Source organism: Pantoea sp. A4 (genome assembly GCF_000295955.2).
Lineage (GTDB): Bacteria > Pseudomonadota > Gammaproteobacteria > Enterobacterales > Enterobacteriaceae > Pantoea > Pantoea multigeneris.
In genome coordinates this window covers 1-57,671 of sequence record NZ_ALXE01000053.1, presented here as the reverse complement: position 1 = coordinate 57,671, position 57,671 = coordinate 1, and the positions used below count along the sequence as shown (strand labels likewise).

Here is a 57,671-nt window from a genome sequence, read left to right as displayed (position 1 = left end):
GGATCTGGAAATCGCTATCTACATCAGTGAGCAAGGTGACTTAACCCTTGAGCTGCTGGCGAATGCCGAGCGTTATCGTCTCGACACCCTGCAACAGCACGCCAGCCGCTTTGACCTTCTGTTGGCTCAGTTGGCCAGCGATCCTGGCCTTGCGGGGGGAGAGCTGGACCTGCTCACCGAGCCTGAGCATCAGCAGTTAGCGGAAATCAACCACACGGCACATCCAATCCCGGCAGAAACGCTGGCCAGCCTGTTACAGCAACAGGCTCAGCGCACGCCGTTGGCACCGGCACTGGCGGATTCCCAGCATAATCTCAATTACCAGCAGATGCAGGAACAGGTCACAGCGCTGGCACAGCAGCTGCGAGCCGCAGGCGTTAATCGCGGGGATATCGTGGCAGTAGCGCTACCGCGTTCGATTTTCCTGTCGCTGGCTCTGCAGGCCATTGTCAGCGTAGGTGCTGCCTACTTGCCGCTGGATGCCGGTTACCCGGACGATCGTCTGGCACTGATGCTGGAAGATGCCGCGCCAAAACGTCTGATCACCAGCCCGGCGCTGGCTAGCCGTTTTGCTGCAATCAGCAACGTAACGCCGCTTTTCTATGCTGAATTACAGCCCGTTTGCGCCACTCCAGCGCCGCTGGAAGCACCTCAGCCACAGGATGGTGCTTACATTATTTATACTTCCGGCTCCACCGGGCGTCCTAAAGGGGTGCTGGTCGGTCATGAAGCGATCGTTAACCGACTGCTGTGGATGCAGGATCACTATCCGCTCACCGCCGATGATGTCGTGTTGCAAAAAACCCCGAGCAGCTTCGATGTCTCCGTGTGGGAGTTTTTCTGGCCGTTGATCGTCGGTGCCCGCTTAGTGATGGCTCCGCCGGAAGCACATCGTGATCCGGAAGCCCTGCAAACCCTGTTTAAGCAGTATCGCGTCACCACCACCCACTTCGTGCCTTCAATGTTGGCTGCTTTTGTTGCCGCGCTTGAAGAGAGCAGCAGTTGTGCCAGCCTGCGCCGCGTTTTCTGTAGTGGTGAAGCGCTGCCCGCGGATTTGTGTCGCCAGTGGGAGCAACTGACTCAGGTGCCGCTGCATAATCTGTATGGCCCAACCGAGGCCGCCGTGGATGTCAGTTACTATCCGGCTTATGGCCCGGAGCTGGCCGCAGTCACCGGAGCCAGCGTGCCGATCGGTTTCCCGGTATGGAACACCGGCCTGTGCATTCTGGATAACCGCTTACAGCCCGTACCTCCAGGTGTCGCGGGTGATCTCTACCTCACCGGTATTCAACTGGCTCACGGTTATCTTGATCGCCCCGATCTCACCGCCAGCCGCTTTGTCGCCGATCCCTTTGGTAAAGGCAGCCGCATGTACCGGACAGGTGATGTCGCCCGTTGGCTGCCTAACGGTGCGGTGGAATACCTCGGACGCAGCGACGATCAGCTGAAAATTCGCGGTCAGCGTATTGAACTGAATGAAATTGATCACGCGCTGGCGGATCTGCCCGGTATTCAACAAGCGGTAACGCATGCGGTAGTGTTGGGCGATCAACACAGCCAGCAAGGCGATGCGCGCCAGTTAGTGGGCTACGTGATTGCGGACTATGCGGTTGAGAGTGAAAACCTCCGCACCGCTCTGGCCGAACGCCTGCCTGCACATATGGTGCCGGTAGCGATTGTGCAGTTAGAGGCCTTCCCACTGAGCAGCAACGGTAAACTCGACCGCCGTGCGCTACCGTTGCCACAGGCGCAAGCCGCTTCTGCTGGCCGTGAGCCACATCCGGGCCTGGAAACCACGCTGGCTAATGCCTTCGCCCGACTGCTGGAGCGAGAACAAGTGAGCGCAGAGGATGATTTCTTTGCCCTCGGCGGTCACTCCCTGCTGGCGATGCGCCTTGCTGCCCAGCTACGTCGTGAGCTGCAACAGCCGGTCTCTGTCGGGCAAATTATGGTAGCAGCCAGCGTAGAGAAGTTGGCGCGTTTGCTGAGCAGCGATGAACCCGCCAGCAGCCGCGCTGGATTTGAAGCCGTGCTGCCGCTGCGCACCGGCAACGGGCCGACCCTGTTCTGCTTCCATCCTGCTTCTGGTTTTGCCTGGCAATTCAGCATCCTGCAACGCTATCTGGACAGCCGCTGGTCACTGGTGGGCATTCAGTCACCGGAAGCCACCAGTCCGTTGCATCAGGCCCAACATCTGGATGACGTGTGCGAAGCGCACTTGCAAACACTGCGCAGCGTGCAGCCACATGGCCCTTACTACTTCATCGGCTACTCCCTCGGCGGAACGCTGGCGCAGGGCATTGCTGCTCGCCTTGAAGCTTTAGGTGAAGAAGTGGCGTTCCTCGGTCTGCTGGATACCTGGCCGCCAGAGACGCAAAATTGGGATGAAAAGCGCGGTGAAAATGTGCTGGACCCGGCGGTGCTCGATGAAGTGAACCGTGAGCGTGAGCAGTTTGTTGCGGCACAACGCGCACAGGCTGGAGAAGGCATGGAGGCGATGTTCAACACCATTGAAGCCAACTACGCCAGCTCGGTGCGCCTGCTAGCGACCGCGCGCAGTACCCGTTTCAATGGCCGCGCTACGCTGTTCTCTGCGCTGCAAACCCTACAACCAGGCCAGGATGCACGCCGCGCCTGGGCACCATGGGTTGGTGAACTGGAGATCTGGCCGCTGGACTGTGCACACGTAGATATTATTTCTCCACGTATGTTTGAGCAGATTGGTCCATTGCTCCAGCAACTGCTGGCGAAATTCTGAAACTAAGGGGCGCAGACAGCGCCCCTTTGCTTAACCTTCTCGCCCTAACGGCACAATCATCGGTGTGCCAGCGACCGGGTCATCAACAATCACACAGCGCAAACCATAAACCGCCTCAATCAATGCGGGCGTCACAATCTCTTTCGGTTTGCCCTCGGCAAGGATTTTCCCGCCCCGCATGGCAATTAAGTGGGTTGCGTAACGGCAGGCATGATTCAGTTCATGCAGCACCACCACCAGCGTACGGCCATGCTGACGATTCAGATCCTGCATGAGTTCCAGCAGCTCAATCTGATGGGTGATATCCAGCCAGGTCGTGGGTTCATCCAGCAGCAGCAAAGGTGTTTGTTGTGCTAACACCATGGCGATCCACACTCGCTGACGCTGACCGCCAGAGAGAGTGTCCACACTCTGTTCCGCCAGGTCGGCAACGCCGGTGGCCTCCATCGCCTGCCGCACCGCGGCCTCATCTTCCTCCCGCCAGCGACCAAACAGGGTCTGATGTGGATAGCGGCCACGCGCCACCAGGTCGCTAACGCTCAGTCCAGCCGGGGCGTGTGAGCTTTGTGGCAATAGCCCTAAACGACGGGCCACTTCTTTGGTGGGATACCGGGCAATCGCCTCGCCATCCAGCCAGACCTGCCCTTGTAAGGGTGACGCCAGACGGCTCAGAGCGCGTAACAGCGTCGATTTACCACACGCGTTTGGCCCGATAATCACCGTTAACTCGCCATCCGGGATGGTGACTGAGAGATCCTGCGCCACAATTTTCTTGTCATAACCGAGGGTCATGCCCTCGCCACGTAACCGGGCAGTTAATTCACTCACTGGCGTCGCGCCTCCCTTACGAGCAGGAAAATCAGATACAGCCCGCCGAGGCTGACAGTAATCACCCCAACCGGCAGTTGATACGGTAAAAAGAGGTGTTGGGCGGCATAGTCCGCAGCAAGCAGCAGCAACGCACCGCAGAGTGCAGCCAGAGGTAACGCTCCACGCACGCCGCCACCAAGACGACGGGCAATTTGCGGGGCCAACAACGCGACAAACGAAATAGGCCCAGCTAATGCGGTTGAAGCGGCCGTTAACACCACGCCGACCAGCATCAGCCACAGGCGGCTACGTTCAACCGGCACACCCAGCGCAGTAGCCGTATCATCGCCCATCTCTAACAGACGCATACGCCGCGAGAGCAACGCTGTGGCTAATAGCGCCAGCAGCAGGGCCACAATCACCGGAGGCGTTTTCGCCCAGGTGATCCCATTGAGCGAACCCGCGCTCCACAAACCGGCACTGAGTGCCGACTCCAGTGAAGCGCTGATGATTAGCCAGCTATTAAGTGCCATCAACAGCGCCCGGACACTGATGCCAACAATAATCAAACGGAAGGTTTCGACACCGCGCCGCCAGGCAAACAAATACACCACCGCAGCGGTAATGACGCCCCCGATCAACGCAGCCAGCGTCATTCCCTGAATATCTTGCTGGAACAGCACCAGCGCAATCAGCACGCCACTGTACGCGCCCGTATTGAAGCCGAGGATATCCGGGCTACCGAGTGGGTTGCGCAGTAGCGATTGAAAAATCGCCCCGCTCACGCCCAGTGCTGCGCCAATCAGCAGCGCCATGAGTACACGCGGGAGCCGCCACTCAAGGACGATGAGCTGCACGTTACGCGCCGCTTCACCGTGAATCAGTTGCCATATTTCGCTGGCACTGATGGATAGCGTGCCACGCGTCACCCCGAGAAACAGCAGCACCAGGCTAGCGACCAGCAACCAACTGGCGTGCAGCCATGCTTGACGACTCATTGCGGCCTCCCGATTTTGCTGCGTACCAGAATAATCATGACCGGCGCACCAATCATGGCGGTCATGATCGAGACACGCAGTTCGCCCGGCACCAACACACGGCCAACAATATCCGCTGCCAGCAGCAGAACCGGGGTAATGAGGAGTGTGGCAGGAAGCTGCCAGCGGTGATCTTGCCCAACCAACCAACGAGCAAAATGAGGCGTCATCAAGCCAATAAACGCGATTGGGCCAACAGCCGCTGTGGCCGTACCGCTCAGCAGCGCAACAGCCACCAGCCCGGTCAGTTGAGTGCGCAACACGCGCGTCCCCAACGCCGTTGCCATGTCGCCGCCCATACTCAGGCTATTCAGTGCCGGAGCCAGCGACAGCGACAGCACAACGCCAACCAGCGCCGCCGGAGCCAGGGTGCGTAGCACAGTGAAATCGCGGATATCCAGCGAACCGATCTGCCAGAAGCGCAGATGATCGTAAATATCTGGGTTCATCAGGGACAGGCCAGACGTCAGCCCTTCCAGTACAGCACCAAGCGCAACACCCGCGAGGGTGAGCCGCACCGGATTCACTCGTCCTCCGCCCGTTGCACCGGTTAATGCCACCAGCAATGCCGCGATCAGCGCGCCACTAAAAGCAAACCCCAGCCAGCCTGCTGGCGTATCAGCACCAAACAGTGCGATGCCCAGTACGACAGCGAAACTGGCTCCGGCATTAAGCCCGAGAATACCGGGGTCGGCCAACGGGTTGCGCGTCAGGCTTTGCATCAACGCGCCAGCCAGGCCGAGCGAAACGCCAGCTAACAGGCCTGCCAAAGTGCGCGGCAAACGCGCATCACGCACGATAGTGCAATCGGCGCTATTGCAGCTGCCGGAGAGCGCATGCCACACCTGATCAAGCGGAATAGATTTGGCTCCCAGCATCAGGCTGAGGGCAATAAGAAGTAACAGCAGCATCCCTGTGCCTGCCATTACGCGAAGCTGGCGCATAGCGTTAACGACCCTGAAAACAGTGTGATAATGAGACGTGTTATCGGACTTTTTCTGCGCGCTATGGTAACACGGCTGGAGGGTAACACGAGGAGGAATAACGAAATTTACACAGCATCACAGCAGGCAATCAGTATGAATGCGAAGGGCCGCTAAAACCGCCCTTCGCGATAACATCCGTTACTTAACAAACAGCTGTTCCAACTGGTCTAACAGATGACTGGCACTGTAGTAATCGAGGCGGAAGGTATCTGCGCCCAGCGCATAAACCTGTTTTTGTTGCACGGCAGTCGTCTGCGCCACAAACGCATTCTTCATAACGTCGTTAGCCTGTGACGGCTCAGCGGCAAACAGCAGCCAGGTTTTTCCGTTCAGTCCGCTGGCCATATTCTCACCAGAAAGCTGGATGATATCCTTGCGTTTGCCCATGCTATGGCCTTCCTGCAAGTCTGCAGGCGGAGTCGCAAGCGTGAAGCCCAACTGCTGCAGTAACTGTCCCTGAGCAGATTCGCCAGTCCACAGATTTACCGCGCGGCCATTCCCGTTCCATACCATCGCAGAAACCGGCTGTGGCGGTAGCTTCAACTTTTGCTTCAGTGCGGCTTCACGCGCATCAAAAGCTTTGACCTTTGCAGCAGCCTCGGCTTCATGCCCGGTGGCTACTCCCAACTCAGTGACCACCTGTTGCCAGCTCTTATCGTCATAGTTCACCACCAATACCGGCGCAATCGCCGACAGTTGATCAACCAGCTTCAGCGCGGAGTCATTGCCGGTCGCGCTGACCAGAATTAAGTCTGGCGCCTCTGCCGCCACCGCTTCCGCATTCGGCTCGCCAATGTATAAACGTTTTACATGGCGCTGCTTCGCCACATCGCCCCACTGGCGGAAGAAACCCTGATCGTCGGATAAGCGGCTATTCGGTGCCGTTGCGCCGCTGGCAATCACCGGTGCATCAATCGCCAGCAGTGATCCCGTCAGAGTCACACTGGTAGAAACGATACGTTGTGGTGCTTTTTGCAGGGTAATTTTGCCATTCGTGCCTTCAAGGGTGCGCGGCCAGGTACCTGCGGCCCAGACATTTTGGCTAACCAACTGTAGACAAAACAAAAGCGTGGCACAGATCGCCAGAAAACTACGTTTAAACATAAGATTATTCCATCGTTTTATCGGGACAAGGCATACACGGATTGCGCTGAATTGCCGGGCAAACGCAGATAAAATCACTGCGCTTTGTTGACACCAAATACGGTTCGTCGTAGCTTACAGAACCACAATAAAAATGATAATCATTATTAATTAACTTATCATTCAACGGATGTGATTATGGTGGACACTTCAACGTTTGAAAATGCCTGGCTACAGGATTATTCCACGCTCTGCCGTGGGTTTGTTTTTACCTCTCCCTGGCAAAGTATTGCCACACAAGGTTGTTTCACGACGTTAACCAATCCGGTCACGGATGGCGCGTTGTTACAAGGAAACTTCCAGCAACAATTGCGTCAACATTTCGCTGCCGCTAAGCAGCAAGGAATCGAAAACCCGGTTGTGGTTGGGGCGATTCCTTTTGATGTTAACGAACCGGCGGCTCTGTTTATTCCCGAGTCTTCGCGCAAGTTCAACCGTGCCGATCTGCTGGCAGGCCTGCCGGTAAATCATGCGCCTTTGCCCGAAGTCACGCGGAGAACCGCTGTGCCGGAGCACGATCGCTTTACCGGCATGGTGGCTGATGCCGTGGCAACCATCAAGCGTGGCGAGCCAGAGAAAGTGGTGTTGTCGCGCTTAATGGACATCGTCACGCAGAATCCGGTCGACAGCGCAGCGCTGATGCAGCGTGTGCTGGCGCAAAACCCGAACAGCTATCACTTCCATCTGCCCTTACCGCAGGGAGGCGTGCTGTTAGGTGCCAGTCCGGAATTAATGATTCGTAAGCAGGGAGCCGCATTCAGCTCATGCCCGTTAGCCGGTTCGGCACGGCGGGAAAAAGATGAAGCCAGCGACCGCGCTTCCGGTGAAACCCTGATGAACTCAGGCAAAGATCGCCACGAGCATAAGCTAGTGACCGATGCCATGCGTGATGTATTACAGCCGCGCAGTAGCCAGCTTTCTGTGCCTTATACGCCGGAGCTGATCACCACTGCAACGTTATGGCACCTGGCAACGCAAATTGACGGGACAGCCAAAGATCCACAAGACAATGCACTGTCACTGGCCTGCTTGCTGCATCCAACGCCTGCATTAAGCGGTTTCCCGCACCAGCAGGCCATGCAGTTGATTCAGCAGCTTGAGCCGTTCGAACGCCAGCTGTTTGGCGGCATTGTCGGCTGGTGTGATGCCGAAGGCAACGGTGAGTGGGTAGTGACTATCCGCTGTGGCACCGTACACGGCAATCGCGTCAGGCTGTTTGCCGGCGCAGGCATTGTGGCTGACTCACAGCCAGAGTCTGAATGGCGTGAAACCGGCGTAAAACTCGATACCATGCTGCGCGCCTTTGGATTGCAATAAAGGAAAACTCATGACTGTTCCCTACACTCGCTGGCCAGATGACCTCGCCGCACGTTACCGTGAAAAAGGTTACTGGCTGGATTTACCGCTGACCGACATCCTTGAGCGTCATAAAACCAGTGATGCTACCGCCGTCGTTGATGGCGACCTGGTGCTGAGTTATCGCCAGATGGCAGAGCAGAGCGACAATCTCGCCGCTGCGCTGCTGCGTCGTGGTGTTAAGCACGGCGATACTGCTTTGGTGCAGTTAGGCAACGTAGCCGATCTCTACGTGACGCAGTTTGCGTTGTTCAAATTAGGAGTTGCCGCTGTGTATGCGCTGTTCAGCCACCAGCGCACCGAATTGACCGCCTATGCCAGTCAGATTGCCCCTACGCTACTGATTGCCGACCGCCAGCATGTTCTCTTCCAGGACAACAGCTTTATCGATACGCTGTGCCAGGCTGCACCGTCCATCCATAGTGTGATCCTGCGCAATGATGGCGAGCATGAAAACGCACTGGAAACCCTGAAAACAGAAACCGCAACGGGCTACATTGCAACACCAACGCCAGCGGATGAAGTGGCCTTTTTCCAGCTTTCAGGTGGCAGTACCGGCACACCAAAACTGATCCCCCGTACGCACAATGACTACTATTACAGCATTCGTGCCAGTGACGATATTTGCCTGATTAATGCCGATACGCGCTATCTGATTGCCCTGCCCGCTGCGCACAACTTTGCCATGAGTTCACCAGGTTCGTTGGGCGTATTCTATGCCGGTGGCCAGGTGATCCTTGCCGCCGACCCAAGTGCTACACTCTGTTTCCCACTGATCGAAAAACATCAGGTAACGGATACCGGGCTGGTTCCGCCTGCGGTAAGCCTGTGGTTACAGACCATCGCCGAGTGGGGCAGCAATGCACAACTGGCTTCATTGCAACGCATTCAGGTTGGCGGCGCGAAGCTGAGCGAAAGCGTTGCACGCCGGATCCAGAGTGAAATGGGCTGCCAGCTACAGCAGGTGTTCGGTATGGCGGAAGGGTTGGTCAACTACACGCGTTTTGATGACGATGAGCAGACCATTCTGACCACCCAGGGACGTCCAATCTCCCCGGATGATGAAGTCTGGGTTGCCGATGAAAATGGTCATCCACTGCCGGAAGGCACCACAGGCCGCCTGATGACGCGCGGGCCTTACACTTTCCGTGGCTACTTTAACAGCCCGGCACACAACGCCAGCAGCTTTGACAGCCAGGGGTTCTACTGCTCGGGCGATCTGATCGAGATCAACGCAGCCGGTAACATCACTGTTCAAGGCCGCGAGAAAGATCAGATTAACCGTGGCGGCGAGAAGATTGCCGCCGAAGAGATCGAAAACCTGCTGCAACGCCACCCGGATGTGATCCACGCGGCGCTGGTTTCGATCACTGATGAACTGATGGGCGAAAAAAGCTGTGCGATCCTTGTGGTCAGCCAGCCAGTGAAAGCTGTTGCCTTACGTCGTCATTTACGTGATTTAGGCGTGGCAGAATTTAAGCTGCCCGATCGTATTACTTTTGTAGATGCATTGCCGCTTACCCCGGTCGGTAAGGTTGATAAAAAGCTTCTGCGCCAACAACTTGCCGATCAACAGGCTCAAGCCTGATCGTTTCCGGAGATTTTATGGCTATTCCAAAACTGACGTCTTATTCACTGCCGACTGCTGCCGAGTTACCCACTAACAAGGTGAAGTGGGTGGTAGAACCTCAACGTGCTGCATTGCTGATCCATGATATGCAGAACTACTTCCTGAACTTCTGGGGTGAGGACAGCCCGCTGGTGAATCAGGTGGTTGAGAACATCGCTCGCCTGCGCCGCTACTGCAAAGCTCAGGGCATTCCGGTGTTTTACACCGCGCAGCCTAACGAGCAAAGTGATGAAGATCGCGCCCTGCTGAACGACATGTGGGGACCGGGGATCAACAAGCACCCTGAACAGCAGAAAGTGGTTGATGCCCTGGCACCGGATGCAGACGATCAGGTTCTGACGAAATGGCGTTACAGCGCATTTCGCCGCTCGCCGCTGGAGTCGATCCTGAAAGAAACCGGTCGCGATCAGCTGATCATTACCGGTGTTTATGCCCACATCGGCTGTCTGACGACGGCAACTGATGCCTTCATGCGTGATATTCAGCCATTTATGGTGGCTGATGCGCTGGCTGATTTCAGCCGTGAAGAACACATGATGGCGCTGACTTATACTGCGGGTCGCAGTGGTAAAGTGGTCATGACGGCCGATTTGATCCCACTGCCGCAGAGCAAAGATGAACTACGCTCTTTGGTGCTGCCGCTGCTGGAAGATGACGATGTACCGGAAGATGACGAAAATCTGATCGACTACGGCCTTGATTCCGTGCGCGTTATGCAGCTCGCCGCACGCTGGCGCCAGGTGCATGCAGATATCGATTTTGTCAGCCTGGCGAAAAACCCAAGCATTGATGGCTGGTGGGCACTGCTGTCGCGGGAGCCGCAGGCATGAGTGCTACCTGGGATTTTAGCGGTAAAACTGTCTGGGTAACCGGCGCGGGTCAGGGTATTGGCTATCACACTGCGCTGGCGTTTCACGCCGCTGGCGCACAGGTGATCGGTTTTGATCAACGTTTCCACGATCAATCCTATCCCTTCACCTGCCATCAGATGAATGTGGCCGACCCTGTGCAGGTGAAAGAAGTTTGCCAGGCGGTACTGGCTACCCACCCGCGCATTGATGTTCTGGTCAATGGTGCGGGTATTCTGCGCGTAGGGTCTACTGAAGAGCTGAGCTTTGAAGACTGGCAAGCGTGTCTGGCCGTTAACGCTGGCGGGGCATTTAACCTGTTCCAGCAGACGTTGCCGGTATTCCGTGCTCAGCGTGCTGGCGCGATTGTTACCGTGGCTTCGAATGCGGCACACGCACCACGCCTTGGCATGTCGGCTTACGGTGCATCAAAAGCCGCGCTGCGCAGCCTGTGCCTGACCGTGGGTCTGGAAATGGCTCCGTACGGCGTACGCTGCAACATTGTTTCCCCGGGATCGACCGATACCGAGATGCAACGCAGCCTGTGGCATACCCCTGAGGGCGAGCAGCAGATGATCCAGGGCTACCCGGATCAATTTAAACTCGGGATCCCGCTGGGTAAGATCGCGCAGCCACAAGAGATCGCGGCCAACGTTTTGTTCCTGGCGTCGGATCTTGCCAGCCATGTCGTGCTACAGGATATTGTGGCCGACGGTGGCGCAACGCTGGGAGCCTGATGTAATGAGCGCGATCTGGAAACGTGCGATCACGCTTGAAGCACTGAATGCGATGGGGGAAAACTCCCTGGTGGCGCATATCGGGATCAAATTCACCGTAATTGGTGATGATTATCTCGAAGCGACAATGCCTGTTGATGCAAGGACGCATCAGCCATTTGGTTTGCTGCACGGCGGCGCATCCGTGGTGTTAGCTGAATCAATGGGTTCCGTTGCAGGTTATCTCTGCGTTGACGAGGGGCACAGTGTAGTAGGCATTGAGGTGAATGCCAGCCATCACCGTTCGGTGAGCAGTGGCGAAGTGCGTGGTATTTGCCGTCCATTACATCTGGGCCGACGCAATCAGAGCTGGCAGATTGAGATCCGTAACGGTCGCGATCAGCTTTGCTGTAGCGCGCGCCTTACGGTAGCGGTGCTGGGATAAATCCCCTCACCCCAGCCCTCTCCCACAAGTTGAACTGAACCCCGAAACCTGGACCCAAAAACCAGTTTTCGGAGTTCGCTATGAAATTCGATTTTGATATAAAACAAGCCGCCGTCCGGGATTATCTGGATGGCGTCGATGGCTATAAGCTCATCGCCCGGCATCATGGCATCCCGGAACCTTCCCTTCGCGCCTGGGTCGCGGCTTACCAGATTCACGGGGATGATGCTCTACTCCCAACCCGCCACTGTTATACCGATGCCTTTCGTCTGGAGGTTGTTAATACTTTACATCACGAGCATCTTTCCGTGCGTGCTGTCGCTGCCCGATTTAATATTCCTGATCATAAAACCGTTCGCAGTTGGATAGCCCGCGCCGCCGCCGGCCTGCTCGAGCCGGGCATTCAGGAGAAAACCGCCATGAACCGTAAGCCTGCACACCGGGGAAAACCTCCCGAAGACATGACGCCGGAACAGCTTATCGATGAAGTACTGTTTCTTCGTGCTGAGAAAGCCTATCTGGAAAAGCTCGATGCCCTGATGAAAGAAAACGATCTGAAAAGGCCAAAGAAAAAGCAGCCGTCATCAGGGCGCTGATATCCGGGTATCCGTTACGCCTGCTTCTTGAGGCATCCGGTCTGCCAAAGAGTACATGGCATGACCGCCAAAAGCGTGATAGCCAGCCGCAAAAGGTGGAGCCGCTGGCTGAGCTTATAGTGGAGCGCACAGCAAGGCATAACCGGTGCTATGGATATCGACGGATGACGCTGGAGCTTCGGGCGCACGGTCAAACGGTAAACCATAAAAAGGTCGCGAGGCTAATGCGTGAACTGGGATGCCAGGCGAGAGTCCGGCGAAAAAAATATCGCAGCTGGCAGGGTAAAGCAGAAATGGCGGCCTCCTCTAACCTGCTGAACCGTGACTTTAGTGCGGAAAGGCCGGGCACAAAGCTGGTGACGGATGTAACGGAGTTCAGAGTGGGCCGTGAGAAGCTGTATCTGTCCCCGGTTATTGACCTGTACAACCGGGAGGTTGTGGCAATGAGTATGGCAACACGGCCTGCTTATGCCCTGACAGAACGAATGCAGGCATCATTATTGTTGCACTCAGAATACACCTTGCGGGGAGCGATACTGCATAGTGACCAGGGCTGGCAGTACCGAATGCGTCCATGGCGTAAGGTCCTGGATGCGCATGGGGTGCGGCAGAGTATGTCGAGGCGGGGCAACTGCCTGGACAATGCAGTAATGGAAAGCTTCTTTGCAGTGCTAAAAACAGAGGTGTATCACGGCCAGCACTATAAGAGCGTTGAAGAACTTGAGACGGCAATAACGGAATACGTCCACTACTATAACCATGAAAGAATAAAGGCAGGGCTGGGAGGAGTGAGTCCGGTAAATTACCGGACTCTGCATCATCCCCAGTCCCTCAACCCAGTCCAGGTTTAAGGGTTCAGTTCAAGTGGGAGAGGGAGCTAGCACGGTGCCTTGAACGAGAGTCCAGCGCACCGTATACCCTTCCAGAAGGGGGAGCTAGCCCGGTGCTTTGAACGAGTCCAGCGCACCATATATCCCCTCTCCCTTAGAGGGAGAGGGTCAGGGTGAGGGTATAAGCGCAGGAATTAACGCTGGTAGATGATCTCGACGCCTTCGTCGTCTTCTTCATCCCAGTCGTCCCACTCTTCATCATCTTCTTCTTCCACTTCCACCGCGTTTTCCAACGCTTCACGGTGGTAGTCATCCCACATGAACTCGACTTTCTCTGGTTGCTTCATCTCTTCCAGCTCAGCCTCTTTCGGGTTGGCATTGATGAAGTGCATCACTTCCCAGCACAGGTCGGTCACGTTCTGACGACTCGCCGCAGAGATCAGGAAGTACTTCCCTTCCCAGCCCAGGGCTTCTGCAACTGCTTTAGCGCGGCTTTCTGCTTCTTCCTGGCTCAGCAAGTCACACTTGTTGAAGACCAGCCAGCGTGGCTTCTGGAACAGCTTCTCGCTGTACTTTTCCAGCTCACCGAGAATGATGCGGGCATTTTCAACCGGATCAGATTCGTCAATTGGCGCGATATCGATGAGGTGCAGCAAGACGCGGCAACGCTCAAGGTGTTTCAGGAAGCGGATACCCAAGCCAGCACCATCAGAAGCGCCTTCGATCAATCCTGGGATGTCAGCCACCACGAAGCTCTGCTCATGGTCCATGCGGACCACACCAAGGCTTGGCACCAGAGTGGTGAACGGATAGTCGGCCACTTTTGGTTTCGCTGCCGAGACGGCACGAATAAAGGTCGATTTGCCTGCGTTTGGCAGACCCAGCATACCCACATCCGCTAACAGCATCAGTTCCAGCATCAGGTCGCGATGTTCGCCTGGCGTACCCATGGTTTTCTGACGTGGGCTACGGTTCACTGAAGATTTGAAACGGGTATTACCCAAGCCGTGCCAGCCGCCTTTAGCCACCATCAGCTGCTGACCATGGCGTGTCATATCACCCATGGTCTCGCCGGTTCCCTGATCGGTAACACGCGTTCCTACAGGCACTTTAACGATGACATCTTTACCACGCTTACCGGTACAGTCACGGCTCTGGCCATTCTGACCACGCTCGGCGCGGAAAGCTTTTTCGAAACGATAGTCGATCAGGGTGTTCAGGCTTTCGTCTGCTTGCAGGTAGACATCACCGCCGTCACCGCCGTCACCGCCATCAGGACCACCGCGTGGGATATATTTCTCACGACGGAAGCTTACACAACCGTTGCCGCCATCACCTGCGACAACCAGAATCGCCGCTTCATCTACAAACTTCATTTTCTCTCTCCGTCACGCTGTCGTCTGCGCCAGATAACAGGCGGCAAACAGGTCCGCCAGGGTCTTCTGCGCTGACCGGGGGCGGATGAAAACAGGGGCACTCAGTGCCAGTATATAAAGTGTACTGCAAAGGTAGGTGCAGGTCGCGTTGCAGCCTGCATCAGAATGTAAAAAGCCCCGCAAAAGCTGCGGGGCCTTCAATTCGGTGTTCAGACGGAAACCGTCTGCGCCACGCCAACCTTACTCAGCAACGATGCTGATGTATTTACGGTTGTTCGGGCCTTTAACTTCGAATTTAACTTTGCCGTCTGCGGTAGCAAACAGGGTGTGGTCACGACCACAACCTACATTGGTACCTGCGTGGAATTTGGTGCCACGCTGACGAACGATGATGCTACCTGCCAGAACAGACTCACCACCGAAACGTTTTACGCCCAGGCGTTTTGCGTTGGAGTCACGACCGTTACGAGTCGAACCACCAGCCTTCTTGTGTGCCATTTGTCAGATCTCCTCTTAGGCGCTGATCGCAGTGATTTTCACATCAGTGAACCACTGACGGTGACCCTGCTGCTTACGGTAATGCTTACGACGACGGAACTTAACAATCTTGATTTTGTCGCCGCGACCGTGAGCTACGATCTCTGCTTTAATCAGGCCGCCTGAAACCAGTGGCGCGCCGATTTTCACGTCTTCGCCATTTGCAATCATCAGAACCTGGTCGAACTCAACAGTTTCGCCGGTTGCGATGTCCAGCTTTTCCAGGCGAACGGTCTGACCTTCGCTAACTCGGTGTTGTTTACCACCACTTTGGAAAACCGCGTACATATAAAACTCCGCTTCTGCGCTTGCCTTTTTTTGTTTCTCAGGCGGCGCGATAAATATTCACAATAGGGCGCGAATTCTACGCAAAACTCCAGCAGAAGACAAGAGCACTTTGCACACTCTTGCAGAAAAAAAACACAGAGCTCATGCAGACGTTTCGTATCCAGATTTTTCAAGTACAATCAGTAACAGATTAACTGAACTCCAGTGGGATGAAAGCCCTTAACATGGCGCTCTACCCCGCCATAGCCGAACAGACGAATGAACTTAGAACAGATAAACGAACTTACCGCGCAGGACATGGCGGCGGTGAACCAAGCCATACTCGACCAGCTCGATTCTGATGTCTCACTGATTAACCAGTTGGGCTACTACATCATCAGCGGTGGCGGCAAACGCATTCGCCCACTGATTGCAATCCTGGCGGCTCGTGCCCTGAACTACTCGGGCAATCTGCACGTCACCAACGCGGCGCTAATCGAATTTATCCACACTGCCACGCTGCTGCATGACGATGTGGTGGATGAATCCGATATGCGCCGTGGCAAAGCGACAGCCAATGCCGCTTTCGGTAACGCAGCCAGCGTACTGGTGGGGGATTTTATTTATACCCGCGCGTTCCAGATGATGACCAGCATGGGCTCGCTGCGCATCCTGGCGCTGATGTCAGAAGCGGTGAACGTGATTGCTGAAGGTGAAGTTTTGCAGTTGATGAATGTTAACGATCCGAATGTCACTGAGGAGAGTTACATGCGCGTGATTTACAGCAAAACCGCGCGTCTGTTTGAAGCAGCATCACAGGCTTCCGCCATTCTGGCTGAAGCAACGCCTGAGCAGGAAGTCGCGATGCAAGATTACGGTCGTTATCTGGGAACCGCTTTCCAGCTTATCGACGATCTGCTCGACTACAGCGCGGATGGCGAAACGCTGGGTAAAAACACCGGCGATGACCTGAGCGAAGGTAAGCCAACGCTGCCATTGCTGCACGCTATGCACAACGGCACGCCAGAGCAGGCGGCCATGATTCGTGAAGCTATCGAACAGGGTAACGGTCGCCATTTGCTGGAGCCGATCCTTGCTGCAATGGAACAGAGTGGCTCATTGGCCTGGACCCGCTTGCGCGCTGAGCAGGAAGCGGATAAAGCCATCGCAGCACTCTCTGTTCTCCCAGAAAGCCCGTGGCGTACCGCCCTGGAGTCTCTGGCACATATGTCCGTGCAACGCGAATACTGATCCCATTCCCGGAGCAGCCACTGTTCCGGGATCTTTCCTCCGCTCACACCTTCTCTCTGTTTTGCATCCAGTTTGCGAACTGCCGCGCATTTTTTACACTTTTTGTAAAATTTACTGGAAACATATGGAAATATTCTGTTATAAAAACCCTGAAATTTCCAGTTGACCTTACCGGTCGTACATACCTCAACACGCAAATGTGTTAAGCAGGGATAAGGAGGAACACGCTTATGTATGCAGGGAAACAGGACTGGCATCCCGCCGACGTTATCGCCGCGTTGCGTAAGAAGGGGACAACCCTGGCCGCACTTTCACGCCATAACGGGTTGAGCTCATCAACGCTCTCTAATGCACTGAGTCGCCCGTGGCCGAAAGGCGAATGGCTCATCGCCACCGCACTGGCATTACACCCCGCAGAGATCTGGCCAAGCCGTTATTTTGATCCCGTGAGTCGCCGATTAGTTGATCGTAAGCAGCGGATGCGCGTCCCACCACGACCGACCCCTATCCGTCTATCGATCAAAAAATAGCGGAGGATCCGCAAGATCTTCATAAAGAAGATCCTCGGAGGTACTGCAAAAGATCAAGCAAGGAGACCACGTGAGTTGCCCGCCGTCTCAGCGCCAACTTTACGGGCCAAAAAAAAGCCGCTGACGATCAGCGGCTTTTTTGTCGATCATCCGGAAACATTATTCTCCGCTGATACGCTCGATATTCGCACCCATCGCCTGCAGCTTATCTTCGATATGCTCATAGCCACGATCGATGTGGTAGATACGATCAACGATAGTGGTGCCTTCTGCGATACAGCCCGCTAATACCAGGCTGGCAGAAGCACGCAGATCGGTTGCCATCACTTGCGCACCAGACAGCGTCTCTACACCATGACAGATCGCCGTATTACTTTCGATCTCCGCATGTGCTCCCATACGAATTAACTCAGGGATATGCATAAAGCGGTTTTCAAAGATGGTTTCGGTGATCACGCCAGTTCCTTCTGCGACCAGGTTCAGCAAGGTAAACTGCGCCTGCATGTCGGTTGGGAAACCAGGGTGTGGCGCAGTGCGGATGTTAACCGCTTTTGGCCGCTTGCCGTGCATATCAAGGCTGATCCAGTCATCACCAACCTGAATATCTGCACCGGCATCACGCAGTTTTGCCAGAACGGCATCCAGCGTGTCTGGCTGCGTTGCGTGGCACACCACTTTGCCGCCAGAAATAGCCGCCGCCACCAGGAAAGTTCCGGTCTCAATACGGTCTGGTACGACACGATAAACACCACCACCAAGACGTTCAACGCCCTCGATAATGATCTTATCGCTGCCAGCACCGCTGATCTTCGCGCCCAGGGTGATCAGGAAGTTCGCGGTATCAACGATCTCGGGTTCACGCGCAGCGTTCTCAATGATCGTGGTACCGGTTGCCAGGGTTGCGGCGCTCATAATGGTCACGGTCGCACCAACGCTAACCTTATCCATCACGATATGCGCGCCCTTCAGGCGACCTTCAACAGAGGCTTTTACGTAGCCTTCTTCCAGTTTAATCTCTGCGCCCAGCTGTTCCAGACCGGTAATGTGCAGGTCAACCGGACGTGCGCCGATAGCACAGCCGCCAGGCAATGAAACCTGTCCCTGACCAAAACGCGCCACCAGTGGACCGAGTGCCCAGATAGAGGCACGCATGGTTTTCACCAGGTCGTAAGGGGCACAAAAAACGTTAACCTCACTGGCATCCACATGCACAGAACCATTACGCTCAACCCGGGCTCCGAGCTGGCTCAACAGTTTCATGGTGGTATCAATGTCGCGCAGCTTAGGCACGTTCTGGATTTCGACCGGTTCTTCCGCCAGCAGCGCAGCAAACAGAATCGGTAATGCAGCATTCTTTGCCCCGGAAATGGTCACTTCACCACTTAAACGGGTGGGGCCTTGCACACGAAATTTGTCCATTAACACCAATCTCAATTAACAATCAAAAAATGAAACAGTCCTGCCTGTGGACAGCTTAGAAACCGTTGAGTTTACGGTCACGCGCCCACTCAGCAGGCGTATAGGTTTTAATGGATACCGCATGAATACGGTTATCCGCAATGTACTCCATCAGCGGCGCGTAAACAGCCTGCTGCTTCTTGACTCGGCTCAGTTCACCGAACATCTCGCCAACAGCGATCACCTGAAAATGACTGCCGTCGTTGCTGAGAACATGCACTTCATCTAATGCCAGTGCCTGCATCAGCACAGCCTGAACTTCGCTATTTTCCATTGCTCTTAACTTCTGTTGATAATAATAAGGCGGATATATTAGAGGAAAGCGGCTGACTCTTAAATATGCAAAAGCCCCTGCAGCACGCAGGGGCCAGTATGTTCAGCACACAATTTAAGCGGTTTTATCAGCAGAAACAATAAACTGCTGTAAATTGTAGAGCGTGATGAGGGAATCAAGTTTATCGCTAATGCCGCTGAAATGCGGGGCCCGCTGCGCTTTCGCGCCCTGTTCACGCAGATGCACCAGCAAAGCCAGCCCTGCGGAATCAACCCGTTCAAGCGCGGCAACATCAATCACTTCAATGCCTTCCAGCAGCGCTTGACGCTGCTGCCACAAAGGTAGCAACGAATCGCGATCCAGATGACCACGTAACACCAGGCGTTGTGCCTGGCGTTCCCAGCTTAGTGCCTGTGCCATCACTGTTGCTTGTTCAGCGTGATCGGCTGAGCCGCAGAGGTTTTCAGCTGTGCTGTCAGCGCATCGATACCCTTGGTACGCAGCAGGTCACCCCACTCGTTCTGCTTGGTGGTGATCATGCTGACGCCTTCTGCAACCATGTCGTACGCCTGCCAGTTACCGGTCTGGCTGTTTTTACGCCACTGGAAATCCAGACGTACCGGCGGACGACCAGTAGGATCGATAATAGAGACACGAATAGCGACGATGTCGTTGTTACCCAATGGTTTTTCTGGCTCGACCTGATAAGTCTGGCCATGGTACAGCGCCAGCGCTTGACCATAAGCCTGTGCCAGATAGTCACCAAACGCCGCAAAATAAGCATCGCGCTGCGCCGGAGTGGCATCACGGTAGTAGCGACCCAGTACCAGAGCGCCCGCGTACTTGATCTGCACGTACGGCAGCAGCTCCTGCTTCACGATCTGGCGCAGGTAGTCCGGGTTTTGCTTGATCTGCGACTGCTCGTTTTTCAAACGGGTAAAGGTCTTCGCTGCGGCATCATTCATCAGCTTGTATGGGTTTGATTGATCCGCCGCATTGGCTGCCAGCGGTGCAATAACCAGCATGGCGATCATCATTAAACGCTTAAACATCATGTTTTTCCTCTCAAGGTTGTGCCGGAGCCGCAGTGTGATTTTCCGTCTGCGACTGTTTGTCATCTTTGTTGTCACCACCGCTTTTATAGAGGAACTGACCAATCAGATCTTCCAGTACCAGCGCTGACTTGGTGTCACGTAATGTTCCGCCATCTTTAAGCATAGAAGAGCCTAAATCAGGATCGTCAAATCCGAGGTTCAATGCGAGGAATTGCTCGCCTAACAGCCCCTGGGTACGAATGGCCAAAGAGCTGGTATCCGGGATTTTATCCAGATAACGATCGCTGATCGCCATCGTGACCTGCGGTGACAGCGTCTTCTCATCAAGACCAATGTCTGTCACGCGCCCAATCACCACGCCACCGATTTTCACCGGTGAGCTGACTTTCAGGCCGCCAATATTGTCAAAAGTGGCTGTAAGCTTCCATGTCGGTTCTGTACCAAGAGATTTCACATCTGCCACGCGCAGCGCGAGGAACAGCAACGCGATAAGCGCCAGCAACATGAATACGCCAACCCAGATTTCACTTTTTTTACTTTGCATTCCATCAGTTCCCAAACATCAGTGCTGTGAGCACAAAATCTAAACCGAGCACCGCCAGTGATGAATGCACCACGGTACGCGTTGTCGCCCGACTAATTCCTTCTGAAGTCGGCACGGCGTCATAACCATTGAACAGCGCGATCCAGGTCACCGTAATGGCGAAGACAATACTTTTGATCACACAGTTAATGACATCCATACGGAAATCGACCGCATTCTGCATCGCTGACCAGAAGAAGCCAGGATCAATGCCTTTCCAGCTCACACCGACCAGTGCACCACCGGCAATACCGACAGCAGTAAAAATGATCGCCAGCAGCGGCATACTGATGACGCCAGCCCAGAAGCGAGGTGAAACCACGCGCCGCAGCGGGTCAACGGCCATCATCTCCATACCGGAGAGCTGTTCAGTGGCTTTCATCAGGCCAATTTCTGCGGTCAAAGCGGAGCCAGCACGTCCTGCAAACAGCAGCGCTGTGACCACTGGGCCCAATTCGCGTAGCAGCGACAGCGCAACCAGCATGCCGAGGCTCGTTTCGGCGCTATATGTCGTCAGCACCAGATAACCTTGCAGCCCCAGTACCATGCCAATAAATAGCCCGGACACGCCGACAATCAGCAGCGACATCACGCCCACGCTGTAAAGCTGCTTCACCAGCAGCGGAGCATGTTTCCGCAGCGCCGGTTTACCCACCAGCGCATGAAACAGCATCATTCCAGCGCGGCCAAAGGTGGCGCAGGTAGAAATTCCCTGACGTCCCATAGACGCCAGCATTTTAACCAACATCGATTTACACTCTCCCTGAGCCGGTTAAATCGGCCAAATAGTCCCCGGCAGGATAGCGGAACGGCACCGGTCCATCCGCGTGCCCATCAATAAACTGACGTACTCGCGGATCGGGATCGCTACGTAATTGTTCCGGGCTGCCCTGCGCGATAATTTTTTGCCCCGCCACAATATAGGCGTAGTCGGCGATGCTCAACACCTCTGGCACATCGTGTGAAACCACAATGCAGGTCACGCCCAGCGAGTGGTTTAGCTCATCGATCAACTTCACCAACACGCCCATTGTAATCGGGTCCTGACCAACAAAAGGCTCATCAAACATGATGAGATCTGGCTCTAAGGCAATGGCGCGAGCCAACGCTGCGCGGCGTGCCATACCGCCAGAAAGCTCAGCCGGTTTAAGCTGTGCGGCCCCGCGCAGCCCTACGGCTTCCAGCTTCATCATCACCGTACTGTGTAAGAGTTCAGGCGGTAATTGTGTGTGCTCACGCAGCGGCCAGGCGACATTTTCATAAACCGTAAGATCGGTAAAAAGCGCGCCGGACTGAAAAAGCATGCTCATCTTCTTGCGTGCCTCATATAAACCGGCACGAGACAGGGCTGGAATGTTCTCTCCGTTGAACAAGATTTCACCGCGATCGGGTTGAAGTTGCCCACCGATCAGGCGAAGTAGTGTGGTTTTACCAATCCCCGATGGACCCATAATTGCTGTGACTTTACCCGCAGGCACCGTCAAAGAAATATCGTCGAAGATTTTGCGGTTTCCGCGCGTAAAACTCACGCCTCGAATCTCCACCAGATTCGTCTGCTGCTGGGTCATTCTTACCTCGTTATACGGCCTACTCATGGGTTAGGATGGTAGCCTGTAAAAAAACACCTGGCGGATAGTTTTACAGAAACTTACCCGGAAGGTGTGGCGAAAATAGCCTTAAAATTTACTTTTGCCTCTCAGACCGTCAAAATCAGCGCCAGTTCATCCACCTCTGATCCTGAAACCTGCCGGACAAGGCGTGTCGGCACAGAATTTCACCCAAGGATTTTCCATGTTTGTAGCTATTGCCCTGCTGATCATTGGTCTGATTTTGCTCTCTTATGGCGCAGACCGCCTGGTGTTCAGTGCATCGATCTTGTGTCGATCCTTTGGGGTTCCACCGCTTATTATCGGTATGACAGTGGTCAGTATTGGCACCTCCCTGCCTGAAATCATCGTTGCGTTTTCTGCCGCCATGCACGGACAGATCGATTTCTCCGTCGGTACCGCATTAGGCTCAAACATTACCAATATTTTACTCATTCTTGGCGTTGCCGCCCTGCTCCATCCACTGACGATTCACTCTAATCTTATCCGCCGCGAACTGCCGCTGATGCTACTGGTCTCACTCCTCAGTGGCATCATGTTATTTGATAGCCATCTTAGCCGGTTAGATGGTGTAGCCCTGCTAGGAATGGCCTTAATTTATCTGTTGGCGGTGATACGTATCGCACGACGTGCAGAGCGCGATAACAACGATACGCTAACGCGTGAACAATTAGCTGAGCTGCCGCGTGAAGAGAGTGGTAATGGCAACACCGTGGCGTTTTTATGGCTCGCGGTCGCGCTGGTGATCCTGCCGATGTCCACGCGCATGGTGATCGACAATGCGACCGTGGTGGCGGATTTCTTTGGCATGAGCGAACTGGTGATGGGCCTGACCGTCGTAGCCGTCGGCACCAGCTTGCCAGAACTTGCCACCGTAATTGCGGGCGCATTAAAGGGTGAAGATGATATTGCCATCGGAAATTTGATCGGTGCCAACATTTATAATGTCGCTATCGTACAGGGCTTACCGGCGCTGATTCATCCCGGCAACATCGATCCTGCCGCGTTTGCCCGTGACTACTGGGTGATGTTAGGCGTCAGCACCCTGTTTACCTTGTTGTGCCTGTTACGCAGCCGCCGCATTGGCCGCCTTGCTGGTGCATTACTTTTGTGCGGTTTTGTTGCCTGGGTTGCCTTGCTCTGGCTGCAACCTGCGCTGGTTGATGGATAGAAGGATAAATTCACCATGACGAATCATCCACTGAGCCCTGACTTTGACTTTCAACACGCGGGCAAGACCGTGCTACGCATTGAACGCGAAGGGCTGGAACAGCTCGACCAATACATCAATGAAGATTTCACGGCAGCCTGCCAGCTGATTTACGGCTGCACCGGCAAAGTGGTTGTGATGGGCATGGGGAAATCCGGCCATATTGGGCGAAAAATGGCGGCAACCTTTGCCAGTACCGGCACCCCCGCCTTTTTTGTTCATCCCGGAGAAGCCAGCCACGGCGATTTAGGCATGGTCAGCGGTAATGATATCGTGATTGCCATCTCCAACAGTGGTGAAGCGAATGAGATCCTGGCGCTGGTGCCGGTCCTTAAGCGCCAGAAAGTGACGCTGATTTGCCTGACCAGCCGTCCGGAAAGTGCGATGGGCCGGGTAGCGGATGTTCATCTCTGTGTGAAAGTGCCGCAGGAAGCGTGCCCGCTGGGGTTAGCCCCCACCACCAGCACCACTGCCACACTGGTGATGGGCGATGCCCTTGCCGTTGCCTTGTTAGAAGCGCGTGGCTTCACGCCGGAAGATTTCGCGCTGTCGCACCCAGGCGGCGCGCTGGGACGCAAACTGCTGCTGCACGTCAGTGATATTATGCACAGCGGCGAAGAGATCCCGTTTGTGCCAAGAGATGCCTCGCTGCGTGATGCATTACTGGAGATCACCCGTAAAAAGCTCGGCCTGACGGTTATCGTCGATGAACAGATGAAAATCGCCGGGATCTTTACCGATGGTGATTTACGCCGCGTACTGGACAGCGGAATTGATGTGCAGACCGCAACCATAGCCGCCGTGATGACACCGGGTGGTGTTCGTGTGCGTCCTAACCTGCTCGCCGTAGATGCCCTCAATTTAATGCAAAGCAAAAATATTACCGCCCTGCTGGTCGCCGATAACGACCGTCTGGTAGGCGTCATTCACATGCACGACATGCTGCGCGCTGGCGTAGTCTGAACAGGAAGAAGTAATGAGTGAACAACAAGCCGTGATCGAAACCTGCTATGGCCCCGTCAGCGAGGATGTGATGGCGCGCGCCAGCAAGATTCGTCTACTCATTTGTGACGTAGATGGCGTAATGTCTGACGGTGTTATCTTCATGGGTAACAACGGTGAAGAGCTGAAAGCGTTTAACGTGCGTGATGGCTATGGCATTCGTTGCCTGCTGACCTCGGATGTAGAAGTCGCTATTATAACCGGTCGAAAGGCTAAGCTGATGGAAGACCGCTGCAAAACCCTCGGTATCACCCATCTCTATCAGGGACAATCTGATAAACTTATTGCCTATAATGAACTGATTACCCGTTTGTCGTTGCAGCACGAAGAAGTCGCCTACATTGGTGATGATTTGATCGACTGGCCGGTCATGGCCAAAGTGGGTTTGAGTGTTGCCGTTGCCGATGCGCATCCCGTGCTACTGCCGCGAGCCGATTATGTCACTCGTATTGCAGGCGGACGCGGTGCCGTGCGTGAACTGTGCGATCTGATTCTACTAGCGCAAAACAAATTTGAGGATGCCAAAGGGCAATCGGTATGAGTAAAAGCAGGCGTTGGATAACGCTGATCCTGGCGCTAATTGCACTGGTGTTGATTGGCTGGAACTTAGCCAATCCCGATGATACCCAGACGCCAGCCGCCACTAACGATCAGGAGCCAACTTACACCAGTGCTAACTCAGACTCGGTGGTGTATAACCCACTGGGCGGCCTGGCTTATCGTTTGGTGTCTGACAAAGCGACCTATTTCTCGCTACAGGAAATCAGCTGGTTCGATAATCCAGTGATGACCACTTACGATGACAACAAAGTGGCGACCTGGTCGGTACGAGCAGATAAAGCCAAGCTGACCAAAGATCGTATGTTGTATCTTTACGGACACGTCGTGGTGAAATCTCTGACGGCCGATGCACCTCTACAGCGAATTGAAACGGACAGTGCGCAGGTTAACCTCGTCACTCAGGATGTGACATCGGAAAGCCAGGTCACACTGTTTGGCAGCAACTTTAATTCTACCGGTATGAAAATGCGCGGTAACTTACGAACTAAAAATGCCGAGTTGATTGAAAAGGTCAAATCCTCCTATGAAATTCAAAATTAACAACAGCATCAAGCTGTTGATGGTAAGCGCCCTGCTGGCGAGCAGCGTACCGGCACTCGCCCTGACTGGCGACTCGGACAAACCGGTGAACATCGATTCAATCAACCAGGCGCTGGATCTGCAAGGTAACGTTGCCACCTTTACGGGCAACGTGGTGGTCACTCAGGGTTCAATTAAAATCACTGCGGATAAAGTCGTTGTGACACGTCCCGGTGGCGACAGCAAAAAAACCATCGTCGATGCCTGGGGTAATCCTGCGACCTTCTATCAGATGCAGGACAGCGGAAAACCGGTTCAGGGCCACGCCGCCAAGCTCCATTATGAACTGGCCAATGATTTCATTGAGCTGACAGGCAATGCCTTTATCCAGCAGCAAGACAGCAACATCAAAGGCGACCGCATTACTTATCTGGTTAAGCAGCAGAAAATGCAGGCCTACAGCCAAGGCCAGAGCAAACGCGTAACCACAGTGCTGGTGCCTTCGCAGCTGCAAGATAAGAACGGTTCATCCAACGGCGCTAAAAAGAGTAACTGATCCTTATGGCAACTTTAGTCGCAGAAAACCTGGCGAAGGCTTATAAAGGCCGCCGTGTGGTCGAAGACGTCAGCCTGCAGGTTAAATCTGGCGAAATCGTCGGCCTGCTCGGCCCTAATGGTGCAGGCAAGACCACAACCTTCTATATGGTTGTCGGTATTGTCCCACGCGATGCCGGACGCATCGTGATTGATGACGAAGACATCAGTATCTTGCCGCTCCACGCGCGTGCGCGCCGTGGCATTGGTTACCTGCCGCAGGAGGCGTCTATTTTCCGCCGCCTCAGCGTGTACGACAACCTGATGGCAGTCCTGCAGATCCGTGATGACTTAACCGAAGAGCAGCGCCAGGATCGCGCTAAAGAGCTAATGGAAGAGTTTCATATCGAGCACCTGCGTGACAGCCTGGGTCAGGCACTGTCCGGGGGGGAACGCCGTAGGGTGGAAATTGCGCGCGCACTGGCGGCAAATCCTAAATTCATCCTGCTGGATGAACCCTTCGCGGGGGTTGACCCGATTTCCGTTATCGACATCAAAAAAATTATCGAACACCTGCGCGACAGTGGTTTAGGCGTACTGATCACTGACCACAACGTGCGTGAAACCCTGGCAGTGTGTGAACGCGCCTACATCGTAAGCCAGGGCCACCTGATTGCCCACGGTACACCCGCAGAAATCCTGGAAGATGAACAGGTTAAACGGGTTTATTTGGGTGAAGAGTTCAGACTCTGATAAGGTGTTCGTAACAATTGATGTAAGCGTTAAGGAAATCCTGTCGGGACTATGAAGCAAGGTTTGCAACTCAGGCTCAGCCAACAGCTGGCAATGACACCGCAACTGCAGCAGGCGATTCGTCTGCTGCAACTTTCTACGCTTGAACTCCAGCAGGAACTGCAACAAGCTCTGGAGAGCAACCCATTACTGGAGCAGACAGAACAGCACGATGAAGTCGATGCACGTGAGTACGAAGAGAAAGAAGCTCTGGATACCCGCGAAGCGTTAGAGCAGAAAGATATGCCGGAAGAGCTGCCGCTGGATGCCACATGGGATGAGATTTACACCGCAGGGACTCCCTCTGGCACCGGCACCGACTATCAGGACGATGAACTGCCGATCTATCAGGGTGAAACCACCCAGTCACTGCAAGATTATCTGATGTGGCAGGTAGAGCTTACCCCGTTTAGCGATACCGATCGCGCTATCGCCACCTCGATTGTTGATGCCATTGACCCCACTGGTTATCTGACTGTACCGCTGGAAGACATTTACGACAGCATCGGCGACGAAGAGCTAACCCTGGAAGAAGTTGAAGCGGTGCTTAAACGCGTGCAACGCTTTGACCCGGTGGGAGTTGGTGCTCGCGATCTGCGTGACTGTCTGCTGGTACAACTCTCTCAGTTTGCGCCAGAAACCCCGATGTTGTCTGAAGCGCGCTTGATTGTCAGCGAGCATCTGGATCTGCTTGCCAACCATGATTTCCGTAGCCTGATGCGCGTGACCCGGCTCAAAGAGGAGATCCTCAAAGCCGCCATGCTGCTGATTCAGTCTCTCGATCCGCGCCCTGGCCAGTCAATTAATACCGGCGAACCCGAATATGTGATTCCCGATGTGCTGGTGCGCAAAGTGGGCTCACGCTGGAGCGTGGAACTGAATAGCGATAGCCTGCCCCGTCTGCGTATCAATCAACAATATGCCGCCATGAGTGGCAATACGCGCAATGACAGCGACAGCCAGTTCATTCGCAGCAACTTGCAAGAAGCACGCTGGCTGATTAAAAGTCTCGAAAGCCGTAATGATACACTGCTCAAAGTGAGCCGCTGTATCGTCGAGCAGCAGCAGGAGTTCTTTGAACAGGGCGAAGAGTTCATGCGCCCAATGGTGCTGGCAGATATTGCTCAGGTGGTCGACATGCACGAATCCACCATTTCACGCGTTACGACGCAAAAATATCTGCACAGCCCACGCGGCATTTTTGAGCTGAAGTATTTCTTCTCCAGCCATGTGAATACCGAAGGCGGTGGTGAAGCCTCTTCCACCGCCATACGCGCTCTGGTGAAAAAGCTGATCTCAACCGAGAACCCAGCCAAACCCTTGAGCGACAGCAAATTGACCTCCATGTTATCAGAACAGGGGATCATGGTGGCACGTCGTACCGTCGCCAAATACCGCGAGTCTTTGTCTATCCCGCCATCAAACCAGCGTAAACAGTTGGTATGAAAGAAATGAGAAGGAAGACCTATGCAGCTGAACCTTACTGGGCAGAATGTTGAACTCACACCGGCATTACGTGAGTTCATCAATGAAAAGTTTCCTAAGCTGGAACACTTTTTTGATCATATCAATCAGGCCTATATTGTCCTGAAAGTAGAGAAGGTGAAGCAGGTAGCGGATGCTACACTGCATATAAACGGTGGTGAGATCCATGCCTCTGCCGAGGCGGATGATATGTACGCGGCCATCGACGGGCTCATCGACAAACTGGCCCGTCAGTTGACTAAACATAAAGACAAACTGAGAAAACACTAACCTTCACCTTTGCCGGGCCGCATCAGCGTGCCCCGATGCAGACTATGGGGCGGATTAACCGCCCCGTTTTGCCATCTATGCAGACGCCAGCGGCGCGCTATTGCGTCAGGCTGGCAGGTGAACATGCAAGTGAAACCACAATGAACAACGATCTAACACTGGAACTGAGCACTGTGCTCACCCCAGACTGTACCCGCAGCAGTGTTCACTGCCAAAGTAAAAAACGTGCGCTGGAAATCATCAGCGAACTGGCAGCGAAACAGCTAAATTTGCCTCACCAGACGCTTTTCGAAGCGATTCTGACGCGTGAACGCATGGGCAGTACTGGCATCGGTAATGGTATTGCCATCCCACACGGTAAGCTTGAAGAAGATACCTTGCGCGCGGTGGCGGTCTTTATCAGTCTGGAACAACCTATCGCCTTTGATGCGGTGGATAACCAGCCTGTTGATCTGTTGTTTGCCCTGCTGGTCCCCGCCGATCAGTGCAAAACCCACCTGCACACACTGTCGCTGGTGGCCAAAAGACTGGCGGATAAAACGGTTTGTCGTCGGTTACGTGCAGCGCAGAGCAATGAAGAACTCTACGCCATAATTACAGAATCACCGGAAGAGCAGTAAGTGCATTTTACCGGCGTGTTTGCCGGTTAATAACGGGAGACAAGGTCATGGTGCTGATGATTGTCAGTGGCCGTTCTGGATCGGGGAAATCGGTGGCGCTGCGCGCCCTCGAAGACATGGGTTTTTACTGTGTTGATAACCTGCCAGTCACACTGCTGCCTGAACTGGCGAATTCGCTGTCCACACGAAATATTTCGGCGGCAGTGAGCATTGATGTACGTAATATGCCGGAATCACCGGAGATTCTGGAAGCTGCACTGGATAATTTGCCAGAAAACTTCTCACCACAGTTGCTGTTTCTTGATGCCGATCGCAACACTCTGATCCGTCGCTATAGCGATACGCGTCGTCTGCATCCCCTTTCCAGCAAGAACTTATCGCTGGAAAGCGCCATTGATGAAGAGAACGATCTCCTGGAGCCGCTGCGATCGCGTGCGGATCTGATTGTTGATACTTCGGAAATGTCGGTGCATGAGCTGGCGGAAATGCTACGTACACGCCTGTTAGGCAAGCGTGAACGTGAGCTGACCATGGTCTTTGAATCTTTCGGCTATAAACACGGTATTCCAATTGATGCCGATTACGTGTTTGACGTGCGTTTTTTGCCCAATCCACACTGGGATCCCAAACTGCGCCCGATGACCGGTTTAGATCGCCCGGTTGCTGCGTTTCTTGATCGCCATACCGAAGTACATAATTTTATCTACCAGACCCGCAGCTATCTCGAACTGTGGCTTCCGATGCTGGAGACCAACAACCGTAGCTACCTGACGGTGGCGATTGGCTGTACCGGGGGAAAACACCGTTCGGTGTATATTGCTGAGCAACTGGCAGACTACTTCCGTTCGCGGGGCAAGAATGTTCAGTCCCGTCATCGCACGCTGGAAAAACGTAAATCATGACGGTCAAACAAACGGTAGAAATCAGAAACAAACTGGGGATGCACGCACGCCCAGCGATGAAACTCTTTGAACTGGTTCAGAGCTTTGATGCCGAAGTCCTGCTGCGTAATGAAGCGGGCACAGAAGCCGAAGCCAGCAGCGTCATCGCGCTGTTGATGCTGGACTCAGCGCAGGGCGGCCATATTGAAATCGAAGCCAATGGCCCACAGGAAGCTGAAGCCCTGAAGGCCGTGATTGAGCTGTTCGAAGCAGGTTTCGACGAAGATTAATTCAACCGGTAACGCTGTAAAAATCCTTCTCCTCCCAGTTGGCGCATCTGGCGCATGATCCACTGCTGGCGCGAACGCGTATAGCCAGAAGGTGCATCAGCACGGAACAGAATAGGGTTAGGGAGTACCGCAGCCAACAGCGCCGCTTCGCTGATGGTTAACCGGCTAGCCGGTTTATGAAAGTAGCGCTGTGCTGCGGCTTCGACACCAAATGTCCCGTTACCAAACTCCGCGATATTCAGATACACCGTCAAAATCCGCTGTTTACTCCACAGCGTTTCCAGCCCCACCGTCAAACCCGCTTCCAGACCTTTGCGCACCCAGCTACGCCCATCCCACAAAAACAGGTTTTTGGCGGTTTGCTGAGAAAGCGTTGAAGCACCGCGCATGCGCCCATCATCACCGTTTTCCAACACAGTGCTGATCGCATCCACATCGAAGCCCCAATGGGTCGGAAATTTTTGATCTTCTGAGGCGATAACGGCCAGCTTCATCCAGGGGGAAATTTCATCATGCCCCACCCAATCTGAATGGGCCACGTTGTGGAAATTGCCCTGCATCAAAGCAGCGATCTGCCGTTCAGCCATGACGGCCGAAAAGGGTACCGGTAGAAAGCGAAACAGGACCAGTGCGACCAGCCACAATCCCAACAGAGCCAGCAGGGCCTTAAGCGCTCCTCGTTTGATTGATAGCCAGAGCTTCCCTTTATACTTAATCATGCTTTTTGTCCTGTACCGGTTCCTGGCGTTAATCAATATTTAGCAGGCTGCACGTTGACAGCCTGAAAATCCGCTCTGGTGATGATAAATACGTCGTTTTAACACAGCGAATTTTGTTAAAAAAATGTTTTAATTCATGCAATAACAGCGCGACATCACAATTTTAGCCCACGATGGGATCGGTCCCATTCCTGAGAGTAAGAAACTAATAACGCGGATGAGTATTATTTAATTGTGATCACACTCACATTAAATGATTCACATCTCTTAACTTTCATATTCACTAACGTTTGAAGATCTGTAACACATGATATGACTAATCTGAAAACGAGCAATTCTGACTCGGTGGTTTTTCCCTGCATTTAATGCTGTATTGATAAAATAGTGCGAAATTTTTTATCTAACATCCGCTGAGAAATTCCAATCTGGAACCTTTTGGAGCGCATTTCCAGAACACCTGACAGCGGCCAGAGCGAAACGCTCAACTTTTCCTGGTTTTCATTATTTTAGAGCGAGTTAGAGGAAGTATACTGGCGTTTTGATCGCTTTTTCCCTGACCACCCCGCCAGGCCCGATAGCGCCTGACGTAAACGGCAAAAAAAACGGGATAATTGATCAAAATATCTGCAATACAGCAAAGAAACTAATTCCTTACTTGACTGTGTCACCAAATTAATGTTTTCTGTATTTAAACGATGCTCAACATCACACATTTTAATGAATCTGTTCGCAAGACTTTCTGGATTTGCTAAGGTGATGTTAGACGTTTAACCAATACCACGCTGTTGCACTTAATAACACTAAGCATAGCAACAGCGCCGATTTCCCTGGTGTTGGCGCAGTATTCGCGCACCCCGGCCTAGGCTGGGGTCATTTTTTTTCAGCGGTCTACACTTTTTCCTGCTCTGCAACCCACTGACGCAGGACTTCAACGTCATGCATCCACAGATGTTTTAGCTCATCAATCCAGTCAGCCACGTTATCCCACCATGCAGGGAGTTCCGGTGACTGAATCTGTTTTGCCAGCTGCTGTAAACGTTGCAGACCCACAGAACCCGCAGCCCCTTTGATTTTGTGCCCCTCTTCCACGATGCCCTTTTGATCGCGCGCCATCATGTTGGAGTCCAGCACCTCCAGGTAGCCAGGCATCATCTGTTCAAACATCGTCAGGCTTTGGGTAATTAACCCCGGCCCAACCAGCTCGATGTACTGCTCCAGCATGGTAATGTCTAATAACGCCTGTACGCCTTCCTCAGCCACGTTCTCCTCCTCACCCTGCTCACCCCCTTGGGTATCCCAGAACTTCTTGATAATCGCTGTCAGAGCCGGCACAGCGAGGGGTTTGCTCAACACATCATCCATACCTGCGTCGAGATACTCTTTTTTATCTTTCAGCACGTTGGCGGTGAGCGCCACCAGCGGCGGTAATGTGGCATCGTGATAGCGCTGGTGAATGGCGCGGGAGACATCCAGACCGGTCATATCCGGCAGTTGAATATCCAATAGCACCAGGTCAAATTCTGCTGGATCAAACATCGCCAGCGCATCTGTGCCAGTCATGGCGACTTCCACGCTACAGCCCAGCTTTTCCAGCACCGAGCGCGCAACGATCACGTTCAGCTCGATATCTTCGACCAGCAACACATGCAGCGCGGGCAGCGGTATCGCTTCGGCGCTGTTGGCGTCTTCGATAGGCTCAGCCACACGTGGGGCCTTGATGCTGACGCTAAAGCAGGAGCCTTCACCTGGCGCACTCTGCACGCTGATATCGCCGCCCATCGCCTGAGCAAGACGACGAGAAACCGCCAGGCCAATCCCCGTACCGGTAGCAGGCTTGCCACCAAACTGATCTTTCACCTGATAATACATGGCAAAGATTTTATCCTGCTCATCCTGCGGGATGCCCTGCCCTGAATCCTGCACCTCAAACCGCAGCGTGGCATCCTGGTCATAGGCCACCTTCACCACAATTTCACCATGATGGGTAAACTTCACCGCATTACCAATCAGGTTCCACAGGATCTGCCGTAAGCGCGTCCCATCGGCGTACACCTTATGCGGCAGCGGCAGGCGCGGCATCATGACAAACTTCAGCCCTTTCGGCTGCGCCAGCAGGCCAGAGAGGTTTTCCAGATCGGCGAGGAAACTGGTGAAATCCAGGGGTTGGTTATCTAACTGCACCTTACGCCGCTCGATCTTATCCATCTCAATGACATCATTGAAAATATTGCCCAGCGTGATGGCCGAGACATGGATCGTCTTGAGGTATTTGATCTGTTCCTGATTAAGGTCGGTGTCCAGCAGAATACGGCTCAAGCCAACAATGCCATTCAGCGGCGTACGCAGCTCGTGGCTGATGGTAGAGATAAAGGTGGTCTTTTCCCTGCTCGCATTCTCTAACGCGTCCTGGTAACGCTTACGCTCGGTAATATCACGGCCAAAGCCCATCAGCCCACTGCGCTTGCCCACGCGATCGTAATAGGGAACTTTGCGGATCTCAAAACAGGCTTTGCGCCCGTCAGGGTATTGCAGCCATTGCTCATAGGTCAGCGCGACATTATGACGGAACACTTTCTCATCAGTTTCCAGCACTTTAGTCGCGGCTTCTTCATCGTAGATATCGCCCGGCGTCAAACCGATCAGCTGCTTTTCACTTTTGCCGGTCAGTAACTCCATGGCACGGTTACAGCCGGAGAACTGTTTGTTGATGTTGCGATAGAACACCAGGTCTGGCGAGGCATCGAGGAAAGAACGCAGGAAAGTGGACTGCTGTTCCAGCTCAATTTGCGCCTGTTCACGTCGTGCCATCTCTTCACGCAGCTTATGCATCACCTGCTCACGCGCCTGCTCCGCTTTGATACGGTCCGAGATCTCCTGATTGAGCCGGGTAATGGTCTCCTGCATCTGCTGATTCAGCTCAAGATCGCGGCGACGCATCTCTTCCAGCTTATCGACCAGACGCGCGAGCCGCTGGCGTGAATCTTCCAGTTGGTCAACGACAACGGAGAGGAAATAGACCGCCCAGGGGGTGATCAGTAAGCCGAAAAAGACCGACCGCACCATATCGATGCTTTCAACATGGCCGCGCAGCACCATAGTGATTGCCATCTGAACAATCATTGCTAACACTACCAGCGCAGAGGCCAGTAGCAGTGAAAAACGGACCAGGCCGAGTTTCACCATTAAATCGACGTAATATTGCGCCAACAGGCGAATTTGTTTCATACCGGCTCCCTGAGTGGTAAACGGGGTCATGATAGCGCAACTCCCCTACCCTCTGCCGCATCAGAGAGTGAGATGCGATGAAAAACTGCGCTGTTCCATGGCGGAGCAAATCGAGGTGCTATCAAGGTGCAGTGACGGCGTTTAAGCTGTGATCTGCTTCAAATCCTTAACAGTTTTCCGGTTTTGAATAGACCGCCTTCTGCTCTTTTTTGGTGCAGCGGGCGGCAAAGGCGCTACGGCGGCACCTGGCGCACGGTGCATCCCTGTAATCGCCCGCATAGTTTGAATATAAATTCATAAATAACTGCATTCATATGCAAAAACAACGTGATTAATTTTGCTAATCTGCCCGTCGAAATGATTCAAATGTTGCGACATAAGAAAAACAGATACATCCAGTGTAACAAATGAATCATCCAGCATTTAATGCTGCTAAATAGGTAATTCAAAGCATCCGAGGCCGATTTACCCCCCTTCCTACAGTGATAGCATGTGCAATCCCACCTCGCTTGTAAGGCCTATGCTTATTGTGATTTTTGTGCAATTTAATAATAAATTCATGAAGTTAAGCTTGTTTCCATGCTATTGGCTGGACAAGGCTCGATATTTGACCTGCGTGTGCTTTCCCGATACTTTGGAATTCCGCTGGATACGTTCCCAACGGGACAGCGTCTCGGCATATCTATGCAGAATATGAAGACTCCCTCGTGATATCACTTCACGCCGCTTATGCACTCAGCCACCTGAGAACAGTTCATACAAGGATGTAAGGTCCTGGGATGAAACGCTCAGGAAATCGGCGTCTGAGTGACTAAGGCAGGAAAGACTCCTTCGCTGCGCGCTGTGCCCTAAAAAAATAAGCAGGTAATGTCAAAAGAGCAGTTTTAAGGAGGCCCACATGTCCACTCAAAAACCGTACCCATACGGCTTATACGATCCCGCCCAGCAGAGCGATAGCTGTGGTGTTGGTTTTATTACCCGTAAAGATGGCGAACAGACCCATGAGATTCTGGCGATGGCGCACAGTGCGCTGTGTACCGTTCCTCACCGTGGAGGGATGTCTGCCGAGGGCGTAGGTGACGGTGCCGGTGTGAACGTGGACCTCTCACTGAACTTCTTCCGCAAAGTAACGGGTCAGCCGCTGGAAGCTGGCCGTTTCGGTGTGGGCAACTTCTTTGTGCCAAAAGACGCAGAGCTGCGCGCTAACGCTGAGCGTCTGGTGGAAGATACGCTGGCCACTTATGGCCTTGAAGTGCTGATGAAGCGCGACCTGCCGCTGGATAACAGCGTCACTCGCCCAGCGGCTGTGCAGTTCCAGCTGCCTATCGCACAGTGGATCTTTGCTGCGCCACAGGGCGTTAGCGATCAAACCGAATTCGAAAAAGTTATCTATCGCGCGCTGTTGGATATCGAAGCCCGTGCCTTTACTGACAGCAGCTACGGCGGCTTGTACCCGCTCTCTCTGTCTTCACGCACTCAGGTATTCAAAGCGCGTCTGAACTCTAATGAAGTGATCCCTTACTTCAAAGACCTGACCGATGAAGATCACCAGGTACGCGGTCTGTTCTTCCACACCCGTTTCTCGACCAACACCGACCCGCATACCACCATGGCGCAGCCGTTCCGCCTGATGGCGCACAACGGTGAGTTGAACACCGACCGTAAAAACCGCATTGCCGAAGCGGCACTGATGCTGGCTCGCGGCAAAACGATCGTACGTCCAAAAGGCCAGTCTGACAGTTCACGTCTGGACCAGAGCATCCACAGCCGTCTGATGGAAGACAATCTCGATCTGATCACCGCCGTGGTATCTATGATGCCGCCAGCGTGGGAAAACGATGAGTTCCTGTCAGAAGAAGTGCGCGCGATGCTGGAGTACTTCTCGCTGTACGAAGAGAAAAACGATGGCCCAGCGGCACTGATCTTTGGTAACGGTGAAGTGATTGGCGCGCGTCTGGACCGTCTTGGTCTGCGCCCACTGCGCTCCGTTGAAACCGCTGACTATATCGGTGCGATGTCCGAAGCCGGTCAGATCGCCTTCCCACCGGAGAGCGTACTGCGTCGTGGCCGTATCGAAGCGGGCGGTATGCTGTACTGGGATCACAAAGAACAACGCAGCTACACCACGCACGAAGCGCTGGAAAAACTGGCTGCGGTAAAAGATTACAAAGCGCTGCTGCGTGCAGCACGCGTTGACCTGAAAGAGCTGCCAACCGTACCGGCTGAGAAGCTGGGCTCACCGCTGCGCTACAGCGGTGACCTGAAAACGTACCAGCGGTTTGTGGCTTACTACTACAACCAGGAAAGCTTCAAATTCATGATGGACCCGATGCTGGCAACCGGCGCAGAGAAAATCTCTGCCATGGGTTACGGCAATGCGATTAACGGCCTGTCCGATCATGAAGGTGGCGTTGCCCACTACTTCTCACAGCGTTTTGCTCAGGTCACCAACCCACCGCTGGACTCCATCCGCGAAGTGGACGGTATGACTCTGCGCGTGGCGCTGGGTGCGAAGCCACACCTTGGCCGCAGCAAAGGCAAACAAATTGTCGTGCCAACCCCAATCCTGACGCATCTGGATATGCTGCAACTGCGTGAGCAGGACGTCGCGCCTTATCAGCGTTTCGATATGCTGTACACGCCAGTCATTGGTACTGACAGCATCAGCCGCGCCGCGAATGAAAACGCGCTGGAGCAGGCGATCGATGACCTGGCGCAGCAAGTGGTGGATTTCGCCCGTGAACAAGGCGGTATTGCGGTACTGACTGACCGCCACATCTCTTCCAGCCGTGCCGGTATGCCAATGCTGCTGGTGGTTTCTGCCATCAACCAGCGCCTGGTACAGGAAGGCCTGCGTCTGGATGTTTCCCTGGTGGTTGAGAGCGGACAGAGCATCTCTTCCCACCATATCGCTGCGGCACTGGGCTTCGGTGCTTCTGCTATCTATCCGCTGGGCGTACAGATGCGTGCGGAAGAGAAGTACGGTGAAGGCGAAGAAGGCAACAAAGCGTTTAAACGCTATGCCAAAGCCGCAGAAAAAGCATTGATGAAAACCATGGGTAAAGTGGGTCTCTGTACGGTTGAGAGCTACACCTGCGGTGAATTCTTCGAGCCGAACTTCCTTAACACCGAAGATCGCGTGCTGAAGAAATATTTCCCGAATATCAAAACGCCAGTGGGCGGTGCGGGCTTCGCGACCATCGCGCAGATGGCGCACGACTGGCACCAGAGCGCCCTGAAAATCCAGGGTGAGTCTGAAGTACCCTTGCTCGGCCTGTTCAAAGAACGTGCCGAAGGCGCGGGTCACTCTTACGGCACCATTGCGGTACGTACCTTTATCGACATGACCGAGCAGCCGATCCGTTTTGCGGAGAAGCCACAGGAAGAAGATAACTTCATCCGCCTGCTGACGCTGTCTAAGCTGGAAAGCGCGCTGAACATCAAAGCCGCAGCCTTCACGAAAACCAGCTTCGAGCGCATCCCGGATGACGTGATCAACAATTTCCAGATCACCGCTGACTACCGCCAGTTCTCCAGCCTGATGCTGGAAGAGCGTAAGCGTCGTCCTGCGGCACTGCGTGACATCCTCGCGTTCCCGGCGGATCTGACGCCAGTGGATAGCGAAGCAGAATTTGCTCGCAAACTGGGTCGCTACTCGCTGGTGAACAACGGCTATGCCATTCGTGGCCTCTCTTGCGAGAGCAGCAGCGAAGGTGAGTTTGTCCTGCGTCTGAGCAACACCCTGTCAGGCCTGAAACCTCAGTCCGATCGTCTGGCAGCGCTGGCTCGTGCACTGCAAGGCCGTTTCAATGAAGCTATCAGCCAGGCAGAAGTGGTAGATGAAACCCTGCGTATCAGCGCTACTGGCAAAGCGGCAGATTATCTGTCACGCATCTTTACTGCTCAGCCTTCTATCGAACTGAGCGAAGTACAGCCAGCGTGCGAAATCACCCGTACCTTTGCTTCTGGTGCTATGAGCCACGGTGCTCTGGTAGCCCCAGCCCATGAAGCTGTCGCGCACGGAACCAACATGGTTGGCGGCATGAGTAACTGTGGTGAAGGCGGTGAACACTACTCCCGTCATGGCACCATCCGCGCTTCGCGTATCAAACAGTTAGCTTCTGGTCGCTTCGGCGTCTGGGCGGCCTATCTCGCCGACCCGATGCTGGAAGAGCTGGAGATCAAAATCGGTCAAGGTGCAAAACCAGGTGAAGGCGGTCAGTTGCCTGCGCCGAAAGTGACGGTTGAGATCGCCGCAGCGCGTGGCGGTACGCCGGGTGTTGAGCTGGTTTCTCCACCGCCGCACCACGACACTTACTCTATCGAAGATCTGGCGCAGCTGATCCACGACTGTAAAGCAGCACGCGTGCGCGTTATCGTTAAACTGGTCTCTTCTGAAGGTATCGGTACGATCGCTGTTGGCGTAGCAAAAGCGGGCGCGGATGTTATCAACGTAGCCGGTAACACCGGGGGCACGGGTGCGGCTTCTGTTACCAGCCTGAAATACACCGGTCGTGTGGCGGAAATCGGTATTGCGGAAGTACACCAGGCACTGTGTGCTAACGGCCTGCGCGATAAAGTTCTGTTGCGCTGCTCTGGCGCACAGCAGACCGGTAGCGATGTGATCAAATCTGCCCTGTTGGGTGGTGATAGCTTCGAATTCGGTACTACTGCGCTGATGATGCTGAAGTGCGTCATGGCGAAAAACTGTAACGTGAAATGCCCGGCCGGTCTGACCACCAATGCCGAAGCCTTTGATGGTGACCCACGCCAGCTGGCGCAGTACTTCATCAACGTTGCTCAGGAAGTGCGTGAGATTCTGGCTCGTCTTGGCCTGCGTTCTCTGCGTGAAGCGCGCGGACGCTCTGACCTGCTGCACCTGATGGAACACCCGCTGGAAGTAGGCAGACTCGACTTCCGCGCCATGTTAACCGTGGTACCAGAAGTCAAAATCCACAATCCGGTCTATCTGGAAAAAGATTTCGAGCTGGACAACGCCTGGGTTGAAGAACTCAACAACGCCTGGCATCTCAACGCGAACGCACCAGTTCAACTGGGCAATGGCGTAGCGCTGAACAACCGTAACAAGAGTGTTGGTGGCCAGTTAGCTATCGATATCGAACGCGTACTGAACTACAAGCTTTCTGCTGAGCAAGTGGCTGCGCATCCAGCTGTGTTGCAGGATGACCGTGGTCGCCGTTACCTGGCACCGCGCAGCGTGAACGTCTCTACTACCGGTTCTGCGGGCCAGTCTTTCGGTGCCTTCTGTAACGATGGTATGCAGATGAAGCACAGCGGTACCTGTAACGATGGCGTAGGTAAAGGCCAGTGTGGCGGGGAAATCCTGGTGCTGTCTCCGGGCGGTGGCTCACAAGAGAGCGATGGCAACGTACTGATCGGCAACTTCGCCCTGTTCGGTGCCACTGGTGGACGCCTGTTTGTTCAGGGTCAAGCCGGTGACCGCTTCGCGGTGCGTAACTCTGGTGCGACTGCCGTGGTAGAAGGCGTGGGTGATTTCTGCTGCGAATATATGACCAACGGTGCAGTACTGAACCTTGGCAGCTTTGGTAAAGGTTTCGGTAACGGGATGAGCGGTGGCTTCGCCTACCAGTATGACCCGTACCACAAACTGGCTAGCCTGGCATCGGTGGATTCCGTGTTGTTTGGTGCCATCACCGATGACAACGAAATGGCGCGCGTCCACAAAGAAGCGGTCTTCACCATGCTGAACTGGCACGTTGAAGCGACTCAGTCACCACGTGCGGCCTGGTTGCTGGAGCACTGGGAAACCGAGTGCCACAACTTCGCCTACGTGATGCCACGTTCACTGTTGCTGTATCAAGACAGCGCAGAGATCCTGAAAGCGAAAGCGCGTAAAGATCTGCTGGAAGAGCTGTCTACGGCACTGGCGACCCATCAGGTCACCAAGTTCAAAGCCGCATGGCGCAGTGGTAAAACCATCGCTAACGGTGCAGTTCCTGCCTATGGCGCAACGGATACGCCAGAGATGTTTGTACTGCTGAACAACTACACCGTGCTGAGCTTTGCACAGCAACTGGCCCTGACCAAACTGCCTAAAGGCACTGCGGTTGATGGCCCTGAAGTTGAAAAAGCGGTACGCAACCTGCTGATGACAGAAGACTTCTCGTTGATCAGCAAATTGCAGCGCCATGCGCGTTCAGCGATTGAAGGCTACAGCGATGATGAACTGGCTAGCCTGATCGCCAACAAGCGTATGACCGATTATAAAGCGGCATTGACGCAGCGTAATATTCGCTCGATGGACAGCCTGGCAACCTATGGCTGGATCATTTATCAGGATGCTTCAAACCGTGAAGTACTGGGTAAACTGCCTGATTTCGAAGAGCTGTTCGCCCGCGCTGCACTGCCGGAAATCGCTGCTGCTGTCGGAAAATTGTCCTGACAGCAGGCAGGAAGCATGTGAATATTGACTGAATAAGACGAACGGGATTGAGCACAGAAAACTGATGAAAATACCTTATATTCCTGAAGACGCCCCTTTTAATGGCGAGCAGAAGTACTGGCTGGCAGGTTTCCTCGCTGGACTGCATTCACGCTTACTGGTACTCGAAGACAAACAAACTGCAGCAGCGCCTGGCGCTGCTGCCCAGACCCAGCTGCACATCCTGTTTGGTTCACAAACCGGTAATGCAGAAGCTCTGGCACAGAGTGCAGCCAAAGTTGCCCGTTCGAAAGGTCTGGTGCCGGTTATCTCGGCACTGGACGACGTCGATATGGATGTGTTCGCCACCATGCGCCACGTCCTGATCGTCACCTCTACTTATGGCGAAGGCGAAATGCCGGACAACGCCCAGCTGTTCTGGCAGGCGCTGTCCGCCAGCACCGCGCCGCGTCTGGAGCAGATGCACTTTGCCATTCTTGCTATCGGCGATACCGGCTATGACGGTTTCTGCCAGGCAGGTAAATTCTTTGATATGCGTCTGGAGCAGTTGGGTGCGAAGCGCCTGACCGATCGTATCGATTGCGACATCGATTTCGAACAGCCTTCCAGCGACTGGATCAACGCGACCATGCCGCAGTTTGCCGCTAATGCGGGCAGCAACGGCCCAGCGTTGGATAACCAGCCGGAAGCGCCTGTCATCCCAGGCAGCAACAAACAAAACCCGCTGGCCACTGCGATGCCAGTGAACAAGCGCCTCTCTGGTGAGCAATCTGGCAAAGACATTCGCCACTTTGAATTCGACATCAGCGGTAGCGGCCTGACCTATGAAGCGGGCGACGCGCTGGGCGTGTTCCCGGTTAACGATCCGGATCTGGTACAGCTGCTGCTGACCCAGCTCAAGGGCGAATATGACACGCCGGTGCCAGGCTTCGAACGTAATCTCGGTGACCTGCTGACCTATCAGTTTGAGATTTCAGAGCCATCACGCAAGTTGATCGACTGGGTGGGACAGAACACCACCAATCAGGAACTGCGTCATATTTTGCAGCACGACGACAAAGATACACTGGGCGTATGGCTGTGGGGCAAAGATACCCTTGATCTGCTGCAACTGGATCTGACCCGCACGCTGAGCGTGCCAGAGTTTGTCGCGATGCTGCGTCCGCTGCAACACCGTGCTTACTCCATCTCTTCCAGCTCGAAAGCGCATCCAAACCGCGTCCATCTAACCGTCGCTGCCGTGCGCTTCCACAGCGGTGGTCGTGAACGTAGCGGCGTGTGCTCCACCTATATGTCGGACCGTATCGGTCGTGGCGATCAGCCTGCGATCTTTATCTCACCGAACAAGAGCTTCCGTGCCCCTGCCAGCGGCGATGCGCCACTGATCATGGTTGGCCCAGGTACAGGTATCGCTCCGTTCCGTGCCTTCCTGCAAGAGCGTGAAGCCACGGGCGCAAAAGGTAAAAACTGGTTGTTCTTCGGCGATCAGCATCAGGAACACGACTTCATCTATAACGATGAACTGGCAGCCTGGCAGGAAAGTGGTTTACTGACCCGTCTTGATTTAGCGTTCTCACGCGATCAGGAGAAAAAGATCTACGTACAGACGCGCATGCTGGAACAAGGTGCTGAGCTGTGGGCGTGGCTGGAAGAAGGCGGTCACTTCTATGTGTGTGGTGATGCTTCACGCATGGCTAAAGACGTTGATCGTGCCCTGTTCGATATCGTGAGCAAGTTTGGTGGTCTGTCTGCGGAGAGCGCAGCAGCCTACATCGATCAGCTGAAGAAAGAGAAACGCTATCTGCGTGACGTTTATTAATCTTCTGCTGTGAGTGAAAAAGCCGGTAACCGCAAGGGAGCCGGCTTTTTTTATATCGATTTAGCGGTAGCTGACGGTGAGAATGCCTTCACGCTGGCTGCTGTCCAGCCATGCCAGCTGGGCTTGAGTGCGGTTATCGTTGAAGGCCAGTGCGGAGGTCGTGCTGACCTTTAACGCCCGCTGCTGGAACTGCCCCTGCTGATAGCAGTTACTGGCAACCGTCGCCTGATCGACGCTGATACGGCAAGCCGGTTCATAAATCTCCCCGCTAAAAGCCACCCGTCCGCTGGAGACCACGCCAAAACGCTCTGCTGCCGTTGCCTGCTGCACGACGCCCGCCAGCAGTAATGCGGCAACCAGTCCTGACTTTGCAATAACCCGAACAGATATCGTCATGTTGTGTTCCTCTCTCAATCATCAGGGGCGGCCCTGTGTTAAATCGAGCATACAACAAGATTTTTCCGAGTGAGAACACACTTGTGAATGATTAGCAGATGTTTATTTCTATTGTTTCCTGACAATTAATTTATAAAAACGATCAATGATATATTGACGAAGTTATCGCAAATAAAAACCATAAATTCAGGACATAAGACAAATCTGGCAGATGAATCACCTGGCAATAAATCTACACTCACCTGATGACAGAATGGCGAAAAAGGCGAATTTGTTGGCAGGAGACAAAGTTGGGAGGGTGATAGGATAAAAATGCAGCGATCCAGCGAGTAAATTTCCGCCAGACAATGAGCTATTCGTGCTACTGCACTCAAGCCCGGTGAGCAGGCTTGAGTGCAGTACGCTTATTTGAACGTCACATCCACGTTGGCTGAGGCGTTGAATGTACCAATGGCCGGGGAGCTATTGATCCAGCGCAGGCTGGCAACAAAATCATTCTGCACCACTTGTCCGTTGGCATAGCCCAGCAGCGTGCTGGTGTTAAACGGAATAAAACTGGTCGGCGCGGAGGCCGGGGAGATAGAGATACCAAAACCGCTGCTGCTGGTCGGCATCAGCATATCGGTGCCACTGGTGGGATACGTGGTGCTGAAACTCGCCATCAGCGTCTGTCCCTGGCAATCCTGGCCGGTGCCCGTCAGGTTAGCGACTACCGAGAACGGTACCTGTTTTTCTGTTACCCCAGCCACGGCATTGCTGGCGCGAATCGTGCCGAAATTCACGATCGATCCGTTGTTCCCTGCCACGCTGATCTGCGGCTGACAGGAGATAAAACGAATGTTCCCGAGGCCCGTGATATAGGCGCGGAAGTTGCTGTTTGGCGTGCTGTTCAGACCCAGGACGCCATCCACCTGGAATACCGCATATTTGCCACTGTTAGCGATGCGACCGCTGGCTGGCGGTGCACTTCCGGTGGCTTTGATAAACACCGAATAGCTGACCGTTACCGTGAGAGAACGTGCAGGTGAAGCACAGCCAAAACCATAGCGGCGGCAAGAAGTGCCTGGACCAACATCGTTACGTTGCCCGGGAATTAAGGTGATATTGACGCTGTTGTACGTCACGCCGACCTGAATTGAGGGGTCAATGCTGCGGAGTTCACTTTGCGGGTCCCAGTAGAGATAGGCATCTTCTCCGCCAGGATAGTTATTGGTATCAGAGCATTTAAACGTCGAGGTGTAGTTCTGCGAACGCCACAAGATCGTCCCGGCCTGGAGCGTCGCGGTTGAGACCTGAATGTCTTTATCAATATTGATCACCTGCGACAGGCTCCCGGTGGAAGCCTCAACGCAGGAGAGTGCCCAGGTCAGCGGGGAAAACAGGCAAAAAACCAGGCCCACCAGGGTAATAACCAGATATTTAAATTTTTTTAGCAACGCGGATACCTCGACTTCATCCTGTTAATTTTGCTGGCAAACCAGCGTTAATTCCTGATATCCCGCCGTGCTCGCTTTGAGCTCAGGTAGCGTAATCTGGCAGCTCTCCCCTTTCACGTCTCCCCATTTCACCAGCAGCGACTCTTCACTCTTCACACCCGCGACGAAGGTATCGCCGTTGGTGCCGACGGTGCCAATATTGCTGCCTGCCGCGTTGAAGACCGAAGCACCAATCATTGGCACATCCCCTTTGTTGAGATGCGCATGAATCAGCACACTCTGCCCGCTGCGGGTGTCAAAGGTGACGCGACTGATGGCACCATAAGTCGGCACCACATCTTTCGCGGCCGAAGGAATATCCAGTCCGGCACCAATATCTTCAGTGCGCAATGCCACGCGGTTATGACGATACGGTGTGGCGGAGTTCATCACTGCATAGCCAAAGTGGTCAATCGAAACCCCTGGCTGGTTCTCCAGACGTACGCCCTGCGCACCTTTGGCTTCCACTAACACTACGGTGTTCTGTAATGGCTGACTCAGCGTGACACCACCGCTGTGGGCTAAGGCGCCGCCTGCCAGATTCAGCGAGGTCTGCTGGTAATTGCCACTCCAGGTATAGCCCAGTTCCGCTGTGCCCATGCTGCCCATGTAGCTCAGATCCGCCGTGCTGGTTTGTCCTGAGCCGCTGGCGTGGCCGCTCTGCAAATAATAGTTCAGGCGGTTGTCATCCAGCGCGCTGCCCGAGATCCCAGTGTTGTAGCTGTCACCGCTCTGTTTGCTGTGCGTCATATTCAGGCTCACGTTCATCGGGTGATGCTCAAAGGCGCTGAACGGTATGCTGACGGTAAGGGTGGCGCTACGTTCGTTCTGACCATAGTTGCTACGGCTATCCTGCACGTAGAGACCATAGCTGACATCGTGCCAGGTGCTGTTGATCCCGGTCTGAATGGTACGATCGCGATTCTCAGTACCCCAATAGGTCTGATTGGTCACGCTGGTGTACAGCGTGAACGGGCCAACGTGCTGGTTGAGTGTGATCTCCAGCCGCTGACGTTTGTTGTTATAGGTGCTGGTGTAGTAATACTTATGCTGATTCTGCGCCCAGGCTGGCACACCGGTTTCCGTGTCGTCGGTATCCGTATACTGATTACGATACTGACCATTCTCGTAGTCGGCGCGTTCTGCCACCATATCGCTGAAGTCGTAATAGCCGGAGGTCGAGTAGCGATAACCGGCAATTTGCAATTCCGTTCCCAGGGTGTTCAGGGATTTTGAGTAGAGAAAGCGGAAGCTCTCCCCCTGCTTGTCATCACCGTTGGCCAGTGAAGTCTTCGCCCAGGCTGCATCAAACGAGAGCGCCCCAAACATGCCAAGGTTTTTACCTATCCCCACCACCGCAGAGCTGTAGTGATCTGCCAGCAGCACGCCGCCGTAGGGCGTCATTTCATGGCCGATACCCCGGGACAGCGTGCCCTGCACAAAGCGCGGATGATAGTTAGTGGAACCATCCACGTACTTACCCGCGGTCAGCGCATAATCCCAGATCCCCTCACGCAGCATGTTGGTCACCGAGGAGTAAGGCACCGTGAAGTGCTGCTGCGAGCCATCGGCTTCGTTGACTGTGACCTGTAAATCACCGCTCAGGGTGCTGGGGTAAATGTCCGTCAGCGAGAACGGGCCGGGGGCGACGTTGGTGCTGTAAACGGTATAGCCATTCTGCCGCACGTCTACGCGAGCGTTGGTTCTTGCCACACCGCGCACCACTGGCGCATATCCGCGCAGGCTATCTGGCAGGATGTCGGTAACGCTGGAGATTTGTGCGCCACGGAACTGGAAGCTATCAAACACCGCGTTATCGGTGCTGCTCTGGCCGAGCAGCAGGCGAGAACGCCACGGAACAATATCAGTTTCCGCCCAGGTGGAAATAGACTGCCAGCGACTCCCGGCACCACTTTGCTGCTGCCAGGTCGAGTTATTACGCAAGCGCCAACGGCCCAGGTTGAGGCCATTGTTAGTCGAGAGATAATAATAACGAGTATCGCCATTCGCCCCACTGGCGCGAGTGCGATAATCGGAACCGCTAAAATTATAATTGACGAAAGCCGCATTAATGCCGTTATCGTAGACGCGGGGAGAAATTTCCCCTTTGGGTTGCGCCTGCATAAAGATCTGCGGCACTGAAATATCGACTCGCTGTACGCCAGCGTCATAAGTCAGTGATGCGCCTTTGATGGCCTGGGTTAAATCAACACAGTCATCCTTAGCATCGATACCATTCAGTTGCACGCCGTAGGAAAATAATTCCTGAGCGGAAATGCACGGGCGAATAGGTAATTTCGGGTCAAATTTACGAAATTCAACATCGCGATGATCGACACGCTGTTCATTCACGTAAATATCGAACGGGTAACGTCCAGGCAGAATATCATCGCTGGCAGAGAGTTCGTTGACGATGGAAGCATCGCCATGAATAAAAGAGGTATTAAATTTTTCTTCTGCACAGGCCAGCGTGCTGCTGCAAAGCGAGACGGTGATAGCAATAATTTTCAGTGGCAGAATAAAATCAGCATGTTTTACCAACATGCTTTTATTCCACTGCGCTGCTTTCACCATGATCCGTCTCGCAATAAATGATTCTGGCCTGTTGCATTAAGCAGTTACAGGCGAGCGTCAGTCCCTGAGGAATTTCCACCAAAATCATTGATATAGGTGAACTGTACTTTGTTCGCGCTCTCGGAACCTGCTGGCAGATGAATCACAGCCTTATCAAAGGCTTTCACCATATCTGCGCTCACATCCCAGGTTTTACCCGCGCTATTTTTTAATTTCACTACGCCTAAAGTGACGTTAAGCGGGCCGGCATTCTCGATCACCAGGTTATTATTTTCCCGGTGCCATTTCAGCTTGTCAGCCTGCTGCGCCAGGGTGGTATTCAAACCTTCCGGGCGATAAAACAGTTTTACTCGGGTGCGCACCGCGATCTGTAAGACATTTTCCTGCTTCGGTGCCGGTGGAATTTCCTGCACATTCACCCAGAAAACAGATTCACGATCCTGCGGTAAGCCGGTGCCAGAATAAATAAAGCGTAAAATCGCCTCTTTTTTTCCTGCCACTTTCAGGACGGGTGGAACCACCTGAATAGGAATATTTTTTGGTACCTGGCGTGCATCTCCGTTATCCAACCATGTCTGCACCATATAAGTGTCAGGCTGGTCGTTGCGGATATCTAATGAAGCCGATTTCGCGTTACCATTGTAAATCACGCGGGTTTCGTCCACCTGAATACCAGCAACGGCATTTACGGAGACGGAGATTAACAGTGCAGCCAGTAATTTTTTCATTCATCAACTCTTCTTTGAAGACGCCGTCCCTGGCATCTACAGGGATCAGACGTTATTTGTATTCAATGGTGAAGTTAGCGTTTGCATTCGCGTCACCTGCAGTCACCGCTGAAGCGTATGACTTATAGCGTGCTTTCAGATTGAAAGTCGCAGTGCCGGTGGCGTTTTTCGAATCGGTGCTGTTATTGGTAATCGCTACCCACGGCGTGGTGCTATCTGCAGTCTGGTTAATTGGCAGTACGTTCTGCGCGTTATCCAGGATCTCGATACCTACGCCAGTTGCTGCGCTAACAGACAACAGGTTTGGGCTACCTGCAACGGTTGGGCCGTCAAAACGCAGGGTGTAGTTACCGGTTTCACAGTTGGTCAGGTTAATGGTGAAGGCTTTAGAAGCTGTCACATCACCGATTTTGGTGAAGGCACTGGTAGGGTATTTACCAATGAAAACCTGTTTGTTTTGATCGCCAGAACTCACGCTACAGGTTGAGTTCACGATGCTACCTGTGAAGGCTACTGTACCGTTGGATGCGTGTGCATTCATTGCCAGTAAGCTCAGTCCAATTGAAACCATCGGCAGCAGAATTTTTTTCATTTTTATCTCCAGAAGGGGAAGCAGTCGTTCAGTTTTAATAAGAATTTCCCCCTCCACGCACCCCTGTTACGCTTGCAGGCCATGCTGCATTTGCGTCCATGTGGTTAGGAAAACTCTTAATTCGCAGCGACTATACCGGGCTACCTTCTGGTGAATGATTGGTAATAACTTTCGTTTTCTTTACATGAATCATTAAAAACGATGAAACATAGGTGTTTTTTGTAAGTCAAATTTCGACATTATTGCGTCTTTCACCCCAGTATGAGGGCCATCTGGACGCAGTAACACACCACTAAGCCAAATTTTATCTTTTAAATTCAATGAGTAATTAAAAACACTTACCTGAAAACCTAACGGAAATTAACGTAAGCGTTTGGTACGTTTCAGGTCAAGGATCAACTCCATGACCACCTCTTCCATCTTGCGCACAAACGCTGGCGCAGGTTTCGCAAACATGCAGGAGAGCGTATGCCAGTTCACGGTTTGCCCTTCATCATCAATATGCGTCAGCGCTTTCATGTTTAACAGATTGAGATCAACCGGCCAGGAGCCAAATTTGCCGAGATGAATGGTCATATTTTTCAATAACATGCCGTTGCGAGTGAGAGTGGGGAGCGGCTGGGTACATTGCAGCTGTAGCCCATGTGCTGAGAGATCTTTTATTGCGAAGGTGTAGTTAAAACCGTCCCTGAAACGTCCTTCACAACGGAAACCGTAGTAGTCAGGCACGGTAATACGCATACTCTGACGTCGCTGGATAACGACAATTTCCTCGGGAAAACCATAAACCAGATGGCCAGCCTGCTGGTCAATGCTTTGCAGCTGCGCATTAAACTCAATTTTTTCGCCAGAACCTTTGATGACCATGGGCAGAAACTCGCTGATGGCAGACAGCTCTTCCATCCACGCCACGTGAAAGCCATTTAAATCGACCTGTAGAAAGGGGCAGCTCAGAATTTTGTCATCATAGGCGATCTCAATATGGCCGCTTTTTTTTCTGGCTTCCCGCATCATGGCGAGAATTTCGAAACGGTCTTGTTTGGTAATTTCCTTATAAAGTGTATTTTCCATCGAGAGTGAAAGTCCTTATCGCAAGCTGTGTTTAATTTGGGTTTTTTAAGAAAACAATATTTACATTTTAATCCAGGGGGTGGCTGCAATGATCAGGCTGCCACACGCTGCCGCCTGAGCTGCTCTCACACACAGTGAATGAAATTCACTGCTGTAATGCATCTGACTTTTTGCCTTGCTATGTAAATATAAAAATCGGGGAATTTGTTTTATAAAAACACATCCCTCTAAAATAGGCACTTCATCACTGCCGCGATGAAAAAATCGCAGCAACTTTTTCCGGTGCTTTTTTCCTTTCCCACAGACGCAAGGTGCCTAGCGCACCAGAAATGGCACTTAAAAAAACTTGTTATAACATACTGTTTTTATTAGTTATTTTTCCGGGTAAATTTGGTGCGCCGTTATCCTACAATAAAATTAAACATGAGTCCAGAAAGGTCTTATGGTCGCCAATTGAACGCTTTTTTAAGCGCAAATGCTGTGAGAAAAATGCACAAGTCATCATGATTTATTTAACAGCTCATCCGTTTTAACCTCGCATAAAAGCCCTGGGCACTGACAAAACCCCATTAACCTTATTTTTATAATGGTTATTTTATTGCTGCGCTTAACTATCTTTTCAGGTTTGATTTCAGGCTGCATCTGAAAAAAACCGCCGTCCTTTACAGAAAAATGTTAAGAAAGAATAAAGATTTACAGCACAAAATGTTAAATACCATTCCGATATTTTCTGCGTAAAATCATCGCTCACAAAAAATGGAATTTTAATAATAATGAAAACTAAAATCGTTGTACTGGCACTCGTCAGTACTGCTTTCTGCTGCACGGCATTTTATCTCTGGGCCAGCAACACCCGCGCAGAAAAGGATGTGTTAGCCTGCCAGCACATGACGGTTGATGACGCCGATAATATCGTCGTCAATGATTTACTCAGCAATGCGCCGGCAGAGGTGTTCAATAAGTCACGTGTGACCATTGGGTCTATTTATATACAAAAATCAGATATTTACACTATGAATCAGCGATATTATATCGTGCCATTTTCGCTGACAGGTCAGGCATCTGGTCAGTATCAGGCCACTTTTAGCTGTTCTGATACACAAAATATCCGCTACTCATCGCGTTAAATAAGGGAGTTAATCAGGGATTAAAAATCACAAGACGTGAAGAATGACGTGGGGGAAATAAGCTGTGGAAAAAAAGATTCGAATTTAAAATAAAAAAACCGGCTACTGAAGATTAGTAACCGGTTAATTGAAGCGCTTATTTTACTACGCGTAATGCTGGACGGCCGCCACGCGGTGGCGGCTCATCATCAGGCGATGAATCGTCTTCTGCATCATCTGGTCGGTTACCTTCAATGACTGACATCACCGTCTCTTCCGGGCTGTCATTTGTCACTTCGGCACCTTCTTCGTAAGCGGGTTCAGGTTCAAACATCGTCCCTGCTCCATTCTCACGCGCATAGATAGCCAGCACTGCCGCCATAGGTACGACGACTTGGCGAGGTACACCGCCAAAGCGGGCGTTGAATTCAACGACGTCATTACCCAGTTCGAGATTGCCTACTGCGCGAGGCGCAATATTCAGGACAATTTGCCCGTCACGTGCATACTCCAGTGGCACCTCGACACCTGGTAGATGGATATCCACCACCAGATGAGGCGTTAACTGATTGTCGAGCAGCCAGTCATAAAAAGCCCGTAGCAGATAAGGACGACGGGCAGTCAGTTGCGACATTTCCATGACAATTAGCTCAGACGCATTTCACGTTCAGCTTCGGTCAACGAAGCCAGGAAGGAATCACGCTCAAAGACGCGAGTCATGTAGCCTTTCAGCTCTTTAGCACCAGCGCCTGTCAGTTCAACACCCAGCTGGCTCAAACGCCACAGCAGCGGTGCAAGGTAGCAATCTACCAGGCTGAACTCTTCGCTCATGAAGAAAGGCGTACGTGAGAACAGCGGTGCAATTGCCAGCAGCTCTTCACGCAACTGTTTGCGCGCAGCATCAGCTTCAGCAGCATTGCCTTGTTCAATCTTCTTCATCAGGCTGTACCAGTCCTGCTCGACGCGATGCATCATCAGGCGGCTTTCACCACGAGCAACCGGATAAACCGGCATCAGAGGTGGATGTGGGAAGCGCTCATCAAGGTATTCCATGATGATACGAGATTCATACAGCGTCAGTTCACGGTCTACCAGCGTTGGTACAGTACCATACGGGTTGAGGTCGATCAGATCCTGCGGCAGGTTATCCATTTCAACCTGTTCAATCTCCACGCTCACTCCCTTCTCAGCCAGCACAATACGCACCTGATGACTGAAGATGTCAGTAGGACCGGAAAACAGCGTCATTACCGAACGTTTGTTGGCAGCGACAGCCATGAAAACCTCCAAGTTTGTTCACAAAAAAATACTGCGAATAGCCAACCACACGGCGACTCACCTGCTGAACCATCTGGCACTCTGACCTACCGTTCCGGTTGCCAACCGTCAGAATAATCTTTAGTCAGCAAAATAACGGTGGTAGCGAGCACAAAGTTGCAGAGAGTCTACCAGATTTTAGACACCTTGTGGGGGGCCATCGTGAGAATTGTGGGTAATTTACGTGCAGCACAGGCGTTTTCTCTACCATACGCCTGTTTTTCAGAGCTACCTTGAATTTCTGACGCGACCCCGCCAGATACAATGACGGTAGCGCGAAGTTTTCCTGCGCCAGAAAATAAAAAACCCACGCCGAAGCGTGGGTTTTTGCCAACTGTATCTGCCGAAGCAGAAACAATTAACGTTTGGAGAACTGTGGACGACGACGTGCTTTACGCAGGCCGACTTTCTTACGTTCAACTTTACGTGCATCACGGGTTACGAAGCCCGCTTTGCGCAGTTCTGAACGCAGAGATTCGTCGTATTCCATCAGAGCGCGGGTGATACCATGACGGATCGCACCGGCCTGACCTGAAATACCACCACCTTTAACAGTGATGTACAGATCCAGTTTACCAACCAGATCAACCAGTTCCAGCGGTTGACGCACGACCATACGTGCAGTCTCGCGACCGAAATACTGCTCCAGAGAGCGCTGGTTGATTACGATGTTACCGCTACCCGGTTTGATGAAGACGCGTGCGGATGAGCTTTTGCGGCGACCAGTGCCGTAGTTTTGAGTTTCAGCCATTGCCTGTAATCCCGATTAAATGTCAAGAACTTGCGGTTGCTGTGCCGCATGGTTGTGCTCGTTGCCCGCGTAAACTTTCAGTTTACGGTACATTGCACGACCCAGCGGGCCTTTCGGCAGCATGCCTTTAACCGCGATTTCAATCACACGCTCAGGACGGCGTTCGATCATCTCTGCGAAGGTCGCTTGCTTGATACCACCGATGTGGCCAGTGTGGTGATAGTAAATCTTGTCAGTACGCTTGTTGCCGGTTACAGCAACTTTTTCTGCGTTCAGAACGATGATGTAATCACCAGTATCAACGTGCGGGGTGTATTCCGCTTTGTGCTTACCACGCAGACGGCGTGCCAGTTCAGTCGCCAGGCGACCCAAGGTTTTGCCAGTTGCGTCAACAACATACCAGTCACGCTGTACGGTTTCTGGTTTAGCTGTAAAAGTTTTAATGGACATAAAAAAGCTTACCCAAATTAAGTTACACGTTGGTGAATACCCAAACGCTTAAGTAAACGATTGAGGCTCACACGACAATTTTGCCCAGTAAGCCCACCCACTTATGATGAGTTACCGGAACACAAAGGGTTTTGGGAAAAAAACCATCTGCTGTAACGTGGGGTCGCAAGATTATAGAGAAGTCATCCCTAAAGATCGAACATTTTTTTACGACCCGGCACAGTAAAAGTTACGGCAGATGTGGCAGTGCGAGGTACTCCTCACTCTGCATCTCCTGCAAGCGTGACAGACAGCGCTGATACTCAAATTTGAGCCGCGTGCCCTGATAAATTTCGAACAGCGAGGTCTCGGCGGCAACCACCAGTTTGACGTGCCGCTCGTAGAATTCATCCACCAATGCGAGGAAACGACGTGCCTGATCTTCAGTTTTGTAGATCATCACCGGCACATCATACAGCAAAACGCTATGAAAACGGCGGGAAAGCTCAATGTAATCATGCTGGCTACGCCCTTCGCCACACAGCGTGAGGAAGTTTATCGCCAGAACGCCATCACCCACGCCCAACGTTGGCATGGCACGGTGGTTGATTTCCAGCACCGGGGCTTCGTCACGCGCTTTACCAGACAGCGCCTTAAACATGCGCTCCATTTCCGCGTGGGTTTCATCGTTAAGCGGGAAGCTCCAGAGATGGGCGGAGGTTAATGTGCGCAGACGATAGTCGATGCCGGCGTCCACATTCATGATGTCGCAATGGGTTTTAATCTGTTCAATCGCAGGCAGGAAGCGCGCGCGCTGCAGACCGTTACGATAGAGGTCATCTGGTGGAATGTTTGACGTTGCCACCAGCGCGATTCCCCGCGCAAACAGCGCTTCCATCAATGTGCCCAGCAGCATGGCATCGGTGATGTCCGAGACAAAGAACTCGTCGAAGCACAGCACGTCGGTTTCGGCTTTAAAGATATCCGCAACCGTCTGCAGTGGATCGCTTTGACCCTGCAGTTTGGTCAGCTCTTCATGTACACGCAGCATGAAGCGGTGGAAGTGCAGACGGGTCTTACGCTCACCAGGAATTGACTGAAAAAACATGTCCATAACCCATGTTTTTCCACGTCCTACGCCCCCCCACATATACAACCCGCGAACGGGCTGCTGGCGGGTATTTTTTTCTTTGTTCATCAGCGAGGAGAGTCGGCCAAACAGGCCTTTAGCCGGTGCCGGGTTTCCGGCGGGCCGGGCTATCAGCGCCTGTTGAATGGCGTCCAGCCGGGTGATGGCTTCGCGTTGTACCGGATCGGGTTTGAAGTCGCCCTGCGACAGCGCCTGCTCATAGCGCGCAAGGGGAGATAAGCTTTGCATTGTTGTCTCAAAGTCCCTGTAAAAGGTCTTACACACGTATCGGTTGACGAAAAAAAGTCCGCTCTACACTAAGCGATGCTGCTCCAGAGTTCCACAACCATAAGATTAACGGGTATAGTGATTAAGAGTGAAACGGTGAATGCCCTACGGAACAACGGAAATTACACGGGAGTCTTTATGACCTGGGAATACGGGCTAATTGGTTTAGTCGTTGGTATCATTATCGGCGCAGTGGTCATGCGTTTCGGTAATAAAAAATTACGTGAGCAACGCAGTCTGCAGTACGAACTGGAGAAATCCAAAGCCGAGCTGTCTGACTATCGCGAGGAGTTAACTAACCACTTCGCACGCAGCGCTGAGCTGCTGGACAATATGGCGCGCGATTACCGCCAGCTGTATCAACATATGGCGAAAGGCTCCAGCGATCTGCTGCCGAACCTGCCGGGTGAGAAGAACCCGTTTGCCTATCAGCTGACCGAAGCAGAAGCGGATAACGATCAAGCCCCAGTGCAGATCCCGCGCGACTACTCTGAAGGTGCATCTGGTCTGTTACGCGCCGGTGAGCGTCCAGCCAGTAAATAAACATTTTGGGGCGCTCCCTACTAGCGCCCCAGGTTTTTTCCGAACCCTGACCTGAATCCACTGTCACATACTTTTACTCCCCCTTCTTTTTTGCAGCGAGCTTTGTAGCGATGAAAAAACATTCACAACTGTTAAGCGCATTAGCACTGAGTATTGGATTAGGCCTTGCCGCTGCACCTTACGCTACGGCCGCCTTACCGGCTCAGGTTCAGGGACAGGCCTTACCAAGCCTGGCACCCATGTTGGAAAAAGTGCTGCCCGCCGTAGTGAGCGTGCATGTGACAGGAACCGAGTCTGCTGACCAGGCCCAGGACATTCCTGAGCCGCTGAAAAAATTCTTTGGTCAGGGGCAAGGCAATAACAGCCAGCCACAGCCTTTTGAAGGCTTAGGGTCTGGCGTGATTATTGATGCCGCTAAAGGCTACGTCCTGACCAATAACCATGTGGTGAACGGCGCGGACAAGATTAACGTTCAACTGAGTGATGGCAGCGAATACGATGCCAAACTGATTGGGCATGATGAACAGACCGATATCGCGCTGATTCAAATTCAGGGCGCGAAGAATCTGACTCAGGTGAAGATTGCCGATTCCGACCAACTGAAGGTGGGTGATTTTGCCGTGGCGATTGGCAATCCCTTTGGTTTAGGCCAGACGGCAACCTCCGGCATCGTTTCGGCATTGGGTCGAAGTGGCCTGAATCTGGAAGGGTTGGAAAACTTTATTCAGACGGATGCTGCGATTAACCGCGGTAACTCTGGCGGCGCGCTGGTCAATCTTAACGGTGAACTGATCGGGATCAATACCGCCATCCTGGCCTCAAGCGGTGGCAACATCGGGATTGGTTTTGCTATCCCAAGTAATATGGCCTTGAATCTGGCCGATCAGCTGATTAAGTACGGCGAGGTGAAGCGTGGTCAGCTCGGTATTAAAGGCACCGAGATGACGCCAGATATTGCCAAGGCGTTTAATGTCACCGCACAGCGTGGTGCCTTTGTTTCTGAGGTATTGCCGAAGTCAGCCGCTGAGCAGGCGGGCATCAAAGCCGGTGATATTATTACTTCGGTCAATGATAAGGCGATTACCAACTTCGCCGAGTTGCGCGTGAAGATTGGCACCACGGCACCTGGCGAGAAAGTGAAGCTTGGCTTGCTGCGTGATGGTAAACCGCTGACGGTCGAAGTGACGCTGGAACAGAGTGCCCAGACCACAGCCAGCGCCCAGTTGCTCTCCCCGGCTCTGCAAGGTGCCACCCTGAGCGACGGCCAAACCAAAACAGGCGATAAAGGTGTGACGGTGAGCAGCGTCGATAAAGGCACGCCAGCTGAGCAGGTTGGCTTGCAGAAAGATGATGTGATCATCGGCGTGAACCGCAATCGCGTGCAGAATTTGGCTGAGATGCGCAAAGTGCTGGAGAGTAAGCCACCTGTGTTAGCACTGAACGTTGTGCGCGGCGGCGAGAGCATTTATTTACTGTTGCGTTAATCCCCCGTTAAGGCGGACACAACCGCGTGTTTGTCCGCCTGTCTCGTGTTATTCTGCCCTGCGATCCCCCCAGACCTGAAATAACACCATGTTTCCTAAACTTTTGCGTGCCATAGTAACGGGTTTAATTGTTGCCATGATTTTGCTGGTAGCATTACCGACTCTGCGTCAGGGTAGCAGTATCCTGTCGGACAGTAAGAGCAGTGACAGCGAAACGCCCTTTAGTTTTAATCCGGGTGTCCGTAGAGCTGTGCCTGCTGTTGTTAACGTGTATAACCGCACCAGCAATAGTAACCATGGCATTACAACCCTCGGCTCCGGGGTGATCATGAATGAGAAGGGTTACATTCTGACCAACAAGCATGTGATCAATAACGCCGATCAGATCATTGTTGCCCTCCAGGATGGACGTTTCTTCGAAGCCACGCTGGTTGGCTCAGACAGCATGACGGATTTAGCGGTGTTAAAAATCACTGCACCTAATCTGCCCGTGATTCCCATTAATCCGGCGCGTATCCCACACATCGGTGATGTGGTGATGGCGGTTGGCAACCCCTACAATTTAGGTCAGACGGTGACGCAGGGGATTATTAGCGCGACCGGCCGCATTGGCCTGAGTTCATCAGGCCGTCAGAATTTCCTGCAAACCGATGCGTCCATCAACCGGGGTAATTCCGGTGGTGCGCTGATCAATTCTCTTGGCGAGTTGATGGGCATTAATACCCTGACCTTCGATAAGAGCAACGATGGCGAGACGCCAGAAGGCATCGGTTTCGCCATTCCTACCGCTTTAGCCACGAAAATCATGGATAAGCTGATCCGAGACGGGCGCGTGATTCGCGGTTATATCGGTATTACGGGCAGCGAGTTGCCACAGTTGCACGGCCAGAGCAGCAATCTGGATCGTATTCAGGGCATTATCGTGAGTAAGATCGAGCCTGGAGGGCCAGCGGATAAAGCCGGCATTCAGGTGAATGATGTGCTGGTCAGCGTGAATAACAAACCGGCGATTTCCGCCCAGGAAACGATGGATCAGGTCGCTGAAATTCGCCCAGGCTCAGTGATTGACGTGCAGGTGCTGCGCAACGATAACAAGCTCACCCTACCCGTGACGATTCAGGAGTTCCCTGAGAGTAACCAGTAGGCCTAAGTTCCAGGTCGGTGCGGCTGGCGTTCGTGCGTTCCAGCTTGGTGCGGTGCGGCTGGCGTTCGTGCGTTCCAGCTTGGGGTGGTGCGGCTGGTGTTCGTGCGTTCCAGTCGCAGATGGCGGGGAGTGCCGTAAAGACGCCGTGAATCCTCCCTGGAGGCTCTGCCGCCGCATCCATGCGGCGGAAGCTTTACTCT

Annotated in this window: 54 protein-coding genes (1 of these 54 running past the window's edge); 27 read left to right on the top strand and 27 right to left on the bottom strand. The window is 53.3% G+C overall.

Going from position 1 to position 57,671, the window contains the following annotated elements; translation table 11 throughout:
- Window positions 1-2,758, top strand: the 3' portion of a protein-coding gene (locus B880_RS0121935) for an enterobactin synthase subunit F (protein WP_026042840.1). 1,166 nt of this gene lie to the left of the window's left edge; only the last 2,758 of its 3,924 coding nucleotides appear in the window; its start codon lies beyond the left edge, outside the window; it ends in the stop codon at window positions 2,756-2,758.
- 30 nt (window positions 2,759-2,788) lie between these two features.
- Here B880_RS0121935 and B880_RS0121930 read toward each other — a convergent pair whose 3' ends face one another.
- From B880_RS0121930 to fepB, 4 genes are all read right to left on the bottom strand, one after another.
- A complete protein-coding gene (locus B880_RS0121930; RefSeq protein WP_036646627.1) occupies window positions 2,789-3,550 on the bottom strand; it encodes an ATP-binding cassette domain-containing protein in 762 nt (253 codons plus the stop codon).
- 32 nt (window positions 3,551-3,582) lie between these two features.
- Entirely contained in the window at window positions 3,583-4,566 is a 984-nt protein-coding gene (gene fepG / locus B880_RS0121925) for an iron-enterobactin ABC transporter permease (RefSeq protein ID WP_017349615.1), read from the bottom strand.
- Entirely contained in the window at window positions 4,563-5,549 is a 987-nt protein-coding gene (fepD, locus tag B880_RS0121920; RefSeq protein ID WP_026042839.1) for a Fe(3+)-siderophore ABC transporter permease, read from the bottom strand. Before fepD ends, fepG begins: the two co-directional genes overlap by 4 nt.
- Window positions 5,550-5,729: 180 nt before the next feature.
- Entirely contained in the window at window positions 5,730-6,695 is a 966-nt protein-coding gene (gene fepB / locus B880_RS0121915; RefSeq protein ID WP_017349613.1) for a Fe2+-enterobactin ABC transporter substrate-binding protein, read from the bottom strand.
- Window positions 6,696-6,872: 177 nt separating this feature from the next.
- Here fepB and B880_RS0121910 point away from each other — a divergent pair, with 177 nt between their 5' ends.
- From B880_RS0121910 to B880_RS25395, 7 genes are all read left to right on the top strand, one after another.
- The gene (locus B880_RS0121910; protein WP_017349612.1) at window positions 6,873-8,051 is read left to right on the top strand and encodes an isochorismate synthase; all 1,179 of its coding nucleotides are present in this window, start codon (window positions 6,873-6,875) and stop codon (window positions 8,049-8,051) included.
- 10 nt (window positions 8,052-8,061) lie between these two features.
- On the top strand, window positions 8,062-9,678 hold the full coding sequence (locus tag B880_RS0121905) for a (2,3-dihydroxybenzoyl)adenylate synthase (RefSeq protein WP_017349611.1): 1,617 nt from the start codon (window positions 8,062-8,064) through the stop codon (window positions 9,676-9,678).
- Window positions 9,679-9,695: 17 nt separating this feature from the next.
- Entirely contained in the window at window positions 9,696-10,550 is an 855-nt protein-coding gene (locus B880_RS0121900) for an isochorismatase family protein (RefSeq protein ID WP_017349610.1), read from the top strand.
- Window positions 10,547-11,305 carry a 2,3-dihydro-2,3-dihydroxybenzoate dehydrogenase gene (gene dhbA, locus B880_RS0121895; RefSeq protein ID WP_017349609.1) on the top strand — a complete coding sequence of 253 codons (759 nt, stop codon included), beginning with the start codon at window positions 10,547-10,549 and terminating at the stop codon, window positions 11,303-11,305. Before B880_RS0121900 ends, dhbA begins: the two co-directional genes overlap by 4 nt.
- A 4-nt stretch (window positions 11,306-11,309) precedes the next feature.
- The gene (locus B880_RS0121890) at window positions 11,310-11,729 is read left to right on the top strand and encodes a hotdog fold thioesterase (RefSeq protein WP_026042838.1); all 420 of its coding nucleotides are present in this window, start codon (window positions 11,310-11,312) and stop codon (window positions 11,727-11,729) included.
- An 80-nt stretch (window positions 11,730-11,809) separates the two neighbouring features.
- Window positions 11,810-12,325 (top strand): helix-turn-helix domain-containing protein, encoded by a 516-nt coding sequence (locus B880_RS0121885; protein WP_017349607.1) that lies wholly within the window; start codon window positions 11,810-11,812, stop codon window positions 12,323-12,325.
- A complete protein-coding gene (locus B880_RS25395; protein ID WP_071524429.1) occupies window positions 12,313-13,176 on the top strand; it encodes an IS3 family transposase in 864 nt (287 codons plus the stop codon). Before B880_RS0121885 ends, B880_RS25395 begins: the two co-directional genes overlap by 13 nt.
- A gap of 173 nt (window positions 13,177-13,349) precedes the next feature.
- On the opposite strand, the gene cgtA is transcribed toward B880_RS25395, so the two are convergent.
- From cgtA to rplU, 3 genes are all read right to left on the bottom strand, one after another.
- Complete coding sequence (gene cgtA, locus B880_RS0121875) at window positions 13,350-14,531, bottom strand: Obg family GTPase CgtA (RefSeq protein WP_017349605.1); 1,182 nt, start codon at window positions 14,529-14,531, stop codon at window positions 13,350-13,352.
- Between the two features lie 240 nt (window positions 14,532-14,771).
- On the bottom strand, window positions 14,772-15,029 hold the full coding sequence (gene rpmA / locus B880_RS0121870; RefSeq protein ID WP_017349604.1) for a 50S ribosomal protein L27: 258 nt from the start codon (window positions 15,027-15,029) through the stop codon (window positions 14,772-14,774).
- 15 nt (window positions 15,030-15,044) lie between these two features.
- Window positions 15,045-15,356 carry a 50S ribosomal protein L21 gene (gene rplU / locus B880_RS0121865; RefSeq protein WP_017349603.1) on the bottom strand — a complete coding sequence of 104 codons (312 nt, stop codon included), beginning with the start codon at window positions 15,354-15,356 and terminating at the stop codon, window positions 15,045-15,047.
- Between the two features lie 258 nt (window positions 15,357-15,614).
- On the opposite strand from rplU, the gene ispB reads away from it, so the two are divergent.
- Both ispB and B880_RS0121855 read left to right on the top strand, forming a co-directional pair.
- The gene (ispB, locus tag B880_RS0121860) at window positions 15,615-16,586 is read left to right on the top strand and encodes an octaprenyl diphosphate synthase (RefSeq protein WP_017349602.1); all 972 of its coding nucleotides are present in this window, start codon (window positions 15,615-15,617) and stop codon (window positions 16,584-16,586) included.
- A gap of 230 nt (window positions 16,587-16,816) precedes the next feature.
- Complete coding sequence (locus tag B880_RS0121855; protein WP_017349601.1) at window positions 16,817-17,116, top strand: helix-turn-helix domain-containing protein; 300 nt, start codon at window positions 16,817-16,819, stop codon at window positions 17,114-17,116.
- Window positions 17,117-17,275: 159 nt separating this feature from the next.
- Here the strand turns inward: B880_RS0121855 and murA are convergent, their stop codons facing one another.
- The 7 genes from murA to mlaF form a co-directional block, all read right to left on the bottom strand.
- A complete protein-coding gene (murA, locus tag B880_RS0121850) occupies window positions 17,276-18,535 on the bottom strand; it encodes a UDP-N-acetylglucosamine 1-carboxyvinyltransferase (protein ID WP_017349600.1) in 1,260 nt (419 codons plus the stop codon).
- A 55-nt stretch (window positions 18,536-18,590) separates the two neighbouring features.
- Entirely contained in the window at window positions 18,591-18,848 is a 258-nt protein-coding gene (gene ibaG, locus B880_RS0121845) for a BolA family iron metabolism protein IbaG (protein ID WP_017349599.1), read from the bottom strand.
- 114 nt (window positions 18,849-18,962) lie between these two features.
- A complete protein-coding gene (gene mlaB / locus B880_RS0121840; protein ID WP_017349598.1) occupies window positions 18,963-19,268 on the bottom strand; it encodes a lipid asymmetry maintenance protein MlaB in 306 nt (101 codons plus the stop codon).
- Window positions 19,268-19,900 (bottom strand): phospholipid-binding protein MlaC, encoded by a 633-nt coding sequence (mlaC, locus tag B880_RS0121835; RefSeq protein ID WP_026042836.1) that lies wholly within the window; start codon window positions 19,898-19,900, stop codon window positions 19,268-19,270. The genes mlaB and mlaC overlap by 1 nt, the downstream gene beginning before the upstream one ends.
- A 13-nt stretch (window positions 19,901-19,913) precedes the next feature.
- Window positions 19,914-20,447, bottom strand: a complete 534-nt coding sequence (gene mlaD, locus B880_RS0121830; protein WP_017349596.1) for an outer membrane lipid asymmetry maintenance protein MlaD — start codon at window positions 20,445-20,447, stop codon at window positions 19,914-19,916.
- Between the two features lie 4 nt (window positions 20,448-20,451).
- The gene (gene mlaE / locus B880_RS0121825; RefSeq protein ID WP_017349595.1) at window positions 20,452-21,234 is read right to left on the bottom strand and encodes a lipid asymmetry maintenance ABC transporter permease subunit MlaE; all 783 of its coding nucleotides are present in this window, start codon (window positions 21,232-21,234) and stop codon (window positions 20,452-20,454) included.
- Between the two features lie 4 nt (window positions 21,235-21,238).
- Window positions 21,239-22,054, bottom strand: a complete 816-nt coding sequence (gene mlaF / locus B880_RS0121820) for a phospholipid ABC transporter ATP-binding protein MlaF (RefSeq protein WP_017349594.1) — start codon at window positions 22,052-22,054, stop codon at window positions 21,239-21,241.
- 223 nt (window positions 22,055-22,277) lie between these two features.
- Between mlaF and B880_RS0121815 the strand changes: the two genes are divergently transcribed.
- From B880_RS0121815 to npr, 11 genes are all read left to right on the top strand, one after another.
- On the top strand, window positions 22,278-23,264 hold the full coding sequence (locus B880_RS0121815; RefSeq protein ID WP_017349593.1) for a calcium/sodium antiporter: 987 nt from the start codon (window positions 22,278-22,280) through the stop codon (window positions 23,262-23,264).
- A gap of 15 nt (window positions 23,265-23,279) precedes the next feature.
- Complete coding sequence (gene kdsD, locus B880_RS0121810; protein ID WP_017349592.1) at window positions 23,280-24,266, top strand: arabinose-5-phosphate isomerase KdsD; 987 nt, start codon at window positions 23,280-23,282, stop codon at window positions 24,264-24,266.
- Between the two features lie 13 nt (window positions 24,267-24,279).
- Window positions 24,280-24,846, top strand: a complete 567-nt coding sequence (gene kdsC, locus B880_RS0121805; RefSeq protein ID WP_017349591.1) for a 3-deoxy-manno-octulosonate-8-phosphatase KdsC — start codon at window positions 24,280-24,282, stop codon at window positions 24,844-24,846.
- The gene (lptC, locus tag B880_RS0121800; protein ID WP_017349590.1) at window positions 24,843-25,406 is read left to right on the top strand and encodes an LPS export ABC transporter periplasmic protein LptC; all 564 of its coding nucleotides are present in this window, start codon (window positions 24,843-24,845) and stop codon (window positions 25,404-25,406) included. Before kdsC ends, lptC begins: the two co-directional genes overlap by 4 nt.
- The gene (lptA, locus tag B880_RS0121795; RefSeq protein WP_017349589.1) at window positions 25,390-25,941 is read left to right on the top strand and encodes a lipopolysaccharide ABC transporter substrate-binding protein LptA; all 552 of its coding nucleotides are present in this window, start codon (window positions 25,390-25,392) and stop codon (window positions 25,939-25,941) included. Before lptC ends, lptA begins: the two co-directional genes overlap by 17 nt.
- Window positions 25,942-25,946: 5 nt before the next feature.
- A complete protein-coding gene (lptB, locus tag B880_RS0121790; RefSeq protein ID WP_017349588.1) occupies window positions 25,947-26,672 on the top strand; it encodes an LPS export ABC transporter ATP-binding protein in 726 nt (241 codons plus the stop codon).
- A 51-nt stretch (window positions 26,673-26,723) separates the two neighbouring features.
- Window positions 26,724-28,157 carry an RNA polymerase factor sigma-54 gene (rpoN, locus tag B880_RS0121785; protein ID WP_017349587.1) on the top strand — a complete coding sequence of 478 codons (1,434 nt, stop codon included), beginning with the start codon at window positions 26,724-26,726 and terminating at the stop codon, window positions 28,155-28,157.
- Window positions 28,158-28,178: 21 nt separating this feature from the next.
- On the top strand, window positions 28,179-28,466 hold the full coding sequence (hpf, locus tag B880_RS0121780) for a ribosome hibernation promoting factor (RefSeq protein WP_017349586.1): 288 nt from the start codon (window positions 28,179-28,181) through the stop codon (window positions 28,464-28,466).
- Window positions 28,467-28,606: 140 nt separating this feature from the next.
- Entirely contained in the window at window positions 28,607-29,086 is a 480-nt protein-coding gene (ptsN, locus tag B880_RS0121775) for a PTS IIA-like nitrogen regulatory protein PtsN (RefSeq protein WP_026042835.1), read from the top strand.
- 47 nt (window positions 29,087-29,133) lie between these two features.
- Window positions 29,134-29,988, top strand: a complete 855-nt coding sequence (gene rapZ, locus B880_RS0121770; RefSeq protein WP_017349584.1) for an RNase adapter RapZ — start codon at window positions 29,134-29,136, stop codon at window positions 29,986-29,988.
- The gene (gene npr / locus B880_RS0121765) at window positions 29,985-30,257 is read left to right on the top strand and encodes a PTS phosphocarrier protein NPr (RefSeq protein ID WP_017349583.1); all 273 of its coding nucleotides are present in this window, start codon (window positions 29,985-29,987) and stop codon (window positions 30,255-30,257) included. The genes rapZ and npr overlap by 4 nt, the downstream gene beginning before the upstream one ends.
- Here the strand turns inward: npr and mtgA are convergent.
- Window positions 30,254-30,976: a monofunctional biosynthetic peptidoglycan transglycosylase gene (gene mtgA / locus B880_RS0121760; protein ID WP_017349582.1), complete on the bottom strand. Its 723-nt coding sequence runs from the start codon at window positions 30,974-30,976 to the stop codon at window positions 30,254-30,256. The genes npr and mtgA overlap by 4 nt on opposite strands.
- Before the next feature lie 888 nt (window positions 30,977-31,864).
- Complete coding sequence (gene arcB / locus B880_RS0121755) at window positions 31,865-34,201, bottom strand: aerobic respiration two-component sensor histidine kinase ArcB (protein ID WP_017349581.1); 2,337 nt, start codon at window positions 34,199-34,201, stop codon at window positions 31,865-31,867.
- Window positions 34,202-35,099: 898 nt separating this feature from the next.
- Between arcB and B880_RS0121750 the strand changes: the two genes are divergently transcribed.
- Window positions 35,100-40,625: a glutamate synthase-related protein gene (locus B880_RS0121750; RefSeq protein ID WP_017349580.1), complete on the top strand. Its 5,526-nt coding sequence runs from the start codon at window positions 35,100-35,102 to the stop codon at window positions 40,623-40,625.
- A gap of 64 nt (window positions 40,626-40,689) precedes the next feature.
- Window positions 40,690-42,444 carry a sulfite reductase subunit alpha gene (locus B880_RS0121745; RefSeq protein ID WP_017349579.1) on the top strand — a complete coding sequence of 585 codons (1,755 nt, stop codon included), beginning with the start codon at window positions 40,690-40,692 and terminating at the stop codon, window positions 42,442-42,444.
- A 60-nt stretch (window positions 42,445-42,504) separates the two neighbouring features.
- Here the strand turns inward: B880_RS0121745 and B880_RS0121740 are convergent, their stop codons facing one another.
- The 6 genes from B880_RS0121740 to B880_RS0121715 all read right to left on the bottom strand — a co-directional run bounded on the left by B880_RS0121740 (window position 42,505) and on the right by B880_RS0121715 (window position 49,280).
- Complete coding sequence (locus B880_RS0121740) at window positions 42,505-42,840, bottom strand: hypothetical protein (RefSeq protein ID WP_017349578.1); 336 nt, start codon at window positions 42,838-42,840, stop codon at window positions 42,505-42,507.
- Between the two features lie 404 nt (window positions 42,841-43,244).
- On the bottom strand, window positions 43,245-44,276 hold the full coding sequence (locus B880_RS0121735) for a fimbrial protein (RefSeq protein WP_017349577.1): 1,032 nt from the start codon (window positions 44,274-44,276) through the stop codon (window positions 43,245-43,247).
- A gap of 24 nt (window positions 44,277-44,300) precedes the next feature.
- Complete coding sequence (locus B880_RS0121730; RefSeq protein ID WP_157060603.1) at window positions 44,301-46,859, bottom strand: fimbria/pilus outer membrane usher protein; 2,559 nt, start codon at window positions 46,857-46,859, stop codon at window positions 44,301-44,303.
- 74 nt (window positions 46,860-46,933) lie between these two features.
- Window positions 46,934-47,617 (bottom strand): fimbrial biogenesis chaperone, encoded by a 684-nt coding sequence (locus B880_RS0121725; protein WP_017349575.1) that lies wholly within the window; start codon window positions 47,615-47,617, stop codon window positions 46,934-46,936.
- Window positions 47,618-47,669: 52 nt separating this feature from the next.
- Window positions 47,670-48,209, bottom strand: a complete 540-nt coding sequence (locus B880_RS0121720; protein ID WP_017349574.1) for a fimbrial protein — start codon at window positions 48,207-48,209, stop codon at window positions 47,670-47,672.
- A 360-nt stretch (window positions 48,210-48,569) separates the two neighbouring features.
- Entirely contained in the window at window positions 48,570-49,280 is a 711-nt protein-coding gene (locus B880_RS0121715) for a PilZ domain-containing protein (RefSeq protein ID WP_017349573.1), read from the bottom strand.
- Window positions 49,281-50,053: 773 nt separating this feature from the next.
- Here B880_RS0121715 and B880_RS0121700 point away from each other — a divergent pair.
- On the top strand, window positions 50,054-50,407 hold the full coding sequence (locus tag B880_RS0121700) for a hypothetical protein (RefSeq protein ID WP_017349570.1): 354 nt from the start codon (window positions 50,054-50,056) through the stop codon (window positions 50,405-50,407).
- A 136-nt stretch (window positions 50,408-50,543) separates the two neighbouring features.
- Here the strand turns inward: B880_RS0121700 and sspB are convergent, their stop codons facing one another.
- The 5 genes from sspB to zapE form a co-directional block, all read right to left on the bottom strand.
- Window positions 50,544-51,026, bottom strand: coding sequence for a ClpXP protease specificity-enhancing factor (sspB, locus tag B880_RS0121695; RefSeq protein WP_017349569.1), 483 nt, complete (start codon window positions 51,024-51,026; stop codon window positions 50,544-50,546).
- Between the two features lie 5 nt (window positions 51,027-51,031).
- A complete protein-coding gene (gene sspA, locus B880_RS0121690) occupies window positions 51,032-51,664 on the bottom strand; it encodes a stringent starvation protein SspA (RefSeq protein WP_017349568.1) in 633 nt (210 codons plus the stop codon).
- A 397-nt stretch (window positions 51,665-52,061) separates the two neighbouring features.
- A complete protein-coding gene (gene rpsI / locus B880_RS0121685; RefSeq protein WP_017349567.1) occupies window positions 52,062-52,454 on the bottom strand; it encodes a 30S ribosomal protein S9 in 393 nt (130 codons plus the stop codon).
- Window positions 52,455-52,469: 15 nt separating this feature from the next.
- The gene (rplM, locus tag B880_RS0121680) at window positions 52,470-52,898 is read right to left on the bottom strand and encodes a 50S ribosomal protein L13 (protein WP_007886599.1); all 429 of its coding nucleotides are present in this window, start codon (window positions 52,896-52,898) and stop codon (window positions 52,470-52,472) included.
- A gap of 235 nt (window positions 52,899-53,133) precedes the next feature.
- Window positions 53,134-54,261, bottom strand: coding sequence for a cell division protein ZapE (gene zapE / locus B880_RS0121675; RefSeq protein WP_017349565.1), 1,128 nt, complete (start codon window positions 54,259-54,261; stop codon window positions 53,134-53,136).
- 177 nt (window positions 54,262-54,438) lie between these two features.
- On the opposite strand from zapE, the gene zapG reads away from it, so the two are divergent.
- The 3 genes from zapG to degS all read left to right on the top strand — a co-directional run bounded on the left by zapG (window position 54,439) and on the right by degS (window position 57,471).
- Window positions 54,439-54,843 (top strand): Z-ring associated protein ZapG, encoded by a 405-nt coding sequence (gene zapG / locus B880_RS0121670; protein WP_017349564.1) that lies wholly within the window; start codon window positions 54,439-54,441, stop codon window positions 54,841-54,843.
- A 110-nt stretch (window positions 54,844-54,953) separates the two neighbouring features.
- Window positions 54,954-56,327, top strand: a complete 1,374-nt coding sequence (gene degQ / locus B880_RS0121665; protein WP_017349563.1) for a serine endoprotease DegQ — start codon at window positions 54,954-54,956, stop codon at window positions 56,325-56,327.
- 88 nt (window positions 56,328-56,415) lie between these two features.
- Window positions 56,416-57,471: an outer membrane-stress sensor serine endopeptidase DegS gene (gene degS, locus B880_RS0121660; protein WP_017349562.1), complete on the top strand. Its 1,056-nt coding sequence runs from the start codon at window positions 56,416-56,418 to the stop codon at window positions 57,469-57,471.
- Window positions 57,472-57,671 lie beyond the last annotated feature (200 nt).

Excerpts from the sequence above, each read along its gene's own strand:
- B880_RS0121930 (WP_036646627.1), bottom strand. The coding sequence starts at position 3,550 with ATGACCCTCGGTTATGACAAGAAAATTGTGGCGCAGGATCTCTCAGTC.
- fepG (WP_017349615.1), bottom strand. The coding sequence starts at position 4,566 with ATGAGTCGTCAAGCATGGCTGCACGCCAGTTGGTTGCTGGTCGCTAGC.
- fepD (WP_026042839.1), bottom strand. The coding sequence starts at position 5,549 with ATGCGCCAGCTTCGCGTAATGGCAGGCACAGGGATGCTGCTGTTACTT.
- fepB (WP_017349613.1), bottom strand. The coding sequence starts at position 6,695 with ATGTTTAAACGTAGTTTTCTGGCGATCTGTGCCACGCTTTTGTTTTGT.
- B880_RS0121910 (WP_017349612.1), top strand. The coding sequence starts at position 6,873 with ATGGTGGACACTTCAACGTTTGAAAATGCCTGGCTACAGGATTATTCC.
- B880_RS0121905 (WP_017349611.1), top strand. The coding sequence starts at position 8,062 with ATGACTGTTCCCTACACTCGCTGGCCAGATGACCTCGCCGCACGTTAC.
- B880_RS0121900 (WP_017349610.1), top strand. The coding sequence starts at position 9,696 with ATGGCTATTCCAAAACTGACGTCTTATTCACTGCCGACTGCTGCCGAG.
- dhbA (WP_017349609.1), top strand. The coding sequence starts at position 10,547 with ATGAGTGCTACCTGGGATTTTAGCGGTAAAACTGTCTGGGTAACCGGC.
- B880_RS0121890 (WP_026042838.1), top strand. The coding sequence starts at position 11,310 with ATGAGCGCGATCTGGAAACGTGCGATCACGCTTGAAGCACTGAATGCG.
- B880_RS0121885 (WP_017349607.1), top strand. The coding sequence starts at position 11,810 with ATGAAATTCGATTTTGATATAAAACAAGCCGCCGTCCGGGATTATCTG.
- cgtA (WP_017349605.1), bottom strand. The coding sequence starts at position 14,531 with ATGAAGTTTGTAGATGAAGCGGCGATTCTGGTTGTCGCAGGTGATGGC.
- rpmA (WP_017349604.1), bottom strand. The coding sequence starts at position 15,029 with ATGGCACACAAGAAGGCTGGTGGTTCGACTCGTAACGGTCGTGACTCC.
- rplU (WP_017349603.1), bottom strand. The coding sequence starts at position 15,356 with ATGTACGCGGTTTTCCAAAGTGGTGGTAAACAACACCGAGTTAGCGAA.
- ispB (WP_017349602.1), top strand. The coding sequence starts at position 15,615 with ATGAACTTAGAACAGATAAACGAACTTACCGCGCAGGACATGGCGGCG.
- B880_RS0121855 (WP_017349601.1), top strand. The coding sequence starts at position 16,817 with ATGTATGCAGGGAAACAGGACTGGCATCCCGCCGACGTTATCGCCGCG.
- murA (WP_017349600.1), bottom strand. The coding sequence starts at position 18,535 with ATGGACAAATTTCGTGTGCAAGGCCCCACCCGTTTAAGTGGTGAAGTG.
- ibaG (WP_017349599.1), bottom strand. The coding sequence starts at position 18,848 with ATGGAAAATAGCGAAGTTCAGGCTGTGCTGATGCAGGCACTGGCATTA.
- mlaB (WP_017349598.1), bottom strand. The coding sequence starts at position 19,268 with ATGGCACAGGCACTAAGCTGGGAACGCCAGGCACAACGCCTGGTGTTA.
- mlaC (WP_026042836.1), bottom strand. The coding sequence starts at position 19,900 with ATGTTTAAGCGTTTAATGATGATCGCCATGCTGGTTATTGCACCGCTG.
- mlaD (WP_017349596.1), bottom strand. The coding sequence starts at position 20,447 with ATGCAAAGTAAAAAAAGTGAAATCTGGGTTGGCGTATTCATGTTGCTG.
- mlaE (WP_017349595.1), bottom strand. The coding sequence starts at position 21,234 with ATGTTGGTTAAAATGCTGGCGTCTATGGGACGTCAGGGAATTTCTACC.
- mlaF (WP_017349594.1), bottom strand. The coding sequence starts at position 22,054 with ATGACCCAGCAGCAGACGAATCTGGTGGAGATTCGAGGCGTGAGTTTT.
- B880_RS0121815 (WP_017349593.1), top strand. The coding sequence starts at position 22,278 with ATGTTTGTAGCTATTGCCCTGCTGATCATTGGTCTGATTTTGCTCTCT.
- kdsD (WP_017349592.1), top strand. The coding sequence starts at position 23,280 with ATGACGAATCATCCACTGAGCCCTGACTTTGACTTTCAACACGCGGGC.
- kdsC (WP_017349591.1), top strand. The coding sequence starts at position 24,280 with ATGAGTGAACAACAAGCCGTGATCGAAACCTGCTATGGCCCCGTCAGC.
- lptC (WP_017349590.1), top strand. The coding sequence starts at position 24,843 with ATGAGTAAAAGCAGGCGTTGGATAACGCTGATCCTGGCGCTAATTGCA.
- lptA (WP_017349589.1), top strand. The coding sequence starts at position 25,390 with ATGAAATTCAAAATTAACAACAGCATCAAGCTGTTGATGGTAAGCGCC.
- lptB (WP_017349588.1), top strand. The coding sequence starts at position 25,947 with ATGGCAACTTTAGTCGCAGAAAACCTGGCGAAGGCTTATAAAGGCCGC.
- rpoN (WP_017349587.1), top strand. The coding sequence starts at position 26,724 with ATGAAGCAAGGTTTGCAACTCAGGCTCAGCCAACAGCTGGCAATGACA.
- hpf (WP_017349586.1), top strand. The coding sequence starts at position 28,179 with ATGCAGCTGAACCTTACTGGGCAGAATGTTGAACTCACACCGGCATTA.
- ptsN (WP_026042835.1), top strand. The coding sequence starts at position 28,607 with ATGAACAACGATCTAACACTGGAACTGAGCACTGTGCTCACCCCAGAC.
- rapZ (WP_017349584.1), top strand. The coding sequence starts at position 29,134 with ATGGTGCTGATGATTGTCAGTGGCCGTTCTGGATCGGGGAAATCGGTG.
- npr (WP_017349583.1), top strand. The coding sequence starts at position 29,985 with ATGACGGTCAAACAAACGGTAGAAATCAGAAACAAACTGGGGATGCAC.
- mtgA (WP_017349582.1), bottom strand. The coding sequence starts at position 30,976 with ATGATTAAGTATAAAGGGAAGCTCTGGCTATCAATCAAACGAGGAGCG.
- arcB (WP_017349581.1), bottom strand. The coding sequence starts at position 34,201 with ATGAAACAAATTCGCCTGTTGGCGCAATATTACGTCGATTTAATGGTG.
- B880_RS0121750 (WP_017349580.1), top strand. The coding sequence starts at position 35,100 with ATGTCCACTCAAAAACCGTACCCATACGGCTTATACGATCCCGCCCAG.
- B880_RS0121745 (WP_017349579.1), top strand. The coding sequence starts at position 40,690 with ATGAAAATACCTTATATTCCTGAAGACGCCCCTTTTAATGGCGAGCAG.
- B880_RS0121740 (WP_017349578.1), bottom strand. The coding sequence starts at position 42,840 with ATGACGATATCTGTTCGGGTTATTGCAAAGTCAGGACTGGTTGCCGCA.
- B880_RS0121730 (WP_157060603.1), bottom strand. The coding sequence starts at position 46,859 with ATGTTGGTAAAACATGCTGATTTTATTCTGCCACTGAAAATTATTGCT.
- B880_RS0121725 (WP_017349575.1), bottom strand. The coding sequence starts at position 47,617 with ATGAAAAAATTACTGGCTGCACTGTTAATCTCCGTCTCCGTAAATGCC.
- B880_RS0121720 (WP_017349574.1), bottom strand. The coding sequence starts at position 48,209 with ATGAAAAAAATTCTGCTGCCGATGGTTTCAATTGGACTGAGCTTACTG.
- B880_RS0121715 (WP_017349573.1), bottom strand. The coding sequence starts at position 49,280 with ATGGAAAATACACTTTATAAGGAAATTACCAAACAAGACCGTTTCGAA.
- B880_RS0121700 (WP_017349570.1), top strand. The coding sequence starts at position 50,054 with ATGAAAACTAAAATCGTTGTACTGGCACTCGTCAGTACTGCTTTCTGC.
- sspB (WP_017349569.1), bottom strand. The coding sequence starts at position 51,026 with ATGGAAATGTCGCAACTGACTGCCCGTCGTCCTTATCTGCTACGGGCT.
- sspA (WP_017349568.1), bottom strand. The coding sequence starts at position 51,664 with ATGGCTGTCGCTGCCAACAAACGTTCGGTAATGACGCTGTTTTCCGGT.
- rpsI (WP_017349567.1), bottom strand. The coding sequence starts at position 52,454 with ATGGCTGAAACTCAAAACTACGGCACTGGTCGCCGCAAAAGCTCATCC.
- zapE (WP_017349565.1), bottom strand. The coding sequence starts at position 54,261 with ATGCAAAGCTTATCTCCCCTTGCGCGCTATGAGCAGGCGCTGTCGCAG.
- zapG (WP_017349564.1), top strand. The coding sequence starts at position 54,439 with ATGACCTGGGAATACGGGCTAATTGGTTTAGTCGTTGGTATCATTATC.
- degQ (WP_017349563.1), top strand. The coding sequence starts at position 54,954 with ATGAAAAAACATTCACAACTGTTAAGCGCATTAGCACTGAGTATTGGA.
- degS (WP_017349562.1), top strand. The coding sequence starts at position 56,416 with ATGTTTCCTAAACTTTTGCGTGCCATAGTAACGGGTTTAATTGTTGCC.